Origin of the sequence: Embleya sp. AB8 (assembly GCF_049739465.1) — a bacterium.
In the GTDB taxonomy this organism is placed as follows: domain Bacteria; phylum Actinomycetota; class Actinomycetes; order Streptomycetales; family Streptomycetaceae; genus Embleya.
This window is the reverse complement of sequence record NZ_JBMHHY010000052.1, coordinates 1-40,612: the sequence shown is the minus strand read 5'-3', so window position 1 is coordinate 40,612 and position 40,612 is coordinate 1. Positions and strand designations below refer to the sequence as shown.

The 40,612-nt window shown below is 71.2% G+C and carries 37 protein-coding genes and 2 pseudogenes; 13 read left to right on the top strand and 26 right to left on the bottom strand.

From position 1 onward, the window contains the following. Window positions 1-160: 160 nt before the first annotated feature. From ABIA38_RS44025 to ABIA38_RS44000, 6 genes are all read right to left on the bottom strand, one after another. Window positions 161-1,471, bottom strand: coding sequence for an alpha-glucosidase/alpha-galactosidase (locus ABIA38_RS44025; RefSeq protein WP_424644676.1), 1,311 nt, complete (start codon window positions 1,469-1,471; stop codon window positions 161-163). Beyond that, on the bottom strand, window positions 1,468-2,445 hold the full coding sequence (locus ABIA38_RS44020; protein ID WP_424644675.1) for a carbohydrate kinase family protein: 978 nt from the start codon (window positions 2,443-2,445) through the stop codon (window positions 1,468-1,470). The genes ABIA38_RS44025 and ABIA38_RS44020 overlap by 4 nt, the downstream gene beginning before the upstream one ends. 81 nt (window positions 2,446-2,526) lie before the next feature. After that, window positions 2,527-3,378, bottom strand: a complete 852-nt coding sequence (locus tag ABIA38_RS44015) for a carbohydrate ABC transporter permease (RefSeq protein ID WP_424644679.1) — start codon at window positions 3,376-3,378, stop codon at window positions 2,527-2,529. A 32-nt stretch (window positions 3,379-3,410) separates the two neighbouring features. Then, window positions 3,411-4,379, bottom strand: coding sequence for a carbohydrate ABC transporter permease (locus ABIA38_RS44010; RefSeq protein WP_424644674.1), 969 nt, complete (start codon window positions 4,377-4,379; stop codon window positions 3,411-3,413). A 168-nt stretch (window positions 4,380-4,547) separates the two neighbouring features. After that, window positions 4,548-5,861 (bottom strand): extracellular solute-binding protein, encoded by a 1,314-nt coding sequence (locus tag ABIA38_RS44005; RefSeq protein ID WP_424644678.1) that lies wholly within the window; start codon window positions 5,859-5,861, stop codon window positions 4,548-4,550. A 171-nt stretch (window positions 5,862-6,032) separates the two neighbouring features. Then, complete coding sequence (locus ABIA38_RS44000; RefSeq protein ID WP_424644673.1) at window positions 6,033-6,218, bottom strand: hypothetical protein; 186 nt, start codon at window positions 6,216-6,218, stop codon at window positions 6,033-6,035. A gap of 283 nt (window positions 6,219-6,501) precedes the next feature. Between ABIA38_RS44000 and ABIA38_RS43995 the strand changes: the two genes are divergently transcribed. After that, on the top strand, window positions 6,502-7,260 hold the full coding sequence (locus ABIA38_RS43995; protein WP_424644672.1) for a DeoR/GlpR family DNA-binding transcription regulator: 759 nt from the start codon (window positions 6,502-6,504) through the stop codon (window positions 7,258-7,260). Between the two features lie 168 nt (window positions 7,261-7,428). Here ABIA38_RS43995 and ABIA38_RS43990 read toward each other — a convergent pair whose 3' ends face one another. Next, the gene (locus ABIA38_RS43990) at window positions 7,429-8,265 is read right to left on the bottom strand and encodes an SAM-dependent methyltransferase (protein WP_424644671.1); all 837 of its coding nucleotides are present in this window, start codon (window positions 8,263-8,265) and stop codon (window positions 7,429-7,431) included. A 98-nt stretch (window positions 8,266-8,363) separates the two neighbouring features. After that, entirely contained in the window at window positions 8,364-9,173 is an 810-nt protein-coding gene (locus ABIA38_RS43985; RefSeq protein WP_424644670.1) for an alpha/beta fold hydrolase, read from the bottom strand. 164 nt (window positions 9,174-9,337) lie between these two features. On the opposite strand from ABIA38_RS43985, the gene ABIA38_RS43980 reads away from it, so the two are divergent. Further along, a complete protein-coding gene (locus ABIA38_RS43980; protein ID WP_424644669.1) occupies window positions 9,338-10,687 on the top strand; it encodes a GAF domain-containing protein in 1,350 nt (449 codons plus the stop codon). A 3-nt stretch (window positions 10,688-10,690) separates the two neighbouring features. On the opposite strand, the gene ABIA38_RS43975 is transcribed toward ABIA38_RS43980, so the two are convergent. The 4 genes from ABIA38_RS43975 to ABIA38_RS43960 form a co-directional block, all read right to left on the bottom strand. Then, a complete protein-coding gene (locus ABIA38_RS43975; protein ID WP_424644668.1) occupies window positions 10,691-11,647 on the bottom strand; it encodes an RNA polymerase sigma-70 factor in 957 nt (318 codons plus the stop codon). Continuing rightward, window positions 11,596-12,075 carry a carboxymuconolactone decarboxylase family protein gene (locus tag ABIA38_RS43970; RefSeq protein WP_424644667.1) on the bottom strand — a complete coding sequence of 160 codons (480 nt, stop codon included), beginning with the start codon at window positions 12,073-12,075 and terminating at the stop codon, window positions 11,596-11,598. Before ABIA38_RS43970 ends, ABIA38_RS43975 begins: the two co-directional genes overlap by 52 nt. Window positions 12,076-12,273: 198 nt before the next feature. After that, window positions 12,274-13,464, bottom strand: a complete 1,191-nt coding sequence (locus ABIA38_RS43965) for a sensor histidine kinase (protein WP_424644666.1) — start codon at window positions 13,462-13,464, stop codon at window positions 12,274-12,276. 219 nt (window positions 13,465-13,683) lie between these two features. Next, complete coding sequence (locus ABIA38_RS43960) at window positions 13,684-15,135, bottom strand: aminopeptidase P family protein (protein ID WP_424644665.1); 1,452 nt, start codon at window positions 15,133-15,135, stop codon at window positions 13,684-13,686. Between the two features lie 433 nt (window positions 15,136-15,568). Between ABIA38_RS43960 and bla the strand changes: the two genes are divergently transcribed. Beyond that, entirely contained in the window at window positions 15,569-16,444 is an 876-nt protein-coding gene (bla, locus tag ABIA38_RS43955; RefSeq protein ID WP_424644664.1) for a class A beta-lactamase, read from the top strand. 30 nt (window positions 16,445-16,474) lie between these two features. Here bla and ABIA38_RS43950 read toward each other — a convergent pair. Beyond that, window positions 16,475-16,747, bottom strand: a pseudogene (locus ABIA38_RS43950) (serine hydrolase); the annotation flags it as partial. Between the two features lie 171 nt (window positions 16,748-16,918). Further along, a complete protein-coding gene (locus ABIA38_RS43945) occupies window positions 16,919-17,644 on the bottom strand; it encodes a TetR/AcrR family transcriptional regulator (protein WP_424644663.1) in 726 nt (241 codons plus the stop codon). Window positions 17,645-17,739: 95 nt separating this feature from the next. Here ABIA38_RS43945 and ABIA38_RS43940 point away from each other — a divergent pair, with 95 nt between their 5' ends. Continuing rightward, window positions 17,740-18,864 (top strand): FAD-dependent oxidoreductase, encoded by a 1,125-nt coding sequence (locus ABIA38_RS43940; protein ID WP_424644662.1) that lies wholly within the window; start codon window positions 17,740-17,742, stop codon window positions 18,862-18,864. A 125-nt stretch (window positions 18,865-18,989) separates the two neighbouring features. On the opposite strand, the gene ABIA38_RS43935 is transcribed toward ABIA38_RS43940, so the two are convergent. Beyond that, on the bottom strand, window positions 18,990-19,574 hold the full coding sequence (locus tag ABIA38_RS43935; RefSeq protein WP_424644661.1) for a TetR/AcrR family transcriptional regulator: 585 nt from the start codon (window positions 19,572-19,574) through the stop codon (window positions 18,990-18,992). A gap of 102 nt (window positions 19,575-19,676) precedes the next feature. Between ABIA38_RS43935 and ABIA38_RS43930 the strand changes: the two genes are divergently transcribed. The 3 genes from ABIA38_RS43930 to msrA all read left to right on the top strand — a co-directional run bounded on the left by ABIA38_RS43930 (window position 19,677) and on the right by msrA (window position 23,589). Further along, window positions 19,677-21,104, top strand: a complete 1,428-nt coding sequence (locus ABIA38_RS43930) for an amidase (RefSeq protein WP_424644660.1) — start codon at window positions 19,677-19,679, stop codon at window positions 21,102-21,104. Between the two features lie 203 nt (window positions 21,105-21,307). After that, window positions 21,308-22,852 (top strand): alpha/beta fold hydrolase, encoded by a 1,545-nt coding sequence (locus ABIA38_RS43925; RefSeq protein ID WP_424644659.1) that lies wholly within the window; start codon window positions 21,308-21,310, stop codon window positions 22,850-22,852. Window positions 22,853-23,076: 224 nt separating this feature from the next. Continuing rightward, window positions 23,077-23,589 (top strand): peptide-methionine (S)-S-oxide reductase MsrA, encoded by a 513-nt coding sequence (gene msrA, locus ABIA38_RS43920; protein WP_424644658.1) that lies wholly within the window; start codon window positions 23,077-23,079, stop codon window positions 23,587-23,589. A gap of 139 nt (window positions 23,590-23,728) precedes the next feature. Here the strand turns inward: msrA and ABIA38_RS43915 are convergent, their stop codons facing one another. The 5 genes from ABIA38_RS43915 to ABIA38_RS43895 all read right to left on the bottom strand — a co-directional run bounded on the left by ABIA38_RS43915 (window position 23,729) and on the right by ABIA38_RS43895 (window position 27,685). Next, a complete protein-coding gene (locus ABIA38_RS43915) occupies window positions 23,729-24,367 on the bottom strand; it encodes an FMN-dependent NADH-azoreductase (RefSeq protein WP_424644657.1) in 639 nt (212 codons plus the stop codon). Window positions 24,368-24,547: 180 nt separating this feature from the next. Continuing rightward, window positions 24,548-24,988: a hypothetical protein gene (locus ABIA38_RS43910; RefSeq protein ID WP_424644656.1), complete on the bottom strand. Its 441-nt coding sequence runs from the start codon at window positions 24,986-24,988 to the stop codon at window positions 24,548-24,550. Between the two features lie 312 nt (window positions 24,989-25,300). Continuing rightward, window positions 25,301-25,609 (bottom strand): chaplin, encoded by a 309-nt coding sequence (locus ABIA38_RS43905; protein WP_424644655.1) that lies wholly within the window; start codon window positions 25,607-25,609, stop codon window positions 25,301-25,303. A gap of 723 nt (window positions 25,610-26,332) precedes the next feature. Then, entirely contained in the window at window positions 26,333-27,034 is a 702-nt protein-coding gene (locus ABIA38_RS43900) for a 2-phosphosulfolactate phosphatase (RefSeq protein WP_424644654.1), read from the bottom strand. Window positions 27,035-27,283: 249 nt separating this feature from the next. Beyond that, entirely contained in the window at window positions 27,284-27,685 is a 402-nt protein-coding gene (locus ABIA38_RS43895; protein ID WP_424644653.1) for a RidA family protein, read from the bottom strand. A 97-nt stretch (window positions 27,686-27,782) separates the two neighbouring features. On the opposite strand from ABIA38_RS43895, the gene ABIA38_RS43890 reads away from it, so the two are divergent. Continuing rightward, window positions 27,783-28,757, top strand: coding sequence for a helix-turn-helix transcriptional regulator (locus ABIA38_RS43890; protein ID WP_424644652.1), 975 nt, complete (start codon window positions 27,783-27,785; stop codon window positions 28,755-28,757). 66 nt (window positions 28,758-28,823) lie between these two features. Here the strand turns inward: ABIA38_RS43890 and ABIA38_RS43885 are convergent, their stop codons facing one another. After that, a complete protein-coding gene (locus ABIA38_RS43885; protein ID WP_424644651.1) occupies window positions 28,824-29,426 on the bottom strand; it encodes a TetR/AcrR family transcriptional regulator in 603 nt (200 codons plus the stop codon). A gap of 201 nt (window positions 29,427-29,627) precedes the next feature. Between ABIA38_RS43885 and ABIA38_RS43880 the strand changes: the two genes are divergently transcribed. After that, entirely contained in the window at window positions 29,628-31,004 is a 1,377-nt protein-coding gene (locus tag ABIA38_RS43880; RefSeq protein ID WP_424644677.1) for an MFS transporter, read from the top strand. 214 nt (window positions 31,005-31,218) lie between these two features. Here ABIA38_RS43880 and ABIA38_RS43875 read toward each other — a convergent pair whose 3' ends face one another. Then, on the bottom strand, window positions 31,219-31,524 hold the full coding sequence (locus ABIA38_RS43875; protein ID WP_424644650.1) for a hypothetical protein: 306 nt from the start codon (window positions 31,522-31,524) through the stop codon (window positions 31,219-31,221). A 401-nt stretch (window positions 31,525-31,925) separates the two neighbouring features. Between ABIA38_RS43875 and ABIA38_RS43870 the strand changes: the two genes are divergently transcribed. Next, on the top strand, window positions 31,926-32,294 hold the full coding sequence (locus tag ABIA38_RS43870) for a peptidoglycan-binding domain-containing protein (protein ID WP_424644649.1): 369 nt from the start codon (window positions 31,926-31,928) through the stop codon (window positions 32,292-32,294). A 59-nt stretch (window positions 32,295-32,353) separates the two neighbouring features. On the opposite strand, the gene ABIA38_RS43865 is transcribed toward ABIA38_RS43870, so the two are convergent. Further along, entirely contained in the window at window positions 32,354-32,770 is a 417-nt protein-coding gene (locus ABIA38_RS43865; RefSeq protein ID WP_424644648.1) for a MarR family winged helix-turn-helix transcriptional regulator, read from the bottom strand. A 100-nt stretch (window positions 32,771-32,870) separates the two neighbouring features. Between ABIA38_RS43865 and ABIA38_RS43860 the strand changes: the two genes are divergently transcribed. From ABIA38_RS43860 to ABIA38_RS43850, 3 genes and pseudogenes are all read left to right on the top strand, one after another. Next, window positions 32,871-34,400: an MFS transporter gene (locus ABIA38_RS43860; RefSeq protein ID WP_424644647.1), complete on the top strand. Its 1,530-nt coding sequence runs from the start codon at window positions 32,871-32,873 to the stop codon at window positions 34,398-34,400. 157 nt (window positions 34,401-34,557) lie between these two features. Beyond that, window positions 34,558-36,227 (top strand): annotated as a pseudogene (locus ABIA38_RS43855) (FAD-binding dehydrogenase). Between the two features lie 113 nt (window positions 36,228-36,340). Next, entirely contained in the window at window positions 36,341-37,123 is a 783-nt protein-coding gene (locus ABIA38_RS43850; RefSeq protein ID WP_424644646.1) for an SAM-dependent methyltransferase, read from the top strand. A 211-nt stretch (window positions 37,124-37,334) separates the two neighbouring features. Here ABIA38_RS43850 and ABIA38_RS43845 read toward each other — a convergent pair whose 3' ends face one another. The 3 genes from ABIA38_RS43845 to ABIA38_RS43835 form a co-directional block, all read right to left on the bottom strand. Then, window positions 37,335-38,567: an alpha/beta fold hydrolase gene (locus ABIA38_RS43845; RefSeq protein ID WP_424644645.1), complete on the bottom strand. Its 1,233-nt coding sequence runs from the start codon at window positions 38,565-38,567 to the stop codon at window positions 37,335-37,337. 148 nt (window positions 38,568-38,715) lie between these two features. Beyond that, entirely contained in the window at window positions 38,716-39,555 is an 840-nt protein-coding gene (locus ABIA38_RS43840; protein WP_424644644.1) for a response regulator, read from the bottom strand. Further along, on the bottom strand, window positions 39,534-40,612 hold a 1,079-nt coding region (locus ABIA38_RS43835; protein ID WP_424644643.1), incomplete at its 5' end, for a dolichyl-phosphate-mannose--protein mannosyltransferase. The genes ABIA38_RS43835 and ABIA38_RS43840, both read right to left, overlap by 22 nt.

Genomic DNA, 40,612 nt, shown 5'->3' with positions numbered 1-40,612 from the left:
GCGGGCCGGGGGTGTGGGGGGGGTTGCCCGGGCGGGCGGGGGGGGGGGTGCCGCGCGGGGGGGGGGGGGGGGGGCCCGGGCGGGGGGGGGGGGGGGGCCCCGGGGGGGGGCCCGGGGCCCCCGCGCCGCGGCACCCGAGCCGAGGCACCGGCCGGCGGGGTCAGCCCCCGAGCGTGGCCCGCAACCCGGGCTGGAGCAACTCCCCGTGCGCCCGGACCAGTTCATCGCACAACTCCCAGATCCGCGGCACCGGCAGCGCGGCGGCGGTGGCCGGGTCGACCATCGCGGCATGTCGGATGTGGCGCGGGTCGTCCTCCAGGGCGGCCCGCACCACCAGGTCGTTCATGCTCAGGTAGGCGCGGTTGAGCGCGGCCAACTGCGCGGGCAGCGCCCCGACTCGGGTCGGTTGTACGCCCAACCCGTCGACCAGGCACGGCACTTCGACCACGCCGTCGGCGGGCAGGTTGTCGATCAGGCCGTGGTTGGGCACGTTGCCGTAGATCGTCCGCGGCGTCCCGGTGGTGATGCTGTGGATGATCTGCGGGGCGTATTCCATGGTGGACTCGACCGGCACCGGCTCGCCGGCGGCGAGCGCGGCACGGGTCTGCTCGTAGGCGGCCATGTTCTCGTCGACGATGTCGAGATAGGCCCCGACGGGCAGCCGCAGCCGGGTGATCTCGCTGTCGTGGCCCAGGTACCAGGGCACGTACTCGCTGGAGTGCTCACTGGTCTCGGTCGGGTAGTAGCCGAGCCGCCGGTACATGTCCACCCGTACCCGGCGGCGCAGTTCCGGGTCGTCGGCGATCAGCGCGTCCAGGCGCGGGTACAGGTCGGTGCCGGCGTGTTCGAAGCGCAACACCCAGGCCTGGTGGTTGACCCCGGCGGCGCGGTAGTCGATCTCCTCGTAGGGGACGCCGACCAGTTCGGCCAGACCCTGCATGGTCCAGTAGACGGAGTGGCACAGGCCCACCACGCGCGTGAGCCCGGTGGCGCGGGTCAGGTAACCGACGTTCATCGCCATCGGGTTGGTGTAGTTGAGCAGCCACGCGTTCGGACACACGGCCGCGATGTCCGCGCCGAGCGCGGCCAGGACCGGGAAGGTGCGCAGGGCGCGGAAGATGCCGCCGACCCCGAGGGTGTCGCCGATGGTCTGCCGCAGGCCGTAGCGGGCCGGTATCTCGAAGTCGGTCCGGGTCGCCTCGCGCATCCCGACCTGGATGATGTTGATCACGAAGTGCGCGTCGACCAGTGCCTCGCGCCGGTCGGCATGCGTGCTGATCAGCGGATTCGCGCCGCGTTCGGCGGCGATCAGGCGGGCCGCGCCCTCGGCGGTGGCCAGCCGTTCGGCGTCGATGTCGTGCAGCGCGACGTGCACGTTCGCCAACTCCGGGAAGGCGAACAGGTCGGCAAGGAGCCCCTGGGTGAACACGACGCTGCCGGCGCCGACGAAGACGATCTTGGTGCGGGTCATGAGTGGTTCTTTCCCTGGTTGTCTCGGTTGCGGGCCAGCGCGGCGAGCGCCTCGGCCCGGGTGGCTTGGGCCGGGGTGCCGCCGTGCGCCCGGGTGGACAGCGCTCCGCACGCGGCGGCGAACTCCAGGGCCCGGGCCGGTGATTCGTCGGCGAGCAGGGCGGCGAGGTAGCCGGCGTCGAAGCTGTCGCCGGCGCCGACGGTGTCGAGTGGTTCGGCCGGGATGCCGGCGGTGTACACGATGTCGCGGCCGTCGTGCGCGAATGCGCCCGCGCCGCCGTTCTTGACCACCACGAGCGGTCCCCGGGCGGCCAGCAGGCCGGCCGCCTGCTCGGGGGTGCCGGTGGGCAGGTGGGCCAGCGCGAGCGCCTCCTGGGCGTTGGGCAACAGGACGTCGACGGTGGGCAGTACGCCGGCCAGCGCGGTCGGGTCCCAGCGGCCGGCGGGGTCGTCGTTGGTGTCCAGGGACGTGGTGGCGCCGTGCGCGCGGGCGGTGCGCAGCAGGTCGGGCAGTGCGGCGGCGAGCTGTGGCAGCAGGAACCAGGACGCGGCGTGTACGTGTCTGCTGCGGGTGAGCAACCGCTCGGGGACGTCGTCCGGTCCGGTCGTGGCCAGCGTCCCGGCGGCGGTCAGGATGGCCCGGTCCCCGTCGGGCCGGGTGAGTACCGTGGTCAGCGGCGTGGCCTCGCCCGGGACCACGCGCAGCGCGGAGGTGTCCACGCCCCGGGCGTCGAGCGCGGCCCGGACGAACCGGCCGGCGTCGTCGTCGCCGATCCGGGCGGCGATGGCCACCCGCAGGCCGAGCCGGGCCGCGCCGCACGCGGTGATCGCGCCGGAGCCGCCGAGGGTGAGCAGGCCGGTGGGGACGAGCCGTTCGTGTTGCCCGAAGGCCAACGGGCCGTCCAGCGGGCCGAGTACGACGTCGGGGTTGGCGTCGCCGAGGACGAGCAGGTCGAGGTCGGGAGAGTGCGGCATGGGTATTCCTGGAGCTTCCTGGGGTGGACGGAGCCGGCAACGGTGCGCGGCAGGGGCGAACTCCGGTGGGAGCGCCGGCCCTCAGCCTTTGAGGCCGCTGGAGGTGATGGACTGGATGAACGCCTTCTGCGCGCCGAGGAAGGCCAGCAGCACCGGGAGCACGGTGATCACGTTGCCGGCCATCACCGCGGCCCACTGGGTGTGGTGTTGGCCCTGGAACGTGGTCAGGCCCAGTTGCAGGGTGTACTGGCTGTCGTGGTTGATCGCGATCAGCGGCCAGCTCAGGTCGTTCCAGGTGGTGAGGAAGGTCAACACGGCGACGGTGCTGAGCGCGGGTCGGGACAGCGGCAGCACGATCAGCACCAGTACGCGCAGTCGGGAACATCCGTCGATCCAGGCCGCCTCCTCGAGTTCGCGCGGGAGCGAGAGGAAGAACTGGCGGAGCAGGAAGACCGCGAACGGGGTGACCAGGGACGGGATGATCAACGCCCCGAGGGTGTCGATCAACCCGAGCCGCTTCATGATCAGGAAGGTCGGGATCATGGTGAGCTGGAACGGGATCGCCATGGTGGCCAACATCGCCACCATCAGCGTGCGCGAGCCCAGGAACCGCATCCGCGCGAACGCGTACCCGCCCAACGCCCCGAACACCAGGTTGGCGACCACCGCGACCGCCGAGACGATCAGCGAATTGGCGAACCAGCGCGGGAACATCGCGTTGCCCAGCACGTAGCGATAGCCGCCCAGGTCGATCCCGGAGGGCCACAGGGCGGGCGGGAAACGGTTGATCTCCGCGTTGGTCATCACCGAGCTGAGCACCAACCACAGCAGCGGCAATGCGAACAGCAGGGACAGCGGGGCGAGCAGCAGATGCCACGGGCTGAACGGCAGCAGGCGGCGCGGACTCGACGTGACGTGCGCGGCGGTGCGCACGTGGGTGGTCGGCAACGGCGGTGCGGTGGTGGTCACTTGGCGCCTCCCTCGGGCCCGACGGTGGCGACGACGGCGCCGGGCCGGTGGCCGCGGACCAGGCGCATCGCCACCGCGATCACCAGGAGCGCAACGGCGAGCACGTAGGCGGCCGCCGCGCCGTACCCGGCGGTGAAGTTCTTGAACGCCTGCTCCCAGATGAAGTAGACGATGACGGTGGTCGAGCCCAACGGCCCGCCCTTGGTGGTGACATAGACCAGGTCGAACACCTGGAGCGCGTTGATCGTCTGCCACAGCAGCAGAAACGTGTTGACGGGGGTGAGCGTCGGCAGCACCACGTGGCGGAGCAACTGCCACCGGCCGGCGCCGTCCAGACGGGCCGCCTCCAGGAGCGAGGGCGGCACGTCCTGGAGTGCGGCGAGGTAGATCACCACGCAGAACCCGGTTCCACTCCACACCGAGATCGCCACCAGGACGAGCAACGCCTGCGCGGGATCGTTGAGGAAGCCCTGCCGGCCGATCCCGAGCGCGTGCAACACCGAGTTGGCCGCGCCGAACTCCGGGTCCAGGATGAACGAGAACAGCACACCCTGGGCGGTGGCCGAGATGACGAACGGTACGAAGATCAACGTGCGGTACAGGCCGACCAGTTTGATCCGCCGGTTCAGCACCAGAGCCAGGAACAGGCCGAGGGCCATGCTCAGCGGCACGTACAACGCGGTGTACAGCAGGGTGTTGCGTACGGCCTGGCCGAAGTGCGGGTCCTGGGTCAGTGCGTCGTAGTTGTCCAGGCCGACCCACCGGCTGGGGGTGACCAGGTCGTCGGCGCGGAAGGACAGCAACAACGACCAGACGAACGGCACCACGCTCAGGCCCAGGACGACCAGTACGGCGGGCAGGATGTACACCCACGCGGTCGCCGTCTCGCGCCGGCGTCTGCGGCGCAGGGTGCGCCGTTGTCGATCCCGGTCGGAGAGCGTGAGTGGAGCGGGCGGTGCGGGCATGGTGGGGCTCCTCGACTCGGCTCGGCTCGGTCGGATGGCTCGGGGGGACCCGGCGGGCCCGGTGAACCCGTCGGGCTCGGTGAACCCGTCGGGCTCGGTGAACCCGTCGGGCTCGGCGAACCCGTTGGGCTCGGTGGGTGCGGCGGGTGCGGGGTGGGTGCGGCGGGTTCAGCGGGGGATGACCAGGGCCGCCTTGGCCGCCGAGGCACAGCGGTTCAGTGCCCGGGTGGGGCTGCTCCTGCCGAGCAGTACGGAGACGACGGCCTCGCCGAGGGCGGTGGAGATCTGCGGGTAGGCCGGGTGCGCGGGGCGGACCCGGGCGGTTTCCAGGGCCTTGGTGAACACGTCCAGGCCGGGGGTCTCGGCGGCGTGCGCGCGCCACTCCGGCCTGGCCTCGCAGGTCCGACTCAGCGGCAGGCTGCCGGCTCGGACGGCCCAGTCGACGTCCTGATCGGGTTGAGCCAGCCAGGATACGAAGGTGCGCGCGGCGCGCACCCGGGCGCTGCCGTTGTCGAAGACGGTCCAGGTGTCGGGGCCGCAGATGGTCATCGGCCGGCCGCTGTAGCTGGGCAGTGGCACCACGTGGTAGTCGATCCGGGCCTGGGTGACGTCGGGGATCTGCCACGGGCCGGTCACCACCATGCCCATCCGGCCGGAGGCGAAGACCTGGTACATCTGCTCGGTGCCGGACTTGGGGTCGAGGTAGGCGCTCCTGCTCCGGGCGAGCGCGTCCACCGTCTCCAGGGCGCGGACGCCGACGTCCTTGAAGCCGATGCCGCGGCCGTCCTCGGCGATCACGTCGCCGCCCAGGTCCCACACCATCGGCCACAACCGCCAGACGGTGTCCTCGTCGCCGACGGCCGGCCATCCGGTGCCGAAGACGCCGCGTTGTGCGTCGGTCAGGCGTTGTGCGGTGGCCAGGAAGTCGTGCCAGGTCCAGCCTGCTTGCGGGAGCGGGATGCCGGCCGCCTCGAAGAGTTTCTTGTTGCACATCACCGCGAGGGCGTCGAGCATCGCCGGCGTCGCGCGGATCCTGTTGTTGATGGTGACGGCCTGGCGGGCCGGGTCCCAGTAGTTCTCCCAGGGGGTGGGGGCGGAGCGTACGGTCTCGCTCAGGTCGACCACCTTGGGGCTGCGCGCGACGCCGGCCAGGTCGGAGCCGAACACGTAGGCGATGTCGGGGTAGGAGCCGGCGGCGAGTGCGGCGGTGATCTTCTGCAACATCGCGTCGGCGAGCACACCGCCGCCGAGGTCGACCCGGATGCCGGGTTGGGCGCGGTGGAACTTCTCGACCAGGGCTTCGAGCGCGGTGCGGCCGACGTCGGTCTGGCCGTGCCACATCTCGATCGTGACGCGTCCGTCGGCACCCACGCCGTCGTCGGTGCTGCCACACGCGGACAGCGCGGTCGCGGCGGCGGCGCCCGCGCCCAGGCGCAGCAGGCCGCGCCGGGTGAGGCCGGTGGGAGGGAACTGGCCGAGCAGCACTGGACCTCCAGGGAACTTCGAAGCGCGGACGCACGGGTGGGGGAGGGCGCGCGTGGCGGGGCATGGCCCATGGCCCATGGCGATGGGCGGCCCGGCGCTCCTTGCTTGTCGCAGGGGAGCGGAGCGCGGGCCGGGGGGAGGGGGGTGGGGTGGGGGAAAGCGGAGGCGTCAGCAGGTCTTGCGGACGTACGCGGGGTCGCCGACGGGCCGGACGCGGAGGTCGCGGCGGACGACGCTCAGCCGATCGCCCCACGTGGCACAGGCGTTGCTCAGGCCCTTGGCGGTGTACGCGGTGGTCGCCGTGAGGGCGGCGAGGTGTCGGGCGGAGCTGCGCGGGAGGAAGGTGTTCATCATCGAACTCCAGGAACGGAGGATACGTCCCCGCCTCGGGCGTCCGAAGACACCCTGGCGACTTTGTCCGGGCTTGCGGCTGCACACCGTCCACCGGCTAGGCGTACCTTTGCCGCCGATTGCGCTGCCTTCGGCGTCGCAGCAGTAAATCGAGCATGAATCACCATGTCAAGGGATCATCGGTGCGCATACTGTGCACGGAGGTTGCCGAATGCCCCGGGAATGTTGCGATGTTCGCTTTCCCGTCTCGGGTGACTGCGCGAATGCGCACGGATAGGCTGCGGGCATGCTGAGAACCGAGCGCCATGCGCGCATCCTCGAACACGTTGCCGCGCACGGGAGTGTGAGCGTCGAGGAACTGTCCGCGACCCTGGCGGTCTCCGGGGCCACGGTCCGCCGCGACCTCCAGCACCTGGACGCGATGAACCTGCTGCGGCGCACCCACGGCGGGGCGTCGGTGGGCAACATCGGCCTGGAGACGCCGATGCAGTACCGTAGCGAACGCCGCCGCCCGGAGAAGCTGGCCATCGCCCAAGCCGCCGCCGCACTCGTCCCGGACCGGGCGGTGGTCGGGCTGACCGGCGGCTCCACGGCGACCGAGATCGCCCGCATCCTGGCCGAGCGCGGGCCGGTCACGATCGTCACCAACGCGGTCAACATCGCGGCCGAGCTGGTGCTGCACAAGGACGTCACACTCGTGGTGATCGGCGGCACGGCCCGCAACGAGAGCTACGAACTGGTCGGGCCGATCGCGGAGAAGACGCTCGCCGACTACTACACGGACGTGACGTTCCTGGGCGTGGACGGGATCAGCGCCGCGCACGGCTGCACGACGCACGACCAGTTGGAGGCGGCGACCGACCGGGCCTTCACCGACCGCAGCAACCTGACGGTCGTGGTCGCGGACCACTCGAAGGTCGGCAAGGCGACGCTGGCCCGCATCTGCCCACTGTCGACGATCGGCCACCTCGTCACCGACCAGGACGCCCCACCGGACGAACTGGACCGGATCACCGCGGCGGGGGTGAGCGTGACGGTGGTGTGAGGGGGACCGGGGGCCCGGGCCGCGACTTCCCGGGCCGACCCGCCGACCCGCCGACCCGCCGATCAGGCGAGCGCGTCCGGGAGTTGCCGTTCATGTGCCACGCCGAGGCTCGCACGGCGTGGGCGGTCCAAGCCCTGTGTGTCTCCTTGCCTTCCCTCCGGGAGCCCCTCATCGACCCCGCTGGTGCGGCTTGTGCCCTACCCCCGCGTACAGCCATTCGAGGTCCGCGTACGCGCGGGGGAGGCGGTCCGGGCGCCAGGTGGAGATCGGGACCAAACCGGGCTTGACCAGGGTCAGGTCGGCGAAGAGCGCGGCGACTTCGGGCAACGCGCGGGGGAACAGGGGGGTGGCCGAGTGGCGATAGGTCTTGGCGGTTGTTCGGGCCGCCTCGGGGTGCAGGTCGGCGGCGGCGTGGGACAGGATCAGGACGCTGCCCGGGGGTGTCGCCGCCATCAACGTGCGGACGATCGCCGCCGGGTCGTCCGCGTCGCAGACGTAGTGCAGGACCGCCGTCAGGACCACCGCCACCGGCCGGTTCAGGTCCACCCCCGCGCGGACCGACGCCTGCTGCAACAGGGCCTCCGGGGCCCGGAGATCGCCCTCGACCACGCGCACCCGGCCCGGCCGGCTCGATAACGCCCGGGCATGCGCGAGGACCAGCGGGTCGTTGTCCACGTATACCGCCCGGGCCTCCTCCGTGGCCAGCACCGCACACTCGTAGGTGTCGCCCGGAGCCGGCAACCCCACCCCGATGTCCAGGAATTGGCGGATCCCACAGCCGGTCGCAAAGGCCACCGCGCGACGCAGGAAGGCCCGGTTGGCCCGGGCCATCGAGCGTACCTCCGGGGCCGTCCCCAGGACCGCCTCGGCGGCCTCGCGGTCCGCCGCGAAGTGGTTCTTGCCGTTGAGGTAGTAGTCGTACATCCGAGCCGGATGAGCCAGATCGGTGCGCAAACCCCACACGGGTGGTCGCGCCTCCGGCGCCTGTTGCGGCATCACAATCATCGGCCTTCCCGGTACTCGGGCCACGGGCCGCCCGAACGGGCGAGGCGGGGATACCCGCCGGGCGGTCCCGCGTTATTCCTCCGGATCGCCTGGGGAGATCAGCGACGGAGGAAATCCGTGACGACGGCGTCGAAGCGCTCGTGCTCCTCGACGAAGGGCACATGGCCGCTCGCAGAGAACTTCTCCACCCGAGCGTCCGGCAACACCCCGGCCAGCCAACCGGCCACATCACCGGGGAAGACCCGACTGCGCTCGCCGTAGATCAGCAGGGTCGGGACGAGCACCTGCGGCAGTACCGACCGCCAGTCGGAATAGGCCATGTCGAACCAGATGTCCAGGGCCGAGGCGGTATGCGTCTGGGTGGTCTCCGCGTACACCGCGTCCACCGCCTCCACCGCCGGCGGATCCGCGAAGCACGTCTCGATGAACGGCTTGACCGCGACCGGCCGGGCCTGCCGCACGGTCTGCGTGAACACTGCCAGATCCGTCGGCGAATAGCCACCGAGCAGCGGGAACTCCCAGTCCGGCGCGTCCAGGAAGCGCGGCGACTGGTCCACGAACACCGCGCCGCGCAAGCCCTCGCAGCCGAACTGCCGGACATACGACAGGATCACCGACGTACCCATCGACCAACCGACCAGGGTCACCTCGGCCAGTCCCAGCGCCCGGATCAACTCCTTGACATCCCGGGCGTATTGCTCCAGGGAGTGCCCCTCCGGCGTCTTGCCCGAACGCCCGTGACCGCGGAAGTCGTGCACGATCACCCGGTTCTCCGCCGCCAGCGCGGCGATGTTGCCGGACCAGAAGGTGCCGTTCATCGTCCAGCCGTGCAACAGCACCACCGGGCGGCCCTCGCCGTGCTCCTCGTAGTACAGCGGAACGGCATCGGACAACTCCAGATACGGCACGCTCTCTCCTTTGGTCCAGCCAGGTCGCGCCGACCTGCGCTGCCCGCAGTCTGCGTGAGCGAGCCGGCCACCCACCAGCCGGCGCAGGGGGGTTGCAGCAGCGTTGCAAAACCGCGCCCGCGCCCGGATCCGCCGGACACCGACCGTGCCGGCATGATGACCGGATGGCACAACGACCGGACGCACGCGAACGGGCGCTGAGCGGGGGAACGGCATCGGGTGTCCGCGACCCGATCCGGGCCTCGTGGTCGCGCGCCCGCCGACACGGCCTGCCGCCCGACGCCTACCTGCCGCCCGTCAGCCTCGACGACGACGAACTCGCCCGCTCGCGCGAGGAACACCCGCTCACCGGGATCTGGCCGCTGCTGCGCCGCTCGCTCAGCGGGCTGACCGCCGACCCGGGGCGCTTGTTGTTCCTCAGCGATGCCAGGGGGCATCTGCTGTGGGTCCAGGGGGATCGGCCGACGTTACGCTCGGCCGAGCGTGTACACCTGCTGCCGGGCGCGTTGTGGAGCGAGGCCGCGGCGGGGACCAGCGGAGTGGGGACGGCGCTGGCCACCGGGCGGCCGTTCCAGGTGTTCGGCGCCGAGCACTTCCTCTCCGCGGCCACCGCCTACACCTGTACGGCCACCCCCATCCACGACCCGGCCAGCGGCGAACTGCTCGGCATCCTCGACTTCACCTGCCCCGAACGGCATTGGCAACCACTGGCGGTACCCCTGCTCGACACCGCCCGCCGACTGGCCCAGTCCGAGCTGGAGACGGTTCGGCTGCGGGAGGAGATGCGGGTACGGACGCGCTACGTCGAGCGGATCGCCCGCCGACTCGGCACCCGAAGTGCGATCGTCGACCCGCGCGGCCGGGTACTGCGCGCGGATCCGCCCGGCTGGCTGCCGCAGCGCCTCCCGGTACCGCTGCCGCCCGCCGAAGGCCCCCTCGTGCTGCCCGGCGGACAGCTCCTGCTCGTCGAACGCCTCGCCGCCGGCGGCCTGTTCCTGGTCATCGCCGAGGACGGCGCGGCCGGCCCGGTGACCACCGCGCCGCTGCGCTTCCAGGCCCTGGGACTGCGCCGGGCCAGACTGCACATCGCCGGCGCCGACCACGAACTCACCCGCCGGCACGCCGAGATCGTCACCACGCTGCTGAGCGAACCCGGCGGGATGACGGCCCGGGCGATCACCGACGCGGTCTACGGCCCGACCGGGCGCCCGGCCACCGTCCGGGCCGAACTGGCCCGGCTGCGGGCGATTCTGGGCCACCGGCTCGGCTCCGACCCGTATCGGCTCACCGGGGACTGTGAGGCCGACTTCCTCGACCTGGACCGGGCCCTGGCCACCCCCGGCACCCCGCTCGACACCCTCCTCGACCGCTACCGAGGCCCACTCCTGCCCGGCTCCACCGCCCCACGCGTGCGCGAACTGCGCGAGGCACTGCACGAACGGCTGCGCCGCCGAGTCCTGGACACCGCCGACCCGGACACCGCGCTGCGCTGGTCCACCGCGCCGCAACCCTGAGCGTCACCCGGCCACGTCGAGATGGGCGAGCTTCTCCGGATTGACCACCGCGTACAACCGCCCGGCGCGCCCGTCGGCACCGAACTCGAAGACGTAGAGCACCTGTTGCCCACGCGGCCGCTCGATCAGTACGGCCGGCGCGTGGTTGATCCACATCGGCCGAAGCTCGGCGGTCCGGTAGAACCGCGCGAACAACGAGGCGAACACCCGCGCCGCCCGATCCGCGCCCAGGATCGGCCGGCGCGCCGCCCGGGCCCGGCCGCCGCCGTCGGTGGTGTAGACGACGTCGTCCCGCAGCAGTGCCTTGAGCCGATCGAGATCGCCGTCGCGCGCGGCCGACAGGAAACCCTCCACCAGGCGCCGCCCGCGCGCCGGATCGGCCGGCGGGACCGGCCCGGGCAGCGCGGCCACGCGCCGCACGGCGCGGCGGTGCAGCTGACGGCAGGACGCGGCGCTGCGCTCCAGGGTCGTGGCGATCTCGTCGTACGGGAGCGCGAACGCCTCACGCAGTACGAACACCGCACGCTCGACCGGGGTCAGCCGGTCCATCAGCAACAACATTGCGATCGACGCCGAGTCGCGCAGCGCCGCCGTGTCGGCGGGGTCGTCGGGGTGGGTGGGCAGCGGCTCGGGCAACCACGGGCCGACGTACGTCTCGCGCCGGGCCACCGCCGAGCGGAGCCGGTCCACGGCCAGCCTGGTGACGATCGTGGTCAGGAACGCCGCCGGATTGGCGATCGCCGCCCGGTCGGTACCGGTCCAGCGGACGAAGGCGTCCTGGACGGTGTCCTCGGCGTCGTGTACCGAACCCAACATCCGGTAGGCCAGCGCGAGCAACATCGGCCGGTGCTCGACGAACGACTCGTCGAGCACCGCCGTACCGGCCTCGCCGGCCTCGAACGTGCTGCTCACGGCCGCGCCGGGACCACCGCTCGGGTCGCGATCGCGAATCGATTCCACGCATTGATCGTAGCGATGGCGGTGATCACATGAACCAGCTCGGTCTCGGTGAACTGCTCGGCGGCCCGGGCCCAGACGTCGTCCGGAACGCCGTGCTCGCCGAGCCGGGTCGCCGCGTCGGTGAGCGCGAGCGCGGCCTGCTCACGCGGCGTGAACAGGTGATTCGCCTCCTCCCACGCGGCCACCACGATCAGCCGCTGAGCACTCTCGCCCAACGCGAGCGCGTCGCGGGAGTGGATGTCGAGGCAGTACGCACAGCCGTTGAGGTAGCTGGCCCGCATCTTGATCAACTCGAAGAGGATGGGGTCCAGGCGCTCGGCGCAGTAGGTCTCCAATCCCTTCATCGCCTGATAGGCGGCCGGGTCGACCCGCGTCCAGGCCAGTCGCGGCGAGGGCTCGGTGGGGGTGGCGGGGGCGCTGGTGGACATGGTGACCGTCCTTTGGTGTCGTCTGGTTTTGTCTGGTCTCGTTGTGTGTCGCTTGGTGTCGCTTGGTGTTGCTGGGTGTTGTTTGGTGTTGCTTGGTGTCGGTATTCACGGAGCGTCCGTGTCGGACACTTCCTCGACGAGACAGCCCCCCGGAAATGTGACAGTGCCGAATGTGACGCCGGTCATGTCCGGGGGCGGCTACCGGGACCGGGACGGGGTGCGGGGGTGGGTGGGGAGGCGGGCGTGGACCTGCCAGCCGCCGGTGGGGGCCGGGCCGGTGGTGAGTCGGCCGCCGAAGAGGGCCACCCGTTCGCTCATGCCGATCAGGCCGTGGCCCATGCCGTCACCGGGGGCCGCCGCGCCGCGGCCGTCGTCGTGGATGTCGATCTCGATGTCGTCGCCCGGGTAGCGGAGCGCCACATGCGCCGTGGCACCCGGGCCGGCGTGTTTGCAGGTGTTGGTGAGTGCCTCCTGGACGATGCGATACACCGTCAGACCGACCGCCTGGGACAGTTCGACCGGGGTGCCCTCGGTGTGCAGCCGGACCGACAGGCCCGCGCGGCGGACCCGTTCGAGGAGCTCGTCGAGTTGCGCGACGCCGGGCTGCGGGACGTAGGCGTCGCTCTCGGTCTGCGAACGCAGTACGCCGAGCAGCCAGCGCATCTCGGCCAGCGCCTCGCGCCCGGTGGCGGCGATCGTGCCCAGCGCCTCGCGGGCCGACTCGGGCGCGGCGTCGATCGCGTACGCCGCGCCGTCCGCCTGGACCACCATCACCGACACGTTGTGTGCCACCACGTCGTGCAACTCCCGGGCGATCCGGGCCCGTTCGGCCGCCGCCGCGATCTGCGCCTGCTGATCGCGCTCGACCTCGAGTCGGGCGGCGCGGTCGACCAACTCGGCGTAGAACGCCCGGCGGGTGCGCATCGAATCGCCCAACACCCAGGAGATCGCCAGCAGTACCACGATGAAGCTGGCCAGGAACGCGTTGGCGCGCCACGAAGCGCCGTCCGAGTGCGGGAATCGGGCCAGCAGGATCGCCGGCGCGACGACGGTCGACGCGAGCGCGACCTGCGACATCCGCCGCGAACCCGCCTTGGCCGCGTGGTACACGATGACCAACATCGCGTAGTTGGCCACCGTGACGCTGCCGTCCGCGACCAATTCGGCCAGCCCGGCCAGCACCGCGAGCCCGGTCGCCATCCGGGGACGCACCCGGTGCAACGCCATGGCGATGGTCAGGACCACGACGATCGCGGCCACCCCGGGGAAGTTCCGGGGCTCGTCGTCGGCGGTCAGCAGCTGAATGATCGCGAGGCCGAACACCGGTACGGCGCACGCCGAATCGACCCAGAGGGGATGCGCTCGCAGCCAGGCGTAGATTCGTTGCACGTTGCGACGGTACGTGTTGCGGTGGTGACGCCGCATCACCCTGCACGCGGAACCGCCCCTCCGCCGCAGGTCCAACCCACCGTAGCCGACCCTGTACCTGAGCCCTATGCCCGCGGGTGGGCCCGTTGGGCAGCGGGCCCTTGTCCGCCGCGGAGCGTAGATGCGGGAGGCCGCCCGCCCGTTGCCGGGCGGGCGGCCTCCGCCGCGTGCGTTCGTCGATCAGGACCGCAGGCGGGCCATCCACGACTCGATCTCGTCGACGCCGCGCGGGAGTTCGGCGGACAGGTTCCGGTTGCCGTCCTCGGTGACCAGGATGTCGTCCTCGATCCGGACCCCGACGCCGCGATACTCCTCGGGCACGGTCAGGTCGTCGGCCTGGAAGTACAAGCCCGGCTCGACCGTCAGGCACATCCCCGGCTCCAACGCGCCGTCCACGTACGCCTCGGTGCGCGCCACCGCGCAGTCGTGGACGTCCAGACCGAGCATGTGCCCGGTGCCGTGCAGCGTCCAGCGGCGTTGCAGGCCCAGCTCCAACACCCGCTCCACCGGTCCCTCGACCAGGCCCCAGGCGACCAGGTGCTCGGCCAGGACGCGCTGCGCCGCGTCGTGGAAGTCGCGGAACTTCGCGCCGGGACGCACGGCCGCGATGCCCGCGTCCTGGGCGGCGAGTACCGCGTCGTAGATCCGGCGCTGGAACGCGGTGAACGTGCCCGAGATGGGCAGCGTGCGGGTGACGTCGGCGGTGTAGAGGGTGTGCGTCTCGACACCCGCGTCCAGGAGCAGCAGGTCGCCGTTGCGCACCGGGCCGTCGTTGCGGACCCAGTGCAGCGTGGTCGCGTGCGGTCCGGACGCGCAGATCGAGCCGTAGCCGATGTCGTTGCCCTCGACCCGGGCGCGCAGGAAGAAGGTGCCCTCCAGGTAACGCTCGGAGGTGGCCTCCGCGCGGTCCAGGACCCGGACCACGTCCTCGAAGCCGCGCACCGTCGAGTCGACGGCCGCCTGGAGCTGGCGGATCTCGAACTCGTCCTTGACCAACCGCTCGTCGGCCAGGAAGACCCGCAACTCCTCGTCCCGCTCGGCGTCGAGCCGCGCACCGAGCGCGGCCTCCAGGCCCGTGTCGTGCCCACGTACGATGCGCACGGCGCCGTCCGTCCCGGCCAGTTCCTCGGCGGCCTTGCGCACGTCCAGGCAGGGCAGCCCGTACAGCTGCTCGCCCTCGGCCAGCCCGGCCCGTCGACCGACCCACAGCTCGCCGTGCCCGTCCAGCCAGAACTCGCCGTTCTCCCGGTCGGAGCGCGGCAGCAGGTACAACACCGCGTCGTGCCCGTCGGCGACCGGCTCCAGGACCAGTACGCCGTCCTGGGTCAGATCGCCGGTCAGGTACGCATACTCACTGGCCGCCCGGAAGGCGTACTCGGTGTCGTTGGACCGCGTCTTGAGGTTGCCCGCGGGGATCACCAGACGCTCGCCCGGGAACCGCGCCGAGAGCGCGGCCCGCCGCCGCGCCGCGTTCGGGGCCTGCTCGATCGGTGCCGGATCGCTGCGCTCGGTGTCCGCCCAGCCGCCCCGCATATTCGCGGCCAGCTCGTCCGACACACCCCGGTAGAGGCCGTTCTTGCGCTGCTTGATCGGCTGCGCCTGCTCTGCGGACTGCCCGTTCTCGGCAACCACGCCTGCCTCCTCGGCTCGACTTCGGTCGAATTTCGAACATGTATGCCCCCCATTCTGACCGACGGCCCACGGGGGGAGGGAGGGGGCGTGGCACCGATACCCTCTACCCTCCCCGACGGCCGACGGCGAGCCGTCCGGGAGATCGGAGATCGCTACGGTGCGGGCAGTGTGGTGGGGCGATTCATCCGTCACGCATGGCCCGAGATCTTCGCTGCGGCCCAGCGGGCACAGGCGATGCGTGCGATTCAGCCGAGGTGGGTGCGCGTCCGCACGGGGCGGAGCGGCCGTGGCGCCAGTAGCCGAGGAAGGCTATTGGTCGCCACACCCGACCCGATCGACCTCACCCGCGTCGAGAACGAACTCGTGGCAATGTTCACCCGTTACCTGACGGGGCCTTAGGGTCGGGTGTGTCCGAAGGGAAGGGTGGTCGACCATGACTCCGACACGGCGCAACATCCTGAGTGCCGCGACCGCGCTGGCCGTCGTCGTCCCGTTCGGTGGCCGGGCGTTCGCGGGCGCGACGGTCGGCGAGCTGCGCCGACTGGAGAGCGAACATGCGGCCCGCCTGGGCGTGTTCGCCCTCGACACGGCCACCGGCCGGTGCGTCGCCTACCGCGCGGACGAACGGTTCCCGATCTGCTCGGTGTTCAAGACCGTCGCCGTCGGCGCCGTACTGCGCGACCTCGACCACGAGTTCCTTACCGAACGCATCCACTACACCGACGAGGACGTGGCGCGCTCGGGCTACGCCCCGATCACCGGCCGCCCCGAGAACCTGGCCGCCGGCCTGACCGGCGCCGAGCTGTGTGCCGCCGCGATCCAGTACAGCGACAACACTGCGGCGAATCTGCTCCTTCGAGCCCTCGGCGGCCCGCAGGCCGTCACCGACTTCTGCCGCTCCCTCGGCGACGAGGTGACCCGCCTCGACCGCTCCGAACCGACCCTGAACTCGGCCGAACCGGGCCGGCCGACCGACACCACGAGCCCGCGATCCATCGGCCGGACGTACGCCCGCCTGACTCTGGGCACCGCCCTGAGCCCGGAGGACCGCAACCTGCTGACCCACTGGCTCCTGGCCAACACCACCGGCACGAACCGCCTCCGAGCCGGCCTCCCATCCGACTGGCGGACCGCCGAGAAGACCGGCACGGGCGGCTACGGCACCACCAACGACGTCGGCATCACCTGGCCACCGGCCGGACCCCCGATCGTGATAGCCATCCTGGCCACCAAGCACGACCGGAACGCACCCGCCGACGAACCCCTGCTCGCCAAGGCCGCCGAAGCGGTGGCGGCGATGCTGCGCTGACCCGAGCCGGCGCCGGCTCCGACCTCGCCGTCACGCGCGCTGTTCGCGCAGCGTGTCGACGGCCGTCGCGGCCGCGGTGGCGATGGCCCGGTTGATGGCGGCCTCGTCGGCGCCGGGGCGGGAACGGGTGAAGATGGCGGCGGCGTGGTGGGTGCCGTCGGGGTGGGTGATCACGCCGATCTCGTTGCGGATCACGCCGACCAGGCTGCCGCTCTTGGCGGCGACGCGCACGGGCGGGCGGAAGCCGGCGGCGATCCGGTGGCGGGTCAACTGCCTTGCCATGACGGTGCGTACGCGCGCGCAGGCAACCGGCGGGCCGGCCCTGGCCGCTTCCGTACCCTGCGGGGTTCCGCCTCGGCGGTCGGCGCGAGGAGTGTCAGGGCCGTGCGCCGATCGTTCAAGGTGAACGAACTTCCCTGTACGAGATGCGACTTGTCATCGTCTCGGCACCATGTGGCCACCGCACGCCGCAGGTCAACCGGATGCGGGCCGCAGATTGTTCATGAGCAGGCCGAGGGCGAACTCGAAGCGGTCGTGTCCGGTGCCGGAGATCAGCTCGGCGGCGTGGCGTCGAGTGTGCGGAAATCTCTCGGCAGGCAGTGCGGTGAAGCGGTCCAACAACTCCTCGTTACTGAGCACCCATTCCTGATCCTGGTGCCGGCGCCGTAGCTGGACCAGCGACTGCTCCAGTGCGTAGGCGCTGACGTAGAGGGAGAGTGCGTCGCGGGCCCATCCGGCCGTCCTCGGTTCGATGCCGCCCGTGAGCAGGATCGCCAGGATTCCTTCGCCGACCCGCATCGTTTCCAGGTTGGTCGGCACCATGGCCAGCGCGGCGCGCGAGACTCCAGGGTATTTCAGGTACAGGTCGCGGATCTGTGTGTACACCCCGAGCAGCTGCTCGCGCCAGGCGGCCGGGTCCGGTTCGGGGAGCACGACCTCGGCGTAGAGCCTGCCGATCAGCAGATCGTCGATGTCGTCCTTGTTGACGATGTGCGCGTACAGCGACGACGGACCGGTGCCGAGCACGGCGGCGACCCGGCGGATGGTCAGCGCGTCGTACCCCTCGGTGGCGACGACTTCCAGGGCGGCGTCGGTGATCCGTTCGACGGTGATCGGCTTCTTGCGTGGCGCCGACGCGGCGACCTCCGCTGCGGGTTGGGCGTGGCGAGCTGCGCGGCGTTGGCGGGGATCGGCGGACATGCCGACCACTGTACCTTGACACGATCTAAGTTCGTCTCTTAGAACTTAGATCATCAGAGCGAACTAAGTTCGTATCGATGTCTTGGAGGTATGTGATGCGAGTTTCCGTTGTCGGAGCCGGTCTGGGAGGTCTGGCCCTCGCGCAGGGTCTGCGTGGTGCCGGGATCGAGGTCGACGTGTTCGAGCGCGACCCGGGGATCGCCGCACGGTTCCAGGGCTACCGGCTCGTGCTGGACCCGATCGGTTTCCAGGCGGTGCGCAACTGCCTGCCGACGCGCCGGCACCCGCTGCTGGACGAGATCGTCATGGAGGCCTCCGCCGAGCAGCTGATCCTGGACCCGCAGCTGAACGAGATCGGCCGGCTCGGCGCGGGCCGGACCGGCATCGTGGTCGACCGGCAGGTGCTGCGACACCTGTTGCTGACCGGCCTCACCGTGCACACCGATGCCGCGCTGACCGGCTACGACGTGGCGGCCGACGGCAAGGTCCGGGCCCGGTTCGCCCGCCGCGATCCGGCCACCGCGGACCTGCTCGTCGGCGCGGACGGCGTCACCTCCGCGGTCCGTGGGGTGTTGTCGCCGCAGACCACCCCGACCGACACCGGCGTCCGGTTCGTCATCGGCCGCACCCCGCTGACCGACGAGTTCGCCGGCCTGTCCAAGGCATACGGCTCGAAGATCGCGGGCGACGGCGTCAGCCTGCTGCTCGGCGCGATGCGCTTTCGTACCCCGCCGAAGCAGGCCGCCGAGCAACTGGCCCCCGAAGTCACGCTGCCCGACATCGGCGACTACGTGCGCTGGGCCATGATCCTGCCGCCGAACGGCTCGCTGGAGAACCTCACCGCGCAGGACGCCGTGCTGTCCAGGATGCAAGGTTGGCACCCGGAGCTGCGCGCGCTGATCGAGCAGGCCGACCCGGACAACAGCACCCTGCTGTCCATCCGGGTGGTCAGGCCCGGTGAGCGCTGGGCGTCCGGCCCGGTCACGCTGCTCGGCGACGCGATCCACGCCACCTCCCCGACCGGCGGCAACGGCGCGAACACGGCACTGCGCGACGCCGACCTGCTGCGCCGGTGCCTGATCGAGGCAGGCGAAGGCCGTCAGGATCTGCCCGGCGCGGTCGACGACTACGAGCGGCAGATGTTCGAGTACGGCGCGGAGGCCGTGCGCAGCAGCCTCGAGCGGCTGCCCGCCTTCGCCCCCGAAGCGAAACTGTCCTGAGGTCGAAGTTCACCTTGTGTGATCGACCGGACCGCCCGCTCGTGGACATACCGATCCCCGCCGGCTGACGACGCGGTCGAGTACCACCAGTCGAAGGGTCAGGTCGAGTACTGCCGGCCGAAGCGTCAGGTCGAGCGTTCCCACAGGTTGGTCAGGTGGGCGTGGAGGGTCTTTTCGGCCTGTTCGGGGGTCAGGTGGCCGATCAGGACATGGGTGGTCAGGCCGTCGGTCAGGGCCAGGAGGGTGCGGGCTTCCTGGGGTGGGTCTTCGGGGTTGGTGGCTTCGGAGATCAGGTGGGTGAACATGGTCTGGAGGGCCGCGTAGTTCGACCTGAGCCGCTGTGCGAGTGGCTCGCTGACGGCCGCCTGGGCGAGGAAGGCCAGCCAGACTCTTGCCTCGGCGCGGTGTTCGTCGCGGAGCAGGGCGAGTTCGGTGGTGGCGTGGCCCAGGGCGGTGCGCGGGGATTGGGCCGGGCTCGCGGTCAGCCGGGTGCGTACCCGCTCGGCGATCCGGTCGCCGATGTGGGTGAGGGCGAACACGAGCATCTCTTCCTTGGTGTGGAAGCAGCGCTGCACCGCGCCCATCGACACCTGTGCCCGGGCGGCGACGTCACGCAGGGTCACCCCTTCCAGACCGCGCTCGTCGGCGAGCCGGCAGACGGCGTCGGCGATGACTCGGCGGCGCGTTGCGTGGTCGACCTGTTTGGGCATGCTCGGTCGCCTCCCGAGGCGATATTCGATGCGGGTGCATCGGATCACAGAGTACAGTTCCGATACAGTTGCATCGGAACGTGGACGAGAGGGGTGTGTGCCATGGGGGACGCACTGTGGGAGATGTCGGCCGCCGCGCAGGCGCAGGCGGTGCGCCGAGGGGAGGTCTCGGCGGCGGAACTGGTGGACCGTCATCTGGAGCGGATCGCGGAGGTCAACCCGCAGGTCAACGCGGTGACCCAAGTTCTTGCCGAGCGCGCTCGGGAGGCCGCGGCGGACACGGATCGGCGCCGGGCCGCCGGTGCGGAGCTGGGGTCGCTCGCGGGGGTGCCGTTCACGGTGAAGGAGTCCACCGCGATCGAGGGTGTGCCGACCACGTTCGGCGTGCCGCGCTTCCGCGACATGGTGGCACCGGCCGACGCGCCGCCGGTGGCTCGCCTGCGGGCGGCCGGGGCGATCCCGATCGGGCACGCCAACATACCCACGCTGATCCTGGCCGGGATGCATACGCGCAGCGAGCTGTTCGGCGACACGATCAACCCGTGGGCCGCCGACCGTACCCCCGGCGGCTCCAGCGGCGGGGACGCGGTGGCGGTGGCCACCGGCATGGCGGCGCTCGGCCTCGGCAACGACTCGGGCGGATCGGTGCGCGCACCGGCCCAGTTCTGCGGCGTCGCCGCATTGAACCCGTCCGTGGGCCGCTTTCCGATGGACCACCGCTTCCTCGGCCCGGAGGACCCCGGGCCGGCGTCGCAATTCCTGGTCACCGACGGGCCGTTGGCGCGCAGCGTGGCTGATCTGCGGCTGGCCTACGAGGTGTTGGCCGGCACCGATCCCCGGGATCCGCGCGCGGTGCCGGTCCCGTTGTACGGCGAACCGCTGCCCGGGCCGGTACGGGTCGCGGTCGTCGCGGATCCCGGCGGGCACGGTGTCCACCCCTCGGTGCGCGCGGCGGTGGCGAGCGCGGCCGAGGCGCTGCGGGACGCCGGGTACGAGGTTCGCGAAGTGGCGGACGTACCACGCCTGGACGAGGCGTTGGTGGCGTACAACCAGATCACCGTCACCGAGTTCGCGCCCAGCTGGCCGATGGTCCGCACCCTGCTCGGGCCGGGCGGGGACCGCTTCATCGAGATGGCGATGGAGCAGACCCCGCCGGTGAATGGGGAGGAATTGCTGAAGCTGATGGGCACTTGGCTCAACATTCGTCGCTCCTGGGCCGAATTCCTGGACGAATACCCGCTGTTGCTCGGCCCGACGTTCACCGAACCGCCGTTCGAGCCGGGCCTGGAGTCGCGCGACCGGGCCGGCTGGGTCCGATGGGCGACCGCGATGCGGCTGAGCCGCGCCACCAGTTTCGTGGGCGTCCCGGCGGTGGCCGTGCCGACCGGTGTCGTGGACGGACTCCCCACCGGCGTACAGATCGTCGGGCGCGCGTTCCGCGAGGACATGTGTCTGACGGCGGCCCAGGCGATCGAGGACCGCCACGGCGTATTCACCCCGATCGACCCACGGGGCACTCGGACCGACTGATCACGCGGAGGTTCGTCTCGACCCGCATCCCAGGCGGGTCGAGACGGCGGCGTCGGCGACCTGAACTCCGCCGGGTGCTGGGCCGAATGGCGGATCGTGGTCGAGGGAAACCGGGTCCGGTCTGCGATATTGCACGGGCGACGGCGCGGACTTCGGCCGTGTGGTCGGCGCGGAGCGGCGGGAAGGGACCCGGATCGGTGCGGATGAGGTGGGCTTGCGGCCGGTCGTGGTTTGCCGTCGTCCCGCTGGTCGGGCTGTTGCTGATCGGCGGCGGGGTGGTGGACGCTGCGGCGGTGCCGAGTCGGGAGGAGGGCGTGTCGCCGCCCGTGCTGACCTGGGTGCCGTGCGCCGCCCCGGATGCCGGCTTCGAATGTGCGGATGCCACCGTGCCGTTGGACTATCGCCACCCACGCGGGCGGGGCATCACCCTCGCGGTGACTCGGCATCGGGCCACGGATCCGCGCCGGCGGCTCGGGACGCTCGTCATGCAGCCCGGTGGGCCGGGGAACTCGGGGGTCGACTTCGTACGCGCGGGGTACGCCTCGCTGCCGGGCGAACTGCGGGAGCGATTCGATGTGTTCGGGTTCGACGCGCGCGGGATCGGGCGCAGCGCGCGGTACGAGTGCTGGGACCACGCTCGTTATGCGCGGGAGCTCGCGAACTCGCCGGGACGTCCGGGGCCGGACGCCTATCGCCGTGCCGTTTCCACCGCGCGGGACTTCGACGCCGCGTGTGCGGCCAGGGCCGGCGATGTGCTGCCGTTCCTGGGTACCGGCTATGTGGCGCGCGACCTCGAGTTGCTGCGGCGGGCCCTGGGGGAGCGGCAACTCACCTTCTACGGGCGCTCGTTCGGCACCTACATCGGTACGGTCTATGCCGACCGCAACCCCGAACGCGTGCGTGCGATGGTGCTGGACGGAGCGTACGACCCCGTGCACTACGCCGACCGGCCCTACGAGTACGACCGGCCGCAATACCTCGCGCTGGATGGCGCGCTGGGCCGATTCCTGGACTGGTGCGACGCGGACCCGGCACGCTGCGGATTCGGCGGCGGCCCGGCGCGGGGCGCGTTCGGGCGGCTGCTTGCCGAGTTGGACGCGCATCCGGTGGCGACCCCGTCGGGGGCCCTTGCCAATGGCTATACGCTCGCGTTTCGGCTGATGTTCGAGCTCAACGGGGGCAAGGCGGTGTGGCCGGCGTTGGGCACGGCGCTGCGGCGCGCGGCGGCGGGGGACGGTACGGCGAGCCTGCTGCGGTCGCCGTCGGCGGAGAGCCTCGACTTCCTCACCGTGAACGTCGTGGTCGAGTGTGTGGACCGGGCCTATCCGCGGGACCCGGCGCGCCTGGAGTGGAACGTCCGGGCCAATGTCCGTGCCGCGCCGTTGCTCGGCCCGGCGATCGGGTTCGGGCCACCGACGTACGACCACAACCACGCGCCCGCCTGTGTGCAGTGGACCGGCGAGCGGGTGAGCAGGCACGACGGGTCGTACCGGGCCCGGGGCGCCGCGCCCATCCTCGTCCTGGGCACGACGGGCGATCCGGACACCCCGTACCGGGACGCGGTCGCGCTGGTCGAGCGGCTCGACCGAGCCCGGCTGCTCACGTTCCGTGCCGAGGGGCACACCGCCTTCGGGCGCAGCGTGTGTGCGCGGGCGGCGGCGACGGCCTACCTGACCGACCTGACCCTGCCGCCGCGCGGCACGGTCTGCGCCGACGAGGCGGAGCCGGGCGCCGTGGCGCCGGCATAACCGGGCCGCGCGCGGTGTTGGGCTGGTGGATGCCGCCGTCCGCCGGGCCGAGGGGTATGGGGTCGAGTCGATACGATGCAATGGATTGATCACTTCGATCACCTCGATCAGTTTGATCAGCTCGATTACTTCGATCGGCTTGATCGGCTCGATCACCGGCGGAGATGTGCGCGGCGAGTCGTGTCGGCTCGGCCGGGCCGACGATCCCAGTCAGGAGTTGCGACATGAGTGCTCGGTTGGAGAAGGCGGTTCTGGCCGGAGGTTGTTTCTGGGGGATGCAGGACCTGATCCGCAAGTTGCCGGGAGTGACGGCGACCCGGGTGGGTTACTCGGGCGGAGACGTCCCCAACGCCACCTACCGCAACCACGGCGACCATGCCGAGGCGATCGAGATCGTCTTCGACGGCACGGTGACGAGCTACCGCGACATTCTGGAGTTCTTCTTCCAGATCCACGACCCGACCACCCGCAATCGCCAGGGCAACGACCTCGGGCGCAGCTACCGGTCGGCGATCTACTACGCCGACGAGGACCAGCGTGCGACCGCGCTCGAGACGATCGCGGACGTCGAGGCGAGCGGGCTGTGGCCGGGTGAGGTGGTCACCGAGGTGGAACCGCTCGGCGACTTCTGGCAGGCCGAGCCGGAGCACCAGGACTACCTGGAGCGTTATCCGAACGGCTACACCTGCCACTTCCCGCGCCCGGGCTGGAAGTTGCCGCACCGCGAACGCGCCTGATCGACGTCACGAACGGACCCGGGTCCGTCCGAGGACCGAGCCCGCCACTGCCGATTCGGCCGGTGGCGGGCAGGCGGGCTGGCGGGCGCCCACGGTGCGAGGGTCGACAGGCGGCCTCGGCAGGGGAGTTGCGGGTCCGCTACGGGCGCGCGGCCAGGGTGGTGAGGGTTTCGTAGGCGTCGGCCAAGGACCGCTCGGCCAGGGGCATGAGGGCGGACATCTGGGGAACCGTTGCCGCCAGGGTCAGTTCGGCCGGTACGAAGGTCAAGTCGTCGGCGAGGCCGATCGATTGCAGGACGGCGCGCAGGTAGGGCTCCAGGTGGTCCCAACCCGCGCGTGGCGTGCCGGGGGCGTACGAGCCGCCGCGCGTGGTGACCACCACGACCGATTTGCCGGCCAGTGGGCCGGGGTCGCCGTGCGGGGTGACCATGGTGGCCGGGGTGACGATGCGGTCCACCCAGGTCTTCACCGTCGACGGGATCGTGTAGTTGTACATCGGCGCGCCGAGTACGACGGTGCTCGCTGCGCGCAGTTCGGCGTGGAGGGCGTCGGTGAGCGCCGGTTCGGCCGGCGCGGCGTCGGATGCGGTGCCGGGGTCGAGCAGCGCCTCGCGGACCGCGTGGGTGATGTGCGGAACCGGATCGGCGGCCAGATCGCGGTAGGCGTAGCCGCCGTCGCGGTGGTGCCGGCGCCAGTGTTCGGCGAAGTGGGCGGACAACTCGCGGGATATGGAGCCGGTTCGGCGGATGCTCGCGTCCAGGTGCAGCAGGGCAGGCATGGGCGACCTCGGATCGTCTGGGGTTGGTGCCGCCCGTCGGTGCGGTGTGGCACGGCACGTGCGGTACGGCGAGGACGACCGTAGGGATTGACGCGGGCGTGAGGGCAAGTCGTCGGCTCGAAGTGCGGTCGGTTGCTCGGCCGCGTTGGGGCGGCAGTTGTTCCCGAGCGCGGTGGGACTTCAGTGTCGCGGGCCGATGGCGTGGCCGAGCGCATCGTCGATCGTGTCGGCGAGGGTGTGCAGGTGGGCCGCGAAGTCGGGGTGCCGCATGGTGTGCGGGGCGATTCGGGCGCAGCCGGCGGCGGTGATCACCGCGACCGTCTCGGCGGGGGTCAGCGGTACGGCGGTGACGACCGGGCCGGCGGGGCTGGTGTAGGGATCCAGGTACGGCAGCAGGTCGATGTCCTCGCGCAGGCCGCGCAGGCCGCCCAGGGTGTGCTCGATCGCGCTCGCGAGGGCCCAGACGGGGCTGCCGGGGCGGCCGAGGTCGCACAGCCAGGTGCCGGCTCTGCGGCCGGCGGCGGCGATGCGTTCCAGGGCCGCGCGTTGCTCGGGTGAAAGGGTGTCGCCGGTGTGGGTGGTGGTGTCGGAACCGGGCGACGACGGGGCGTGGTTGCTCATGTACCGGTGTAACGAGCGAGGCGCGAAAGGGACGCGGGGCCGGCGCCGGTCGGGGAACGGCCCGACGGCCTCGGGGGAAGGGCCGCCGGGCACGCCCCGGTCACACCGACCACGGGGGGAGTCGGTGTATACCCCACCTATGATGCGCCGTTCGGCCGCCGATGTACAACTCTCGGCATCCGGAAGGTGATTGCCTTCGCGGTCGGCTTCGGCGGGTCGTGGTGGAGACATGGGTGCGGGGCCCCGCGGACGCACTCGCGGGGCCCCTGAGGTCCGGACGTGGAGGAGCGGCCGAACCGTATGTGGGGTTGCTCAGCCGAACAGACCGGCGCCACCGATTTCGCCGTGGCCGGCGGCGATCTCGTCGTGGTCCGCCCCGCCGTCGAGGTTGGCGCAGAAGTTCCCGAAGGTCGGGTTCAGGATGCCGACGATGTCGATGCTGTTACCGCACAGGTTGATCGGCACGTGGAGCGGGACCTGGATGTTGTTGCCGGACACGACACCGGGGGAGTCGACGGCCGCACCCTCCGCCTCCGAGGTCGCGCTCGCGGCCCCCGCACCCGCCATCACGATGGCAGCGGTGCCTGCGGCAAGGGCGGTGGCCTTCTTGAACGAGTTCACTGCGTATATCTCCGTATCGCCGTTCGCGCCGCCCGGATGCGGCGCTCATGGGATGTAACGAGGCAGCGCCGACTCGGCAACCGGCCGGTGCACCGGTTCACCCGTTTGCGCGCACGCGCGGGCGAGACCGGCTGGTCGGCGCGTCGTCGGGGAACGCACGCGGACCGCTGCCGAGGGCAAGTGGGCAGACGAGTAAGCGCAGTTCGCCGACCGGGCCGTCCCCGAGCAGGGCACGGAAGAGGGTGCTGCCGACGTCGTCGAGGGGTGGCCCCGACGGCTGCCGGCCGCCGCCGAGACTCGTCGGGGGCGTCCGCGAGCGTTGCCCGGCTCACGGCTCACGGCTCACGGCTCACGGCTCACGGTTCGCGGCTTACGGCCCGGACGGCCCGGACGGCTCGGGTGACTCGGCTGGTTCGGGGATGGCCCGAGCGGCCCGGCCGGCGAGGTGACGTGTCCGGTCGACGGTACGGAGCGGCGCCGCGGTTCCGGGTCGGACACGCGCGGGAGTGTGCGCCACGTGCCGGGTGATGTCGGCGCGGCGCGGCGTGCGGGTCGGTGCCTGAGGAGCACGAGGAGAACCTCCGGCTCCGCGAAGCCGCCACCGCACCAACCCGGGTCAGCCGCCTGCCACAGCCCCGAACCACCGCCGGCGGACCCGCAGTTGATGCCGCGGACCCGACCGGGCGCGCGCGCTCGCATGTCGAAAACAGACCTCGCCGGCGATCAGACCGGGTTTTCGTCGGTCGGCGAAGTCACGGCGCACGGACGCAGGACCATGAGTGAGCCGTCCAAGGTCGCCACCATGGCGAAGGGGAATCGGTCGAGCTCGAGACAGAGCGCGACGTCATCGGGATGGACTCCTTGGCGCACCCCCTCCGCCAGTTCGGTGGCGGCGCGCGACTCGGCAGCGCGGCGGAGGAACTCGGCTGCATCCGTTCCGGTCCCGGTGGCTCTGCGAGCGATGTATTGAGCGCACGCCAGATCTTCCTCGGCGCGCCCACCCTCGCCGGTGACCACAAACGTGACACTGTCACTCTCGCGCGCCCGCAAGAGCCGAGCCGTTGCCTCCGCCACCACGAAGCCGGCGCACAGCACCAGTGGCGCGTCCTTGACCGCAAGGGCGCCGACCGTCCCCGCCGTGGTCTTCTGCACGACGGTTCGTCCGCCGAGGTCGATGGACCGCAGCAGGCCCGGCGAGTTGACCGTGTCGAACCCGGGCGCGGGCGGACCGTCCTTGAGCGCCACCCAATCCGGGTGGCGAGCCTTGAGCGCCAGGGCTTCGTCGAGCGACTCGGCAAGCACGATCCTGTCCGCCCCCTGGGCAAAGGCCCAGGCAGCCACGGTGAAAGCACGCATGACGTCGACCACGACCGCCACGGACGGGACTTCGACCAGATCCGCGATACCAAGGAAACGAGTGTCCATTCCGATCATGATCGCGCATGCCCGGCCCGAGGAACCCGGAGGGTGATGCGCATCGCGTCGACGGTCGGCGGAATCCGTCGACGCCTCGTAGGCGAGCCGCGTGCGCTCGCCTACGAGGCGGTCCGTCACCGGGGCGAGGTGTTGCCCGGACTTCGGGTCCGATGGCGCCTGTTCACCTTGCCACGCCACCCGTCACCGAACCGTCGCGTCACCCGCGTCGGGTCGAACGGCCCGGGTGTGGGCGTTGGGTCAGGGGCGGGCGGCGAGGGCCTCGACCTCGAACAGCACGTCGGGCGTGGCCAGGCTCGCCACGCCGATGAGGGTTTGCGTGGGCGGGTTGGTACCCCAGCACGCCTGCACCGCCCCGGCGATCGGCCCGAGCTTGCCGACGTCGTGGTTCACCACATACGTCCTGAGCTGGACGACGTGACCGAGGTCGAGCCCATGGGCGGCGAGCGCGATGCCGATGTTGTGGAACGTCTGCTTCACCTGCTCGGTGAAGTCGGTCGAGACGACCGCGCCGTCCGGACCCGATCCGTACTGGCCCGCGACAAGCACCAGTTCCGTGCCTGCGGGGACCGTGGCGGTGTGGCTGTAGCCGAACGGGACCGGGTCGTGCAAACCGTCCGGATTGACAATGGCGTGGGCCATGCGGGTCACCTCTCGGGTGCGATGGGCTTTGTCGTGCCGGATCAGCCTCGCAACAAATCACGACATCCCATGTCGGGTATTCCGATAGCGTTTTCGGGTGCGCGCCGATCGGTTGGTCTCGCTTGTGCTGCTGCTGCGGCAACACGGTCGGCTGTCCGCGCCCGCGCTGGCCCGCGAGTTGGAGGTGTCCACCCGCACCGTGCTGCGCGACATCGAGGCGCTGTCGGCGGCCGGCGTCCCGGTCTACGCCGAGCGCGGTCGACACGGTGGGTTCGCATTGTTGCCCGGTTTTCGGACCGAGCTCACCGGACTGAACCACGACGAGGCACTTGCCCTGCTGGTCGCCGGATCGCGGCGCGGCGCGCAGGTGTTCGGCCTCGGCTCGGCGCTCGCCTCGGCCATGCGCAAGGTGGTCGACGCACTGCCCGAGGGTCAACGGGCCGGTGCGGCCGGCGCGGTCCGGCGATTGCTGATCGACCCGGACATCGACCTGCTCTCGCGTCGGCTGGTCGCCGAGGAGGTACCCGACGCCGTGCCGGCCGAGGTCCGGCGCGCGGTGTTCGCGGGACACAAGCTGCGCATCCGGTACGCGGCCGTGAACCGGACCCCGAAGTGGCGCACGGTGGACCCGATCGGCCTGGTCACCGTGCGCGGCCAGGGCTACCTGCTGGCCGCGAGGTCCGGCGCGGATCGCACCTACCGGCTGTCCCGGATCCTGGCCGCCGAGGCACTCGCCGAACCGGCACAACGACCGGACCAGGTCGATCTGGACCGGGTCTGGCAGGAACGCAGCACGCGGTTCCGGACCGGCGGCGACCAAGTCACCGTGCTGGTACGGGTGGACCCCGCACGGCGGGAGGACCTGGTGGGCACCGCGCTGGCCGTCCTCGCCGAGGAAACCGACGCGGACGGCCGGTTGCGGCTGGAGGTGACCTTCCAGGATCCGAGACACGCCGAATGGGCGCTGTGGCAGCTCGCCACGAACGCGGAGGCCCTGTCCCCACAGTGGTTGCGCGACTCCCTGCGCGACCGCGCCGCCGCGATCGCCGCCTACTACGGAGTGTCCCCCTGAGAGTTGTCGCCTTCTGCGGGCCGCCGTCGCAGCCGACCAGCTCCGGCTAGGGCTTGAAGACACGCCCTAGGGGCGCTCGACTTCGGGGCCGGGTTGCGCCCGTAGCAATCGGTCGACCAGTCCGTCGACGTACTCCGGGGTGAGCGGGCCGGCGCCGAACAGGACGCGGATGTACATCGGGGCCATGACGTGGTCGAGCAGGTCGAGCGCGTCGGGTGGGTGCTCGCCGCGTTCCCGGGCGCGATCGAGCATGGACTCCAGGAACCGGGTGCGTTCGGCGAGGAAATCGTCACGCGCCTGCAGGCCCTGTTGGTCGTTGCCGGTCAGGGCGATGGCCAGGCGCAATACCGCCAACCCCTCGGGTCCGGTGATCTCGCGGGCCACATTGGCCGCGTAGGTGCGCAGGTCGCCGACCAGGCTCCCGGTGTCGGGCATCGGCGACCGCGCCGCGAGGCGGGTGAGCGCCACGTCGGTGAGCAGGGTCTCCAGGTTGCCCCACCGGCGGTAGATGCTGCTGTCGGCCACGCCCGCGCGAGCGGCGACGTCGCCGACGGTGAAGCTGCCGTAGCCGCGTTCGCCGACCAGGTCGGTGACGGCCTGGTGCACCGCCGCGCTGACGCGGGCGCTGCGCCCGCCGGGCCGCCGCCGGACTCGCTGTCGATCGTCCATGTCTCCCACCCTAACGCAGCCGGCTCTTGCGTTTGTGTGCGGAGTCGCTTTAGCATCTACTAACGCAGTCGATGACTGCTTTTGTGATGTCCCCGGCCGCCTTCGCCGCTCCGCGCCGGTGCGGTGGCAGCCGGGTGCGACAGACGAACGAAAGGACCGGCCTTGACCGCGTACGAAGGCACTGCGACGGCGGCACCGCCGGTGGCCGTGGGCAGTCGACCGAACCGGGCGGCGTTTCTCACGGTGATCTGCCTGGGCCAGTTCATGGTGCTGCTCGACAACACGATCGTCGGCGCGGCGCTGCCCGACATGCAGGAGCGACTGCACACCCAGTTGACCGGTCTGCAATGGATCGTCGACGCCTACGTGCTGCTGGTCGCCATGCTGCTGCTGTCCGGCGGCGTCTTCGCCGACCGCTTCGGCCGCAAACGGGTGTTCCTGACCGGCGTCGCGGTGTTCACCGCCGCATCCGTGCTGTGCTTTTGCGCATCCTCGATCGGCTGGCTGATCGCCGGACGGGTACTCCAGGGCATCGGCGCCGCCGCGCTCAGCCCGGCCTCCCTGGCGTTGCTCGTCGCCGCGCATCCCGTGCCCCAGGAGCGAGTCAAGGCGATCGGGCTGTGGGCCGGGATCAGCGGCATCGGTCTGGCCGCCGGACCCGTGGCCGGCGGCGTGCTGACGGAGGCCTTCGGTTGGCCCGCCATCTTCGTCGTCAACCTGCCGATCGGCGTCGTCCTGCTGCTCGCCGGTCGGCGCATCCTGGGCGAATCCCGCAATCCGAGTGCCCCCGCCATCGACATCCCGGGGACGACCCTGTCCGTCCTGGGAGTGGGGACGCTGACCTACGGGCTGATCGAGGGGGGTTCCCGCGGCTGGACCTCGCCGCTGATCCTGGGCAGCTTCGCCGCCGCGACGGTGCTCCTCGCCGGCTTCCTCGCCGTCGAAAGCCGTCGGGCGGCGCCGATGTTGCCGCTACGGCTGTTCCGGCAGCGGCTGTTCACGGTGTCCAACACGGCGATGGTGGTGGTCGGGTTCGCCCTGATGGGCTCGTCGTTCTTCTTCTCCCAGTTCTTCGTGTACGTCCAGGGCAGTTCGATTCTGCGGGCCGGCCTGCAGACCCTGCCCACCACCCTCGCCATGGTCGTGGTCAGCCCGTACGCGGGCCGGCTCGCCGTCCGGTACGGCTTCCGGATCGTGGTCACCGTCGGCCTGGCACTGGCCGGGCTGGGGCTGCTGACCCTGGGCTTCGTGCACGCGGAAACCGGCTACGCGAACGTGTGGTGGCGACTGGCCGTCGTCGGCATCGGCTTCGCGCTGACCATGTCCCCGCTCACCGGCGCCGCCATCCAGGCGGTCAGCCCACAGGAGGGAGGCCTCGCCTCGGGCATCAGCAGCACCACCCGTCAGATCGGCGCGGTGCTCGGCGTGGCGCTGCTCGGAGTCGTCGTCCGCGCCCGGGAATCCGGCGGCGGCTCCTTCGAATCCGGCCTCAACACCGCCTTTGTCGTGGCCGGCGCCGTCACCCTGGCCACCGCCGTGCTCACCGGCCTGTGGCTGGAGAAGTCCAACCCCAGGTAAGCGTCCGCGCAACGGGAACAACCCACCGACCCACCGACAGGCTCGAGGTGTTGACGATCGCCCCGCCGCCGCTTCGCTTGGAAGCGCCGTGGCAGCACCCCGAAAACGCCGCAGAAAGGCCGCGAAAACGCCGCGAAAACGCTGCGGAGGCGCCTGCCCGTGCGGGCGCCTTCGCAGTCGTGGCGCACCGGGCGCTCCCGGAACGGGCCCGGGGCTACTCGGCGTTGGCCGTCCGCGTGCAGGCCGAGTCCGACGGCGGGGCGTCGCGGATCAGGACCGCGCCCTTGTCCGGGTCCGTCACCGCGAAGGCCAGGCCGGTCGTCGCGCCGGATGTCGGGGTGTACTCGACGTCCCAGCCGGCGATGCCGACTTCGGTCAGGGACCGCTCGGCGAGCGCGCGGGCGTCGGCGACGGTCAGGCACCGGCGGCTTCCCCCGTGCTCGCCGACCAGCCTGGCCAGGCGCCGCACCTGCTCGATCGTCGCGCCGTGGTACGTCGCGTCGTTGTCGGGCAGGCCCATCCCCAGCTGGTCAACGAGGACGGGACGTCGTTCGCCCTCGGGCCGGTCGAGGCGTTCGTCGCCGACCGCCGACCGCCGACCAACCGTCGGGTCGCTCCGCGCCGTCGGTCGGTGCGGCCAACTACCAAGCATGCCAAGGGTGTTCGGGTCTCGGAGGAGCGGTATATCGGTCAACGTTGCGGTGTATCGGGCCGGCCTTGCGGAGGTCCGGGGGTCGGTGATTGCCGCTTCGGTCGTGGCGGCTTCACCATGGGGCCACGGCGCGAGATGCGTCGTCCCGGCCGTCGGCCGGGTGGAGCCGACGGGGCGAGGTCGCATGGGTTTTCGCCCGGCGCCGGGTGAGTTCTCGTGTTCGTCACGGCACAACAGGGAGCACCGTGAGGTCTCTACGTTCGTTTGCAGTGGCCACCGCGATCGCGACGACCGCGGCACTGGGCAGTACGGCGTCGGCCGTCGGCCAGGCATCGGCGGCGCCGACCCTCCCGGCGGGTGGCCCGGGATACTCGTGTGGGTTCTACAACGGGACCGAGTGGACCGGGGCGGGGCAGACCGGTCCGGCCGCCGTGGCCCGGATCAAGGAAGTCCAGTGCCTGATCAACCTGGGGGCGTACACGCCTAGCACCGGCAACTCGCAGCTCTACGTGGACGGCAACTACGACCAGAGCACCTACCGGGCCGTCGAGTGGTATCAGCGCTGCTCGCACATCGGTTCGTCCGGCCAGGTCGACGCCGCCACGTGGTACCAGCTGCGCAACAACCCGAACTGCTAGAACCCGGGTTGGATTCGGCGTCGGGGCGGCGGCGCGGGCCCTCGTCCCGGCGTCCGGACTCAGACCAAGTGCTCGGCCAGGACCGCGAGTTGGGTGCGCCGGGCCTGGGCGTGCAACTCGCGACCGCGGGTCGTGGCGGTGACCATGACGCCGCGCCGGTCGAGTTCGCACATCGCCCGCTCGACCAGGCCGCACTTCTCCAGTCGGGCGATGGCGCGTGAGGAGGCGCTCTGGCTCAGGTGCAGGTCGCCCACCAGATCGTGGATGCGGGCCTTGCAGTGGTCGGCGGTGATCAGCCGGTCCAGTACCTCGAAGTCGCTCATCGTCAGGCAGTGCGCGGCCTGAAGGGCACGATCGAGCTCGTGGGCCACCCGGCTGTACTGGGACAACAGGTCCCGCCAGCGCTCGACCAGCGGCTCCTCGGCCGGCGGCCCAGTGGTCGGCGGCTCCCCGATCAGCGGCTCCTCGGTCTTCATCGCGACATGGTAGCGCCGACGTACATATTATGCAAGTGAATTTATTGCGCTCACATTTTATGCGTGGACATTCAATGCGTACGCATATATGTTCTTCCCCATGGCCCCCACAGTCGAGACCTACGCGGAGTCGTCCGCCCGCGTGCACTCCGCCCCTTCGTCCGCCACACCCGACTCAACGTCGTCCGCCCCGCACTGGACCCCCAGACTCTGGGGCGTCCTCGCCGTGTTGTGCCTCGTCCTGTTCCTGGACGGGCTCGACGTCTCCATGGTCGGCGTCGCACTGCCCTCGATCGGCCACGAACTCGGCCTGTCGGCCACGTCGTTGCAATGGATCGTCAACGGCTACGTGCTCGGTTACGGCGGACTGATGATGCTCGGCGGCCGGACCGCCGACCTGCTCGGTCGACGTCGGGTCTTCCTGATCGCGCTCTCCGTGTTCGCCGCCGCCTCGCTGCTCGGCGGGCTGGTGGACAGCGGTGGCCTGCTGATCGCCACCCGCTTCATCAAGGGTCTGGCCGCGGCCTTCACCGCGCCGACCGCGCTGTCCATCCTCACCACGACCTTCCCGGAGGGCCCGGCCCGCAACCGGGCGCTGTCCGTGTTCTCCGTCTTCGGCGCCAGCGGCTACTCCTCCGGCCTGATCCTGGGCGGACTGCTCACCGAATTCGGCTGGCGCTGGACCTTCCTGACCCCCGTACCGCTGGCCATCCTCGCCCTGGTCGCGGGCTGGTTCCTGATCCCGCGCGACCGCCCCGCCGACGAGGGCGGCCATGACCTGGTCGGCGCCGTCACCCTCAGCGGCGGCATGCTCCTCTCCGTCTACACCGTCGTCTCCGCACCCGAACGCGGCTGGACCGCGCCACTGACCCTCGGCTCCATAGTGCTCGCCGCGGCACTGCTCACCACGTTCGTCTTCGTCGAGAAGCGACTCGCCCACCCGCTGGTGCGGTTCGGCATCCTGCGGATCGGCACGGTGGTGCGCGCCAACCTGAGCATCGTCGCGCTGATGGGCTCCTACATGAGCTTCCAGTTCATGATGACCCTCTACCTCCAGGACGGACTGGGCTGGTCCGCGCTGCGCATGGCACTCGCCCTGCTGCCCGCCGGCCTGGTCGTGGCCTTCGGCTCGCCGTTCACCGGACGGCTGATCAACCGCTACGGCACCGCGCCGCTGCTGATCGCCTCGATGGCGTCGATGAGCCTGGGCTACGTCTGGTTCCTGGCCACCGCCGGCGGCACGCCGAACTACGCCTTCTCCGTACTGCCCACCATGCTGCTCCTGGGCGGCGGCTTCGCGTTCGGGTTCAGCGCGATCATGGCCCAGGCCACCGAGGGCATCGAGGACTCCGAACAGGGCCTCGCCTCCGGCCTGGTGCAGACCTCCGGCCAGGTCGGCGCGGCCCTCGTGCTGGCCGTGGTCACCGCCCTTACCGCCGGTGCCAAGGCCGGTGACACCGACTTCGGCGGCTACCGGCCCGGTGCCAACCTGGTCACCGGCGTGGCCATCGTCGGCCTGCTGCTCAATGTGGTCCCGCTGCTCGGCGCGACCCGGCGCGGACGCGCGGCGAAGGCGGAAGCCGGGACGGCGGAGTCGGCGGCGGGGGCGGGGGCGGACAAGCGCCTGTAGCCGAACAGTTCACCCCCTCACACACCACCGATGGCAGGCCCGGACTCCACGTCCGCGGCCTGCCATCGGTCGTTGGCCGCCCGGCCGCCGGGCCCTACGATCACAGCACCGATCCCGAGGGATGGCACGAACCGGCCGGACAGGAGCGAACACTCCAATGGACGCTGACGTCATCGTCGTCGGAGCCGGGCTTGCCGGGCTGGTGGCGACCCACGAACTGGCCCGGCGGGGCAAGCGGGTCGCGGTGCTGGATCAGGAGGGGCCGGCGAACCTCGGCGGGCAGGCGTACTGGTCGCTCGGTGGGCTGTTCCTGGTCGATTCGCCCGAGCAGCGGCGGCTCGGGGTGACCGATTCGGTGGCGTTGGCCTGGCATGACTGGCAGGGCAGCGCCGGGTTCGATCGGCCCGAGGACGAGTGGGGGCGGCGCTGGGCCCGGGCCTACGTCGAGTTCGCCGCCGGGGAGAATCGATCCTGGCCGGCGCAGTACGGGATCTCGTTTCTGCCGACGGTGGGTTGGGCCGAGCGGGGGAGCCTGCGGGCCGACGGACACGGCAACTCGGTGCCGCGCTTCCACGTGGCGTGGGGGACCGGGCCGGGCGTCCTGGACCCGTTCGTGCGCGCCGTGCGGGAGCGTGCCGCCGCCGGACTGGTCACCTTCCAGCACCGGCATGTGGTCGACGCGCTGGTCACCTCCGGCGGCGCGGTACAGGGGTGCGCGGCCGGCTGCCGGCACCCGACCCCGCGCCGCGTGGTGCGCCGAGCAACCGGGACGCGGTGGGCGAGTTCGAACTGACCGCCCAGGCGGTGGTCCTGGCCACCGGCGGGATCGGCGGGAACCACGACCTGGTCCGCCGGTACTGGCCCGAACGGCTCGGCAGCCCGCCCGCGCACCTGGTCACCGGCGTTCCGGCGTACGTGGACGGCCGGATGCTCGACATCGGCGCGGCGGCCGGCGCGCGCGTGGTCAACCGGGACCGGATGTGGCACTACACCGAGGGCGTACACAACCGGGACCCGATCTGGCCCGGCCACGCCATCCGCATCCTGCCCGGCCCGTCCTCGATGTGGTTCGACGCGCTCGGCCGACGCCTGCCGGACCCGTGCCTGCCCGGCTACGACACCCTCGGCACACTGGCCCACCTGCGCACCACCGAGGACATCGCCGCGTACGACCACTCCTGGTTCGTACTCACCCAGAAGATCATCGAAAAGGAGTTCGCCCTCTCCGGATCGGAGCAGAACCCCGACATCACCAGCGGAACCGTACGCTCCTTCCTGCGCGAACGTATCCTCACCAAGGGCGCGCCGGGTCCGGTGGAGGCGTTCAAGCAGCGAGGCGCGGACTTCGTCGTCGCCGACACGCTGGGGCAACTCGTCGCGAAGATGAACGAGTTGACGCAGCAGCCGCTCCTCGACCCGGCCGGCCTGCGCCGGCAGATCGAGGCGCGCGACGGGCAACTCGCCAACCGTTTCGGCAAGGACGCGCAGATCCAGGGCATCCACAACGCCCGCCGCTACCTGGGCGATCGGCTCTCCCGGGTGGCCAGGCCGCATCGCATCCTGGACCCGGCCGCCGGGCCGCTGATCGCGGTCCGGCTGCACATCGTCACCCGGAAGACCCTCGGCGGCATCCAGACCGACCTCGACTCGCGGGTGCTCGGCGCCGACGGGCGCCCGATCGACGGACTGTACGCGGCGGGCGAACTCGCCGGTTTCGGTGGCGGCGGGGTCCACGGCTACAACGCCCTGGAGGGTACGTTCCTCGGTGGTTGCCTGTTCACCGGACGGCGCGCGGGGCGGGCCGCGGCGGCGGCACTCGGCGGATAGGGCCGGGCGGTCGATCGAGGTCGGGTGTACGTTCCTGTGAGGCACCCCCCGGACGCGAACCGACCCCAGCGCGTTACCAGTTGCAGGAAAAGCGAAGACAGGAGTGGCCGAGCATGGTTCACGTGGACACGACGGTTCCGCATTCGGCGCGGATGTACGACTACGTCCTCGGCGGCAAGGACAACTACCTCGCCGACCGGGAAGCGGCGGAGGAAGCGCTGAAGGTGTGGCCGGGCCTGTGGACGAGCATGCGGGTCAACCGGGCGGTGATGCGACGGATGGCGCACTGGCTGGTCACCGAGGGCGGCATCCGCCAGTTCCTGGACATCGGCACCGGCATCCCGACCTCGCCGAATCTGCACGAGGTGGTCCAGGACAACGTTCCCGAGGCGCGCGTGGTCTACGTGGACAACGACCCCATCGTCCTCGTGCACGCCCGCGCGCTGCTGGCCAGTTCGCCGGAGGGCCGCACCGCCTACGTCGAGGCCGACATGCGCGACCCAGACCTGCTGTTCGCGACGCCCGACCTGCGCGAGACCCTGGACCTGAGCCAACCGGTCGGCGTCACGGTCATCGCGATGTTGCAATTCGTCGAGGACGCCGCCGGCCTGATCGAGAAGTTGACCGCCCCGCTGGCCGCCGGCAGCTACCTCGCGATCACCGCGGCAACCGCTGATCTGGCCAAGGGCTCCACCGCGTTGGCCGAGGTCTACACCCGCCGAGGGGTCCCGATGTACCTCCGCTCCCGTGCCGAAATCGAAGCCCTCTTCACCGCCCGCTGCGACCTGATCGACCCCGGCGTGGTCCCGATGCAGCACTGGCGCCCCGAGGCCGACGAAAAGCCGGCGGACGTGGAGGACACCAACATGTTCGCCGCCATCGGCCGCCTGCGCTGACGCGATACCGGGTCGGAACGGCCGGCGCGGTTGGGCCGGGGCGTCGGTCCGGGGCGGGCCGGACACGCGGGTTGCGCGGTTCGCGGCCCGATCCGGGGGCGTGATGTGGCCTGCCCTCGCGGTCGGTTCGGCGGTTTCCGCAGGCGGTCGGCGCTGGGCTGCCGGCGCCCGCGAGAGCCCCGACTCCGCGCTGCGGACGTGGCGGTGGGTGTCAGGTGCCCTGCCCCGGGGCGGGCGGGGGCGGCGGAGCGGGTGGTGGTGCGAGGGCGTTGACGGCGGTGGCCACGGCCTCCGGGGCGGAGATCATCGGGAGATGGTGGGCCCTGGGGATCAGGGTCGGGGGTGGGGCGCCGATTCTGCCGGCGGTCTTGACGGGGGAGTCGGGGTCGAAGACGTCGTCGCCCGCGCCGAAGACGACGGATTTGGGCAGTGGTATGTCGCGCAGATGCGTCAGCCGGTCGGCGGAGATGCCCAGGACACCTTCGCCGAGCATGCTCCACAACGCGCCCTCGGCACCGGCCACTTGGAACGGGCGGCGCCATTCGTCGACACCGGCGCCGTCGAGCCTCGGACATCCGGGGCCGCATTGGGTGTTGTACACCTTGCGGATCAGCCAGTCCGAGTCGAGGCCGATCCGGAGCAGGCTGGTGCGGAACGGATCGATCAGGACGTACTTCAGGGCGGCCGGTGGGCCCGCGCCCGTGTCCAGGGCATCGCCGTCCAGGAGCATCAGGCCGCCGATGCGCTCGGGCGCGCGCAGCGTGGCCTCGGCGACCATGGCCGCGCCGCTGGAATGGCCGACCAGGATCGGGCGTTCGCCGGGACCGCCCAGGTGCATCGCGTCGAGGAAGCCCAGGAGTTGGCGGGTCAAGTGGTCGACCGTGTACGGGCCGCGACGCTGGCTGTAGCCGTAGCCGGTGAGGTCCAGGGCGTAGACCCGGTGGTCGCGGGCCAGCAGGGGAGCCAGCCGGGACCACGTGTCGACCGATTCGAAGGCACCGTGCACCAGGACGACGGGGGACCCCGAGCTGCCCCAGGTCTGGTAGCGCGTGCGGATGTCGGCCGCCTGGACGTAGCTCAGCCCCGGCGGTGGGTCGGCGCGATCGTCGGTGACGGCGTTGTAGGTGAAGGAGGCGATGGTGACGCCGACCAGCAACACGGCGCAGGTCAGCGCGATTCGACGAAGCCGGCGGCGTAGGCGGGAGCGCGGCGGTTTGCGGGGGACGGGTGCCTCGGGCTGCGCGGATTCCTCGCGCGGCGTGGCTTCTTCGGGCTGTGCGGATTCCTCCGGCCGACCGGACCGACCGGACCGACCCGGCTGTTCGGGCTGTTCGAGCTGCCCGGGCTGCTCGGGTGTCGTGCTCGACAGGGTCTCGTCGGTGGCGCGGTCGCTGATGCCGTCGGTTTGGCCGTCGGTCTTGGCGTCGGTCGAGGTGTGGTCCACAGTGTGCGCCCCCGTAGGTGGATGGAATCGAGTGGTTGGAGATCCACTCTCGCCGCCGGCACCCCGCCGCCGCATCCGACCCGGGGAGGCTCTTCGCGGCCTTCGTGGGCGGCACATCGACCGGGTGCGCGTGCTCCCCGGGAAGTACTCAGGCGATGTGGTGGCGGTGCGCGTAGCCGATGGCGGCGGCGCGATCGCGCGAGCCGGTCTTGGCGAAGATCCGGTTGATGTGCGTCTTGATCGTGTGGTTGCTCAGGAACAGCCGCTCGGCGATCTCCGGGTTGGTCAGACCCCGGGCGATCAGCGCGAGGATCTCGGCCTCACGATCGGTCAGGCCGTCGGGATGCGCGGGCCCCGGCGGCTCCGTTGGCCCCGGCGGCGCGGGTGGTGTGGGCGGTGCGGTGGCGGCGAGCAGTACCGCCTGTACGCGCGGATCCAACACGCCCAGCCCGCCCGCCGCCGCGCGCAGGGCGCGGGCGATGTCGGTACGGTCGGCGTCCTTGGTCAGATAGCCGCGCGCGCCCGCCCGCAGCGCCGCCAGCACCGACGTGTCGTCGGCGTACGTGGTCAGCACCACGATCGCCACCCCGGGGTGCTCGGCGGTGAGCCGACGGGTGGTCGCGACGCCGTCCAGGACGGGCATGCGCAGATCGAGCAGGATCGCGTCCGGCCGGTGCTCGGCCACCAGTTCCAGCGCCTGCGCACCGTCGGCGGCGGCGCCGACCACGTCGATGTCGGGCAGCGTGTCCAGGAGCAACACCAGGCCCTCACGGACGCTGGCCTGATCGTCGGCGACGACGACGCGCAGCGGTACGGGAGCGGGGGCGACGGTCATGGGGCCACATTCCGGGGGTAGGGGCGCGGGGGCGGCCGGCAACCGGGCGACCACGGCCCACCACCCGCCGTGCGGGCCTGCGGTGAGCGTACCGTCGAGCAGCCGCAGCCGATCACGACCCTCCGGCCGGCTCAGATCCAGGTGCTGAACCACAGGCGGTCCAGCCACGCGGTTCGACCGATCGTCTCGCCGGCGAGGATCGGATAGAAGTAGAGGAAGTTCCAGGCGATCAGGGCGATGATCGCGACGACCCCGGCGGTTCCCCATGCGCGTCGGCGTTCCGTGGCTCCCGGTGGGCCGAGCAGTGCGCCGAGCATCATGGTGACGGCCAGGCACAGGAACGGGACGAACGCGACGGCGTAGAAGAGGAAGATGGTCCGTTCCTGGTATGCCATCCAGGGGAGGTACGCGGCGGCCAGGCCGCACAGGATCGCGCCCGCGCGCCAGTCGCGGCGGCCGGCCCAGCGGAACAGCAGGTAGCCGACCGCGATCACCCCGGTCCACCACAGGAGCGGGGTGCCGATGCCGAGCACGGTCTGATAGCAGTCCTGCTCCGTGCAACCGGCCGTGCCCTGGTGCACGGTCTCGTTGTAGTAGAGAACGGGTCGACCGAGTACCGGCCAGCTCCACGGGTTCGACTGGTACGGGTGCGGAGCGTCCAGGTGGGTGTGGAAGGACCACATTTCGGCGTGGTAGTGCCACAGGCTGCGCAGTGGTGCGGGTACCCATGTCATGCCGAATTGTGGGAGTGGGATGCCGAGGATGTGGTCCGGGGACAGGCCGGCGCGGTCGTCGGCCCAGTGGCGGAAGTAGCCGTCGTCGGTGATGAACCAGCCGGTCCAGGACCAGATGTAGATGGCCGTCGCGATCGCGACGGTGGACAGGAACGCGAACAGTACGTCGTGGCGCAGTGTCGCGCGGTAGGGCCGGCGTGCGCCGCATGCGCGGCGGGTGCCGGCGTCCCAGAGCACGGTCAGTACGCCGAACGCGGCGAGTACGTAGATGCCGCTCCATTTGGTGCCGCAGGCCAGGCCCAGGCAGATGCCGGCCATGATGCGCCAGGGCCGTACGCCGAACTTCGTCGTGGCCGCGCGTGCTGCGTCCGGGCCGGACCCGAACATCTCGGCCGCGATGGCTCTGGTGTCGTCGCGGTCGATCAGCAGGCATCCGAACGCGGCCAGGATCCAGAACATCAGTACCAGGTCGAGCA

Coding starts and splice junctions, on each gene's coding strand:
- ABIA38_RS43875 (WP_424644650.1), bottom strand. CDS start 31,524: ATGGGCCTGCCCGACAACGACGCGACGTACCACGGCGCGACGATCGAG.
- ABIA38_RS43930 (WP_424644660.1), top strand. CDS start 19,677: ATGGGGGACGCACTGTGGGAGATGTCGGCCGCCGCGCAGGCGCAGGCG.
- ABIA38_RS43865 (WP_424644648.1), bottom strand. CDS start 32,770: ATGAAGACCGAGGAGCCGCTGATCGGGGAGCCGCCGACCACTGGGCCG.
- ABIA38_RS44025 (WP_424644676.1), bottom strand. CDS start 1,471: ATGACCCGCACCAAGATCGTCTTCGTCGGCGCCGGCAGCGTCGTGTTC.
- ABIA38_RS43885 (WP_424644651.1), bottom strand. CDS start 29,426: ATGGACGATCGACAGCGAGTCCGGCGGCGGCCCGGCGGGCGCAGCGCC.
- ABIA38_RS43900 (WP_424644654.1), bottom strand. CDS start 27,034: ATGGACACTCGTTTCCTTGGTATCGCGGATCTGGTCGAAGTCCCGTCC.
- ABIA38_RS43850 (WP_424644646.1), top strand. CDS start 36,341: ATGGTTCACGTGGACACGACGGTTCCGCATTCGGCGCGGATGTACGAC.
- ABIA38_RS43995 (WP_424644672.1), top strand. CDS start 6,502: ATGCTGAGAACCGAGCGCCATGCGCGCATCCTCGAACACGTTGCCGCG.
- ABIA38_RS43915 (WP_424644657.1), bottom strand. CDS start 24,367: ATGCCTGCCCTGCTGCACCTGGACGCGAGCATCCGCCGAACCGGCTCC.
- ABIA38_RS43935 (WP_424644661.1), bottom strand. CDS start 19,574: ATGCCCAAACAGGTCGACCACGCAACGCGCCGCCGAGTCATCGCCGAC.
- ABIA38_RS43990 (WP_424644671.1), bottom strand. CDS start 8,265: ATGATTGTGATGCCGCAACAGGCGCCGGAGGCGCGACCACCCGTGTGG.
- ABIA38_RS43980 (WP_424644669.1), top strand. CDS start 9,338: ATGGCACAACGACCGGACGCACGCGAACGGGCGCTGAGCGGGGGAACG.
- ABIA38_RS44010 (WP_424644674.1), bottom strand. CDS start 4,379: ATGCCCGCACCGCCCGCTCCACTCACGCTCTCCGACCGGGATCGACAA.
- ABIA38_RS44020 (WP_424644675.1), bottom strand. CDS start 2,445: ATGCCGCACTCTCCCGACCTCGACCTGCTCGTCCTCGGCGACGCCAAC.
- ABIA38_RS44000 (WP_424644673.1), bottom strand. CDS start 6,218: ATGATGAACACCTTCCTCCCGCGCAGCTCCGCCCGACACCTCGCCGCC.
- ABIA38_RS43940 (WP_424644662.1), top strand. CDS start 17,740: ATGCGAGTTTCCGTTGTCGGAGCCGGTCTGGGAGGTCTGGCCCTCGCG.
- ABIA38_RS43910 (WP_424644656.1), bottom strand. CDS start 24,988: ATGAGCAACCACGCCCCGTCGTCGCCCGGTTCCGACACCACCACCCAC.
- ABIA38_RS43970 (WP_424644667.1), bottom strand. CDS start 12,075: ATGTCCACCAGCGCCCCCGCCACCCCCACCGAGCCCTCGCCGCGACTG.
- ABIA38_RS43945 (WP_424644663.1), bottom strand. CDS start 17,644: ATGTCCGCCGATCCCCGCCAACGCCGCGCAGCTCGCCACGCCCAACCC.
- msrA (WP_424644658.1), top strand. CDS start 23,077: ATGAGTGCTCGGTTGGAGAAGGCGGTTCTGGCCGGAGGTTGTTTCTGG.
- bla (WP_424644664.1), top strand. CDS start 15,569: ATGACTCCGACACGGCGCAACATCCTGAGTGCCGCGACCGCGCTGGCC.
- ABIA38_RS43925 (WP_424644659.1), top strand. CDS start 21,308: ATGAGGTGGGCTTGCGGCCGGTCGTGGTTTGCCGTCGTCCCGCTGGTC.
- ABIA38_RS43860 (WP_424644647.1), top strand. CDS start 32,871: ATGGCCCCCACAGTCGAGACCTACGCGGAGTCGTCCGCCCGCGTGCAC.
- ABIA38_RS43895 (WP_424644653.1), bottom strand. CDS start 27,685: ATGGCCCACGCCATTGTCAATCCGGACGGTTTGCACGACCCGGTCCCG.